Annotated in this window: 56 protein-coding genes and 1 riboswitch (1 of these 57 cut by a window edge); of the genes, 21 read left to right on the forward strand and 35 right to left on the reverse strand. The window is 64.8% G+C overall.

What is annotated here, in order from left to right:
• Together L288_RS26400 and L288_RS41910 are read right to left on the reverse strand one after the other, a co-directional pair.
• Positions 1 to 457: TolC family protein (locus L288_RS26400; RefSeq protein ID WP_021237150.1), on the reverse strand; the 457-nt coding region annotated here is incomplete at its 3' end.
• A gap of 57 nt (positions 458 to 514) precedes the next feature.
• A complete protein-coding gene (locus L288_RS41910; RefSeq protein WP_021237151.1) occupies positions 515 to 856 on the reverse strand; it encodes a hypothetical protein in 342 nt (113 codons plus the stop codon).
• Positions 857 to 1,215: 359 nt separating this feature from the next.
• Between L288_RS41910 and L288_RS26405 the strand changes: the two genes are divergently transcribed.
• Entirely contained in the window at positions 1,216 to 1,899 is a 684-nt protein-coding gene (locus L288_RS26405) for a helix-turn-helix domain-containing protein (protein WP_021237152.1), read from the forward strand.
• Positions 1,900 to 2,024: 125 nt separating this feature from the next.
• On the opposite strand, the gene thiC is transcribed toward L288_RS26405, so the two are convergent.
• Positions 2,025 to 3,872 carry a phosphomethylpyrimidine synthase ThiC gene (gene thiC, locus L288_RS26410; RefSeq protein ID WP_021237153.1) on the reverse strand — a complete coding sequence of 616 codons (1,848 nt, stop codon included), beginning with the start codon at positions 3,870 to 3,872 and terminating at the stop codon, positions 2,025 to 2,027.
• Between the two features lie 11 nt (positions 3,873 to 3,883).
• A complete protein-coding gene (locus tag L288_RS26415; RefSeq protein ID WP_021237154.1) occupies positions 3,884 to 4,291 on the reverse strand; it encodes a DUF2065 family protein in 408 nt (135 codons plus the stop codon).
• 50 nt (positions 4,292 to 4,341) lie between these two features.
• Positions 4,342 to 4,452, reverse strand: a riboswitch (TPP riboswitch).
• Between the two features lie 101 nt (positions 4,453 to 4,553).
• Between L288_RS26415 and L288_RS26420 the strand changes: the two genes are divergently transcribed.
• Positions 4,554 to 4,853 (forward strand): hypothetical protein, encoded by a 300-nt coding sequence (locus L288_RS26420; RefSeq protein ID WP_021237155.1) that lies wholly within the window; start codon positions 4,554 to 4,556, stop codon positions 4,851 to 4,853.
• Positions 4,850 to 6,952 carry a prolyl oligopeptidase family serine peptidase gene (locus tag L288_RS26425; protein WP_021237156.1) on the forward strand — a complete coding sequence of 701 codons (2,103 nt, stop codon included), beginning with the start codon at positions 4,850 to 4,852 and terminating at the stop codon, positions 6,950 to 6,952. The genes L288_RS26420 and L288_RS26425 overlap by 4 nt, the downstream gene beginning before the upstream one ends.
• A 70-nt stretch (positions 6,953 to 7,022) precedes the next feature.
• On the opposite strand, the gene L288_RS26430 is transcribed toward L288_RS26425, so the two are convergent.
• The gene (locus L288_RS26430; protein WP_021237157.1) at positions 7,023 to 8,396 is read right to left on the reverse strand and encodes a cytochrome P450; all 1,374 of its coding nucleotides are present in this window, start codon (positions 8,394 to 8,396) and stop codon (positions 7,023 to 7,025) included.
• Complete coding sequence (locus L288_RS26435) at positions 8,393 to 9,520, reverse strand: hypothetical protein (protein ID WP_031303972.1); 1,128 nt, start codon at positions 9,518 to 9,520, stop codon at positions 8,393 to 8,395. The genes L288_RS26430 and L288_RS26435 overlap by 4 nt, the downstream gene beginning before the upstream one ends.
• Before the next feature lie 21 nt (positions 9,521 to 9,541).
• Here L288_RS26435 and L288_RS26440 point away from each other — a divergent pair, with 21 nt between their 5' ends.
• Entirely contained in the window at positions 9,542 to 9,835 is a 294-nt protein-coding gene (locus L288_RS26440; protein ID WP_021237159.1) for a hypothetical protein, read from the forward strand.
• A 5-nt stretch (positions 9,836 to 9,840) separates the two neighbouring features.
• On the forward strand, positions 9,841 to 10,668 hold the full coding sequence (gene kdsA, locus L288_RS26445; protein ID WP_031303973.1) for a 3-deoxy-8-phosphooctulonate synthase: 828 nt from the start codon (positions 9,841 to 9,843) through the stop codon (positions 10,666 to 10,668).
• 37 nt (positions 10,669 to 10,705) lie between these two features.
• Here kdsA and L288_RS26450 read toward each other — a convergent pair whose 3' ends face one another.
• From L288_RS26450 to L288_RS26460, 3 genes are all read right to left on the reverse strand, one after another.
• Positions 10,706 to 11,971, reverse strand: coding sequence for a glutamate-5-semialdehyde dehydrogenase (locus L288_RS26450; protein ID WP_021237161.1), 1,266 nt, complete (start codon positions 11,969 to 11,971; stop codon positions 10,706 to 10,708).
• 84 nt (positions 11,972 to 12,055) lie between these two features.
• Positions 12,056 to 12,703: a class I SAM-dependent methyltransferase gene (locus tag L288_RS26455; RefSeq protein ID WP_030539224.1), complete on the reverse strand. Its 648-nt coding sequence runs from the start codon at positions 12,701 to 12,703 to the stop codon at positions 12,056 to 12,058.
• A gap of 160 nt (positions 12,704 to 12,863) precedes the next feature.
• Positions 12,864 to 15,158, reverse strand: coding sequence for a CDC48 family AAA ATPase (locus L288_RS26460; RefSeq protein ID WP_021237163.1), 2,295 nt, complete (start codon positions 15,156 to 15,158; stop codon positions 12,864 to 12,866).
• A gap of 331 nt (positions 15,159 to 15,489) precedes the next feature.
• Between L288_RS26460 and L288_RS26465 the strand changes: the two genes are divergently transcribed.
• Entirely contained in the window at positions 15,490 to 16,371 is an 882-nt protein-coding gene (locus tag L288_RS26465) for a LysR substrate-binding domain-containing protein (protein ID WP_021237164.1), read from the forward strand.
• Between the two features lie 79 nt (positions 16,372 to 16,450).
• A complete protein-coding gene (locus tag L288_RS26470; protein WP_021237165.1) occupies positions 16,451 to 17,620 on the forward strand; it encodes a GGDEF domain-containing protein in 1,170 nt (389 codons plus the stop codon).
• A 37-nt stretch (positions 17,621 to 17,657) separates the two neighbouring features.
• Here the strand turns inward: L288_RS26470 and L288_RS26475 are convergent, their stop codons facing one another.
• A complete protein-coding gene (locus L288_RS26475; protein WP_021237166.1) occupies positions 17,658 to 18,329 on the reverse strand; it encodes a glutathione S-transferase family protein in 672 nt (223 codons plus the stop codon).
• A gap of 182 nt (positions 18,330 to 18,511) precedes the next feature.
• Between L288_RS26475 and acs the strand changes: the two genes are divergently transcribed.
• Complete coding sequence (gene acs, locus L288_RS26480) at positions 18,512 to 20,455, forward strand: acetate--CoA ligase (protein ID WP_021237167.1); 1,944 nt, start codon at positions 18,512 to 18,514, stop codon at positions 20,453 to 20,455.
• Positions 20,456 to 20,662: 207 nt separating this feature from the next.
• Here acs and L288_RS26485 read toward each other — a convergent pair whose 3' ends face one another.
• Together L288_RS26485 and L288_RS26490 are read right to left on the reverse strand one after the other, a co-directional pair.
• Positions 20,663 to 21,871, reverse strand: coding sequence for an FAD-dependent monooxygenase (locus tag L288_RS26485; RefSeq protein WP_021237168.1), 1,209 nt, complete (start codon positions 21,869 to 21,871; stop codon positions 20,663 to 20,665).
• Between the two features lie 80 nt (positions 21,872 to 21,951).
• Positions 21,952 to 23,043 (reverse strand): branched-chain amino acid aminotransferase, encoded by a 1,092-nt coding sequence (locus tag L288_RS26490; RefSeq protein ID WP_021237169.1) that lies wholly within the window; start codon positions 23,041 to 23,043, stop codon positions 21,952 to 21,954.
• A 155-nt stretch (positions 23,044 to 23,198) separates the two neighbouring features.
• Here L288_RS26490 and L288_RS26495 point away from each other — a divergent pair, with 155 nt between their 5' ends.
• Together L288_RS26495 and L288_RS26500 are read left to right on the forward strand one after the other, a co-directional pair.
• Positions 23,199 to 24,212, forward strand: coding sequence for a threonine aldolase family protein (locus L288_RS26495; RefSeq protein ID WP_031303976.1), 1,014 nt, complete (start codon positions 23,199 to 23,201; stop codon positions 24,210 to 24,212).
• A complete protein-coding gene (locus L288_RS26500; RefSeq protein WP_021237171.1) occupies positions 24,209 to 25,108 on the forward strand; it encodes a DMT family transporter in 900 nt (299 codons plus the stop codon). The genes L288_RS26495 and L288_RS26500 overlap by 4 nt, the downstream gene beginning before the upstream one ends.
• Before the next feature lie 2 nt (positions 25,109 to 25,110).
• Here the strand turns inward: L288_RS26500 and L288_RS43590 are convergent, their stop codons facing one another.
• The 11 genes from L288_RS43590 to L288_RS26550 form a co-directional block, all read right to left on the reverse strand.
• Positions 25,111 to 25,287 (reverse strand): hypothetical protein, encoded by a 177-nt coding sequence (locus tag L288_RS43590; protein WP_021237172.1) that lies wholly within the window; start codon positions 25,285 to 25,287, stop codon positions 25,111 to 25,113.
• 87 nt (positions 25,288 to 25,374) lie between these two features.
• Positions 25,375 to 26,181 carry a Rossmann-fold NAD(P)-binding domain-containing protein gene (locus tag L288_RS26505; protein ID WP_031303977.1) on the reverse strand — a complete coding sequence of 269 codons (807 nt, stop codon included), beginning with the start codon at positions 26,179 to 26,181 and terminating at the stop codon, positions 25,375 to 25,377.
• A 38-nt stretch (positions 26,182 to 26,219) separates the two neighbouring features.
• Positions 26,220 to 26,582 carry a HesB/IscA family protein gene (locus L288_RS26510; protein WP_021237174.1) on the reverse strand — a complete coding sequence of 121 codons (363 nt, stop codon included), beginning with the start codon at positions 26,580 to 26,582 and terminating at the stop codon, positions 26,220 to 26,222.
• Positions 26,583 to 26,684: 102 nt separating this feature from the next.
• Entirely contained in the window at positions 26,685 to 27,149 is a 465-nt protein-coding gene (locus L288_RS26515; protein WP_021237175.1) for an SUF system Fe-S cluster assembly protein, read from the reverse strand.
• Positions 27,142 to 28,452 carry an aminotransferase class V-fold PLP-dependent enzyme gene (locus tag L288_RS26520; RefSeq protein WP_021237176.1) on the reverse strand — a complete coding sequence of 437 codons (1,311 nt, stop codon included), beginning with the start codon at positions 28,450 to 28,452 and terminating at the stop codon, positions 27,142 to 27,144. The genes L288_RS26515 and L288_RS26520 overlap by 8 nt, the downstream gene beginning before the upstream one ends.
• Positions 28,449 to 29,201 carry a SufD family Fe-S cluster assembly protein gene (locus L288_RS26525; RefSeq protein WP_021237177.1) on the reverse strand — a complete coding sequence of 251 codons (753 nt, stop codon included), beginning with the start codon at positions 29,199 to 29,201 and terminating at the stop codon, positions 28,449 to 28,451. The genes L288_RS26520 and L288_RS26525 overlap by 4 nt, the downstream gene beginning before the upstream one ends.
• Before the next feature lie 100 nt (positions 29,202 to 29,301).
• Positions 29,302 to 30,048 carry a Fe-S cluster assembly ATPase SufC gene (gene sufC / locus L288_RS26530; RefSeq protein ID WP_031303981.1) on the reverse strand — a complete coding sequence of 249 codons (747 nt, stop codon included), beginning with the start codon at positions 30,046 to 30,048 and terminating at the stop codon, positions 29,302 to 29,304.
• A 3-nt stretch (positions 30,049 to 30,051) separates the two neighbouring features.
• A complete protein-coding gene (locus L288_RS26535) occupies positions 30,052 to 30,507 on the reverse strand; it encodes a hypothetical protein (RefSeq protein WP_021237179.1) in 456 nt (151 codons plus the stop codon).
• Positions 30,508 to 30,630: 123 nt separating this feature from the next.
• Positions 30,631 to 32,115, reverse strand: a complete 1,485-nt coding sequence (sufB, locus tag L288_RS26540; protein WP_021237180.1) for a Fe-S cluster assembly protein SufB — start codon at positions 32,113 to 32,115, stop codon at positions 30,631 to 30,633.
• Positions 32,112 to 32,522 carry an RrF2 family transcriptional regulator gene (locus L288_RS26545; RefSeq protein WP_031303982.1) on the reverse strand — a complete coding sequence of 137 codons (411 nt, stop codon included), beginning with the start codon at positions 32,520 to 32,522 and terminating at the stop codon, positions 32,112 to 32,114. Before L288_RS26545 ends, sufB begins: the two co-directional genes overlap by 4 nt.
• Positions 32,523 to 32,633: 111 nt before the next feature.
• Positions 32,634 to 33,578 (reverse strand): helix-turn-helix domain-containing protein, encoded by a 945-nt coding sequence (locus L288_RS26550; RefSeq protein WP_021237182.1) that lies wholly within the window; start codon positions 33,576 to 33,578, stop codon positions 32,634 to 32,636.
• 334 nt (positions 33,579 to 33,912) lie between these two features.
• Here L288_RS26550 and L288_RS26555 point away from each other — a divergent pair, with 334 nt between their 5' ends.
• Positions 33,913 to 34,950 (forward strand): quinone-dependent dihydroorotate dehydrogenase, encoded by a 1,038-nt coding sequence (locus tag L288_RS26555; protein ID WP_021237183.1) that lies wholly within the window; start codon positions 33,913 to 33,915, stop codon positions 34,948 to 34,950.
• 55 nt (positions 34,951 to 35,005) lie between these two features.
• Complete coding sequence (gene ggt / locus L288_RS26560; RefSeq protein ID WP_021237184.1) at positions 35,006 to 36,706, forward strand: gamma-glutamyltransferase; 1,701 nt, start codon at positions 35,006 to 35,008, stop codon at positions 36,704 to 36,706.
• A gap of 110 nt (positions 36,707 to 36,816) precedes the next feature.
• Here the strand turns inward: ggt and L288_RS26565 are convergent, their stop codons facing one another.
• From L288_RS26565 to L288_RS43595, 8 genes are read right to left on the reverse strand one after another with little or no spacing between them, the layout of a single operon-like run.
• Complete coding sequence (locus L288_RS26565; protein WP_021237185.1) at positions 36,817 to 37,305, reverse strand: hypothetical protein; 489 nt, start codon at positions 37,303 to 37,305, stop codon at positions 36,817 to 36,819.
• Between the two features lie 51 nt (positions 37,306 to 37,356).
• Positions 37,357 to 37,794: a SufE family protein gene (locus tag L288_RS26570; RefSeq protein WP_021237186.1), complete on the reverse strand. Its 438-nt coding sequence runs from the start codon at positions 37,792 to 37,794 to the stop codon at positions 37,357 to 37,359.
• Positions 37,795 to 37,835: 41 nt separating this feature from the next.
• The gene (locus L288_RS26575) at positions 37,836 to 38,063 is read right to left on the reverse strand and encodes a hypothetical protein (protein WP_021237187.1); all 228 of its coding nucleotides are present in this window, start codon (positions 38,061 to 38,063) and stop codon (positions 37,836 to 37,838) included.
• Between the two features lie 23 nt (positions 38,064 to 38,086).
• A complete protein-coding gene (locus L288_RS26580) occupies positions 38,087 to 38,338 on the reverse strand; it encodes a hypothetical protein (protein WP_030539203.1) in 252 nt (83 codons plus the stop codon).
• Positions 38,339 to 38,365: 27 nt separating this feature from the next.
• A complete protein-coding gene (gene pspC / locus L288_RS26585; RefSeq protein ID WP_021237189.1) occupies positions 38,366 to 38,746 on the reverse strand; it encodes an envelope stress response membrane protein PspC in 381 nt (126 codons plus the stop codon).
• Between the two features lies 1 nt (position 38,747).
• Complete coding sequence (pspB, locus tag L288_RS26590) at positions 38,748 to 39,014, reverse strand: envelope stress response membrane protein PspB (RefSeq protein ID WP_021237190.1); 267 nt, start codon at positions 39,012 to 39,014, stop codon at positions 38,748 to 38,750.
• Positions 39,015 to 39,017: 3 nt separating this feature from the next.
• Positions 39,018 to 39,686, reverse strand: coding sequence for a phage shock protein PspA (pspA, locus tag L288_RS26595; protein ID WP_021237191.1), 669 nt, complete (start codon positions 39,684 to 39,686; stop codon positions 39,018 to 39,020).
• 32 nt (positions 39,687 to 39,718) lie between these two features.
• The gene (locus L288_RS43595) at positions 39,719 to 39,892 is read right to left on the reverse strand and encodes a hypothetical protein (RefSeq protein ID WP_021237192.1); all 174 of its coding nucleotides are present in this window, start codon (positions 39,890 to 39,892) and stop codon (positions 39,719 to 39,721) included.
• A gap of 177 nt (positions 39,893 to 40,069) precedes the next feature.
• On the opposite strand from L288_RS43595, the gene pspF reads away from it, so the two are divergent.
• On the forward strand, positions 40,070 to 41,077 hold the full coding sequence (pspF, locus tag L288_RS26600) for a phage shock protein operon transcriptional activator (protein ID WP_031303983.1): 1,008 nt from the start codon (positions 40,070 to 40,072) through the stop codon (positions 41,075 to 41,077).
• A 10-nt stretch (positions 41,078 to 41,087) separates the two neighbouring features.
• Here the strand turns inward: pspF and L288_RS26605 are convergent, their stop codons facing one another.
• Entirely contained in the window at positions 41,088 to 41,966 is an 879-nt protein-coding gene (locus L288_RS26605) for a 3-hydroxybutyryl-CoA dehydrogenase (RefSeq protein WP_021237194.1), read from the reverse strand.
• A 196-nt stretch (positions 41,967 to 42,162) separates the two neighbouring features.
• Between L288_RS26605 and ybgC the strand changes: the two genes are divergently transcribed.
• From ybgC to pal, 6 genes are all read left to right on the forward strand, one after another.
• Positions 42,163 to 42,633: a tol-pal system-associated acyl-CoA thioesterase gene (gene ybgC / locus L288_RS26610; protein WP_021237195.1), complete on the forward strand. Its 471-nt coding sequence runs from the start codon at positions 42,163 to 42,165 to the stop codon at positions 42,631 to 42,633.
• A complete protein-coding gene (gene tolQ / locus L288_RS26615) occupies positions 42,630 to 43,349 on the forward strand; it encodes a protein TolQ (RefSeq protein ID WP_021237196.1) in 720 nt (239 codons plus the stop codon). The genes ybgC and tolQ overlap by 4 nt, the downstream gene beginning before the upstream one ends.
• 148 nt (positions 43,350 to 43,497) lie before the next feature.
• Entirely contained in the window at positions 43,498 to 43,977 is a 480-nt protein-coding gene (tolR, locus tag L288_RS26620) for a protein TolR (protein WP_021237197.1), read from the forward strand.
• Positions 43,978 to 43,998: 21 nt separating this feature from the next.
• Complete coding sequence (locus tag L288_RS26625) at positions 43,999 to 44,979, forward strand: hypothetical protein (protein ID WP_021237198.1); 981 nt, start codon at positions 43,999 to 44,001, stop codon at positions 44,977 to 44,979.
• The gene (tolB, locus tag L288_RS26630) at positions 44,976 to 46,304 is read left to right on the forward strand and encodes a Tol-Pal system beta propeller repeat protein TolB (RefSeq protein ID WP_021237199.1); all 1,329 of its coding nucleotides are present in this window, start codon (positions 44,976 to 44,978) and stop codon (positions 46,302 to 46,304) included. Before L288_RS26625 ends, tolB begins: the two co-directional genes overlap by 4 nt.
• A gap of 77 nt (positions 46,305 to 46,381) precedes the next feature.
• Entirely contained in the window at positions 46,382 to 46,897 is a 516-nt protein-coding gene (gene pal, locus L288_RS26635) for a peptidoglycan-associated lipoprotein Pal (RefSeq protein WP_021237200.1), read from the forward strand.
• Between the two features lie 248 nt (positions 46,898 to 47,145).
• Here the strand turns inward: pal and L288_RS26640 are convergent, their stop codons facing one another.
• The 3 genes from L288_RS26640 to L288_RS26650 are packed head-to-tail and all read right to left on the reverse strand — an operon-like array spanning position 47,146 to position 50,836.
• Positions 47,146 to 47,595 carry a MarR family winged helix-turn-helix transcriptional regulator gene (locus L288_RS26640; protein WP_021237201.1) on the reverse strand — a complete coding sequence of 150 codons (450 nt, stop codon included), beginning with the start codon at positions 47,593 to 47,595 and terminating at the stop codon, positions 47,146 to 47,148.
• Positions 47,596 to 47,639: 44 nt separating this feature from the next.
• Positions 47,640 to 47,942: a hypothetical protein gene (locus tag L288_RS26645; RefSeq protein ID WP_030539195.1), complete on the reverse strand. Its 303-nt coding sequence runs from the start codon at positions 47,940 to 47,942 to the stop codon at positions 47,640 to 47,642.
• A 23-nt stretch (positions 47,943 to 47,965) separates the two neighbouring features.
• Positions 47,966 to 50,836 (reverse strand): M16 family metallopeptidase, encoded by a 2,871-nt coding sequence (locus L288_RS26650; protein WP_021237203.1) that lies wholly within the window; start codon positions 50,834 to 50,836, stop codon positions 47,966 to 47,968.
• A 167-nt stretch (positions 50,837 to 51,003) separates the two neighbouring features.
• Between L288_RS26650 and L288_RS26655 the strand changes: the two genes are divergently transcribed.
• Both L288_RS26655 and clpB read left to right on the forward strand, forming a co-directional pair.
• Entirely contained in the window at positions 51,004 to 52,617 is a 1,614-nt protein-coding gene (locus L288_RS26655; protein WP_236613001.1) for a M28 family metallopeptidase, read from the forward strand.
• Between the two features lie 158 nt (positions 52,618 to 52,775).
• Positions 52,776 to 55,351: the 5' portion of an ATP-dependent chaperone ClpB gene (gene clpB, locus L288_RS26660; RefSeq protein ID WP_021237205.1), read on the forward strand. 4 nt of this gene lie beyond the right edge of the window; the window shows 2,576 of its 2,580 coding nt (coding positions 1-2,576); the start codon lies at positions 52,776 to 52,778; its stop codon lies off the right edge, out of view.

Below are 55,351 nucleotides of genomic sequence, written 5' to 3' on the forward strand. Positions count from 1 at the left end.
TTACCAGCCGCCGCTCCGCAGCGGCGGCCTCGGCATAGGCGCGAATGACCGCTAGTCGAAGATCGGCCTGCGCGATCACCGCCTGAATAGCGGCGCGGCCGGTGTACGCATCGGCGGCCGCGATCCGGGCGGCGCGCTTGCCGCCAAGTTCGACCGGCAACGTCAGCGAGGTGGTCGCCTCCAGGCTGTCGATCCCACTATAGAGGCCGGAGCCGGTGACGTTCTCGGCTTCCACAGTGATGCTCGGGTTGGGGCGCAGCCCCGCGACGCGGCGTCCGGCTTCCGCCGCCTGAATGTCCGCCGAGGCGGCTTCAAGCGACGGGGATGCTGCGCCCGCCAGTTCGAGCGCTCGGCCGAGGGTGAATGATGGGTTGGCTTCCGCCGACGGTGGCTCTTGGGCCTGCGCGACGCTCGCGCAAGCCATCGCGGCCAACAGAGCCGCGGGCAATCGGTGCATGATAGAAGACTCCTGACGATTCCAGAAAGCCCCGGTGAAGGGGTCAGGTCGGAATCGTCAGGCCTTGGGAGGGCGAAGCGCCGGGTCCATGCCCGACGAGACGAGACCCCTGGCGTTGCCGATGGGAGGCAGCGACGCGCTCAGCGACAAGTTCGCGCTGAGATCGTCGTCTACCGGTGCCGCAACCTGATGATGCCCGTGGCATCCGCCATGCTGATGTGGTGTAGCTTTGTTATCGTCCGAGGGAGCTCGATCGCTACCGCCGCCATCGCGGGCGAGGTCAGGCACGACGTCCGCGTCAACGCAGACAACGACTGACTCCGCGGCATGCGCGATGGCACCCGCCGTCAATGACAGCGCGACAAAGCACATCAAGATCGCGGCCAGGGTGCGGACCATTTACAACTCCTAGCACGGAAGTGCCGCTTTGAACATCTTGGGGCAGACTGCACCACCAGGTCGTTGGGCATGGCCTCCCCGGAGGTCGATATCAAGCGCTGATCTGCCCGGTTCTGGGTGGTTCGATCGACCAATATTTTGAACCACGCAGGAGGAATGGAATTGGCTAGGAAGCGTAAGCCAAGGTTGGGGTCGAGGGCCTGAATCCCTTCGCCGCTACAGATTCTTGTTGAAATCGACAAACTTGGAAGATCGCCCTTCGGCCTCTCATCAAAATGTCAAATCAGTTGCGCCATTCGCACGCGCAGGCATAATCTCTCTTAACCTTCCAGAAACCGCTGAATGCGAGCATTGCACCTATGTCCATCTCTGCGATCATGGAACAACCGGCAGTGCCTGGCGACAAGCGCAAGGACGTCCGCTGGCGTATCCGTCTGGAATTGCCCGCCTCGCTCGACCAAGGGACCAATGTCGTCATACACGACCTGTCCACGGCGGGCATGCTGATCGAGACGGAGGCACGGCTGGATATTGGGCAGGTTGTCACCATGTCCTTACCCGAAGCGGATAACAGGGCGGCGCGTGTCGTATGGCGTGACGGCGCGCTTTTCGGCTGCCGTTTCGAAGAGCCGCTGCCACAGGCGGCTGTCAGCGCCACGAAGCTGCGGAGCGCTGTTGCCGCGCCGCCGGTGGAAAAGGAGGAGGCATTGGCCGACCGGCTTCTCCGCCTGCGCCGGGCATCCGGGCTGAGCCGGGCAGCGCTGTCGGAGCGGACCGGCTTCAGCAAGCCGAGCATCTGGGCCTGGGAAACGGGGAAGACGGTTCCACGCCGTTCAAACCTGCTGGTTTTGGCGGATATCTTCGGCCTGACCGAACAACAGCTTTCGCGCGGTGAAGGCACCGTCATGGCGACCGCCGCGCCAAGGCAGGATCCTGAACAGCGTTCCAACACGCTGCATGATGCGATCGATCAAGCCCGAAGCCGGATAGCGGCCATCGCGGGCGTCGAGCCGTCGATGGTGCACATCTCCATCGACTTTTGATCATCTCTGCCAGTGGCGAAGGCCTTGGAACTTCGGGCAGTGGCTCAGTGTAAGGAGGCCGGCGGCGGCTTCCCTCAGCGGTTTGACCAGTGGAGGGGCGGCGGTTACGGCCACCCCTGCGCCCATCATTCCGCTGCCGGAAGGTAGATTTCCCCGCCCTTGCTTTTGAACGCCTCGCTCATTTCGGCCATGCCTTTTTCCGCGTCCTCTACGGCCAGGAACTGATCGCTCGGCTGGTTCTGCTTGGCGGCGAAGTCCCTCACTTCCTGCGTGATCTTCATCGAGCAGAATTTGGGGCCGCACATGGAGCAGAAATGAGCGGTCTTCGCGCCTTCAGCAGGTAGCGTCTGGTCGTGATATTGTTCCGCCGTATCGGGGTCGAGCGACAGGTTGAACTGGTCGCGCCAGCGGAATTCGAAGCGCGCGCGGCTGAGCGCATCGTCGCGGACCTTGGCGGCGGGGTGGCCCTTGGCAAGATCGGCGGCGTGGGCGGCGAGCTTGTAGGTGACGACGCCCACCTTCACGTCATCGCGGTCCGGCAAGCCCAGATGCTCCTTGGGCGTGACGTAACAGAGCATCGCCGTGCCGTACCAGCCGATCATCGCCGCGCCGATGCCGCTGGTGATATGGTCATAGCCCGGCGCGATATCGGTGGTGAGCGGCCCAAGCGTGTAGAAGGGCGCCTCGCCGCAGGCTTCAAGCTGCTTGTCCATATTCTGCTTGATCTTGTGCATGGGCACATGGCCCGGCCCTTCGATCATCACCTGCACATCCTGTTCCCACGCCCGCTTCGTGAGTTCGCCCAGCGTATAGAGTTCGGCGAACTGTGCCTCGTCATTGGCGTCGGCGATCGAACCGGGACGCAGGCCGTCGCCCAGCGAATAGGCGATGTCATAGGCCTTCATGATCTCGGTGATCTCGTCGAAATGCTCGTAGAGGAAGCTTTCCTTGTGATGAGCGAGGCACCATTTCGCCATGATCGACCCGCCGCGCGAGACGATGCCAGTGACGCGCTTCGCCGTCATCGGGATATAGGGCAGGCGAACGCCCGCATGGATGGTGAAATAGTCGACCCCCTGTTCCGCCTGTTCGATGAGGGTGTCGCGGAAAATCTCCCAGGTCAGTTCCTCGGCAATGCCGCCGACCTTTTCCAGCGCCTGATAGATGGGCACGGTGCCGATCGGGACCGGCGAGTTGCGCATGATCCATTCGCGGGTGTCGTGGATGTTGCGGCCGGTGCTGAGGTCCATCACCGTGTCCGCGCCCCAGCGGATCGACCAGACCAGCTTGTCGACTTCGCTCGCAACGTCGGAGGCCACGGCGCTGTTGCCGATATTGGCGTTGATCTTCACCAGAAAATTGCGGCCGATCGCCATCGGCTCGCTTTCAGGATGATTGATGTTGGACGGGATGATCGCCCGGCCGCGCGCGACCTCGTCACGGACGAATTCTGGCGTCACATAGTCGGGGATCGACGCGCCCCAATCCTGGCCGTCGCGCACATATTCGGCGAGGCGGGCGCGGCCCATATTCTCGCGCTCGGCCACATATTCCATTTCCGGCGTGATGATGCCCCGGCGGGCATAGTGCATCTGGGAGACGTTCATGCCGGGCTTGGCGCGCAGGGGGCGCTTCACGACATTGGGGAAGGGCTGGACACCGCCTGAACGATCCGGCCCCTTTAGGCCGTTATCCTCCGGCCTGATCGGGCGAGCGTCATATTCCTCGACATCGCCGCGGCCGATGATCCAGTCGCGGCGCAGCGCGGGCAGACCCGCCATGATGTCGATGCGCGCATCAGGATCGCTATAGGGGCCGGACGTGTCATAGACGCGCACCGGCGGCTCGCCGCTGCCCGGTTCCAAGTCGATCTCGCGCATGGCGACCTTGAGCGGGCCGACATGAATCTTGCGGCTGCCCCGGATGGGGCCGGTCGTCACGCGCATTTCGGTGCGGGCAGGAATATCGGCCATGTTGGTTCCTTTCAGGCGATGACGGTGGCGCGGCCGGTAAGGCCAGCGAGGAAGAGGAGGATGCCCAGCACGATCGCAACGGCCGCCCAGGCGCGGGTGAAGTTCAACGACCAGCGGCCGATCCTGATGAGCGGCGCGGGTACTGCGAGCAGCAGCGCGCCTTCGATGAGCGCGATGTAGCCGATCAGGCTGACGATCACGGCCAGCGGGTCGGTCCAGATGCTGTGGATCAGGACAAGGGCGGCGCCGACCGCGAAGACGGGAAAGCCGAGCGCGATGACGAGGCCGGGCGAGCGCTCCAGATCGTCCATCATCGCCCGCCAGCGCGCGGGCGCGACCAGACCGCCAATGCCTACGACCATCATGTATAGCCCGATGGCTTCGGCCAGGCGCAGGGTCAGAACGGAAATCGTGTCCATGGCAGTCCGTCCTCCTCTTCGTCGCGGGGCGGAAGAAGGGCGCGGATTGCTCGTGACAAACCGTCCCTCCCTACGCCGGTTTTAACCGGATCAGGTTCAGCGGGTCGCGGCCACATCAGCCGCCTCTCAACCGCCTGTGAGCGGTCCCCCGGGGATATGCCCCGAATAGCCCATGGCGCGCATGAGGGAAAGCCCCTGCGCGACACATACCTGCGATAGGAGCGCTGGACAGCGGCCATGCATTTACGCAGTGATGAAAGCCATGAAGCATCCCGATCTCACCACACGGCAGGGGCGCAAGGCGTGGCGGCACGACATGCGGATGATCGCGGTCAGGCCGCGCCGCTACGGACTGTGGCTGCTGACCGCCGGATTCCTGCTGCTGTTGACGCCATCGGCGCTCGACGTGCACAGCCTGTTCGGGCTGTGGCCGCCGATGCTGGGGGCGATTTGCATGCTTGCGGGAGCGCCCTTGCTGGCGGTGAGCGTCCTGCTGCGGCGGCGCTATGTGCGGCAGCGCCTTGCCAGCCCCGCCCTGATCGACAGGATCAAAGCCGAATGATTTTGAAGAGGATGATGACGATGGTTTCCGCCACCCTGCTCGCTGCCGCTGGTGCGCCCGTTCCCGCCCCGGCCGACGATCCCTATGTCTGGCTGGAGGATTGGACCGGCCCGCGCGCGATGCAGTGGGTGGAGGCGGAAAACAAGGCGACCGTCGCGACGTTGCAGGGGGATCGCCGCTACAAGGCCTTTTACGAACAGGCGCTTTCCATTGCGTCGGCCAAGGACCGGATCGCCATGCCGATGATGATCGGCGGCCGCATCTTCAATTTCTGGCGCGATGCCGATCACCCACAGGGCATCTGGCGCGTCACCAGCGAAGAAGATTATACGTCGGCGCAGCCCCGCTGGCAGACCGTGCTCGATCTCGACGCGCTGTCGAAGGCGGAAGGCCGGAAGTGGGTGTGGAAGGGCGCGAGCATCCTCGATCCGCAAGAACGGCTGGCGCTCATCCATCTGTCGGACGGCGGTGAGGACGCCGTGTCCCTGCGCGAATTCGACCTGGAAGCGGGACGATTCGTGGAGGGCGGCTTCAACGTGCCGGTGTCGAAGCAGAATGTGGACTGGCGTGATCAGGACACGCTGCTGCTGGCGCGCGACTGGGGCGAAGGCACGATGACCGCGTCGGGTTATCCCTTCGTCGTTAAGGCGCTGAAGCGGGGCGCGCCTTTGAGCGAGGCGGTCGAGGTGTATCGCGGTTCCCCGGCGGATCAGTTGGGCGTCTATCCCATGGTCCTGTCCGATGGCGACGGGAACCGCGCCGCCTTCCTGGTCCGGGGCGTGACCTTCTTCGGCAACGAGACCTATCTGCTGACGCCTGAGGGCGCGAAGAAGCTGCCCTTGCCCGCCAGGAGCAGCCTGCAAGGATTGATGCAGGGCCAATTGCTGATCCAGACCAGCGAGCCATGGGTGAGCGGCGGCGTAACCGTGCCCGCGGGCGCGCTGGCCAGCGTATCGCTCGGCGACATGAAGGCGGGAGGAGTGCTGACGCCGCGCATCCTGTTCGCGCCCAACGCCCGCCAGTCGATAGACGGGGTGGCGGCGACGCGAAGCCGCGTGGTCGTGACCATCAATGACAATGTGCGCGGCCGGGTGCTGACCTTCGCCTCCGGCGCGGACGGCTGGACGTCTGAGCCGGTGAAGCTGCCGGACAATGCGACGATCAGCACCGTGGCGGCCACGCACCGGAACGATCGTGTGTATCTGAGCGTCGCGGGCTTCCTTGCGCCTACGACCCTGTGGGCGATGAACGCGGCGGATCCCGCCCCGGCGCAGGTCAAGGCCATGCCCGCCCGCTTCGATGCTTCGGGGCTGGTGGTTGAGCAATATGAGGCGGTTTCGAGCGATGGGACGAAGGTCCCCTACTTCATCGTCCACCGCAAGGACATGAAGCGTGACGGATCGACCCCGGCGATCATGACCGCCTATGGCGGCTTCGAAATCTCCCTGACGCCAAGCTACGCCGCCATCATGGGCAAGCTGTGGCTGGAGAGGGGCAACAGCTTCATCGTCGCCAATATCCGCGGCGGCGGGGAGTTCGGACCGGCCTGGCATGAAGCGGGGCGCAAGACGAAGCGGCAGATCATCTATGATGACTTCGCCGCCGTGGCGCGCGACATTTTCGCGCGCGGCCTGTCCTCTCCGTCCAAATTCGGCATTTATGGCGGATCGAATGGCGGGCTGCTGATGGGCGTGCAGTTCAACCAGCATCCCAACCTCTGGAAAGCGGTCGCCATCCAGGTGCCACTGCTCGACATGGTGCGTTATGAGCAGATCGCGGCAGGCGCTTCCTGGGTCGATGAATATGGCAGCGTCACGGTGCCGGAGGAAAAGGCGTTTCTGGAAAGGATTTCGCCCTACCGGAACATCCGCAAGGGCGTGACATATCCCACGCCCTATATCTGGACGACGACCAAGGACGACCGGGTCGGTCCCCAGCATGCGCGCAAGTTCGCCGCCCGGCTCAAGGAATTCGGCCTGCCCTATCTCTTCTACGAGGACATGGCAGGCGGCCATTCCGGCGATGCCGACATAGAGCAGAGCGCACGGTTGCAGGCGATGCAGATGGTCTATTTCGCGCGGGAACTGGAAGGCGAGTAGCAGAACGGTCCGGCACCCGCGCCTTCGCGCGCGTACGTGCGGGGAGGGAACAGGCGCGCCAGCGCTTGCGTCAGTCCCCTGCCCGATCGAACATCAGCTTCATGCCCGTGCGCGGCCGGATGGTGAGGCGGCTGATCGGCTCGGGCTTGAAGCCCTGCGGCACGGACAGGCGGTAGCGGCGCACCACGCTGGCGATCACCGTCATCACCTCCTGCTGGGCAAAGCCCGCCCCGACGCACACGCGCGGCCCCCGGCCGAAAGGGAACCAGGCCTGCTTCACCATCTCCGCATTGGCGGGATCGTCGAAGCGGCCGGGATCGAAGCTGTGCGGGCAGCCCCAATTATCCTTGTTGCGCTGGGTCAGCCACGGCGCGACGACCAGCATCGCGCCCTCCTCCAGCTGCTTGTCGCGCATCGGCATCGGGCAAGGCACTTCGCGGGGGAAGAAAGCGACTGGCGGATAGAGGCGCAACGTTTCGCGGAAGATGTTGCGGATGACGGCCATATCCTTGAGCATCGCGGCCGCGAGCGGCGCGCCGTCCGCCACCCTCTCCACCTCGGCGCGGGCGGCATCCTGAACATGGGCGCATTCGGCCAGCATATAGAGCGCCCAGGTCATGGTGCTCGCCGATGTTTCGTGGCCCGCCAGGAACACGGTCGAAACCTGGTCCATCACCTGTTGCAGGGTGAAGGGTTCGCCCGTTTCCGGATGCTTTGCCTGGATCAGCGATTGCAGGATGTCCTTGTGCGGCGATTCGCCCCGCTGGTGGAAGCCGTGATAGCGCGCCTCGACGATCGGCCGGAACACGTCATGGATGGCCTTGGCGGGTTTCAACGACCGCTGTTCGAACCAGCGCGCCGGAAAGCCGTAGAGCCGCAGCATCGACGCGCTGTGCGCGAACCGCTGAAACCGGCCGAAGGCGTTGTGGATGATGTTGGACCGCTGCTCATCCAGCGCCTGAGAAAAGAGGGTGCGGAAGATGATGTCGGCCGCGACATGGGTCATCATCGGGTCGATATCGACCGGCTTGCTCCGGTCAGCGGCATCGATGCGGGCGAGCAGGTCGTCCGCCGCCGCGACCATGAGCGGCATGGACCGGTGCAGCGCCGTATGGGCGAAGGCCGGGTTCACCATTGCGCGCTGGCTTTCCCAATCCTCGCCATTGGCGGAAAAGACCGAATTGCCGATCAGCGGCGACAGGTTGCGGACCAGCTCGCGATGCTTGGGAAAGGCCGTGCCGCCGCGCAGGATCCTGTCCACCAGCGGCAGTTCGTTGGCGATGTACATGGTCTGGCCGGGCAGGCGGATTTCGCCCAGCTTCATCGTGTAGCTTTTTTCGAACAGCACATGAATCCAGCTGTGCCAGCCGCGCAGGAAACGCTTGACGAGGCCGCGGCGGGTGCGCGGCGGCTGCGGATAGGGAGGCGTGAAATGATCGGTCACGGAATGGCCCTGAATGCGGCTATGGCTTCATCGATCGTGCGACGGCCAGCGGTCAGGCTGACATAATCGACCGGCGACAGGCGGTCGCCCACCCGCAGATAATCGAAATGCGCCTCATATTTGTTAGACCAGCCACTATGGTAATTTTGCGGATCGTAGAAGAGGTGGAAGCGCGGTGAGAGCAGATCGACGCGCGCGGCGCATTGATCTGAGACAAGACGGACCGGATGGACATCATAATAGGCCGCGCCGTCCGGCGGCGCGGACAGGTCGATCAGGCGGAAATGCTTGTCGTCCAGCGCCTTCAGATCGGCATGATACCAGCGGGCGTCCTTGCGCAGCGCGACGACAGGCACGACCTGCCCCAAGGTGAGCACGGTGAAATTCGCGGGGAGCGTCCTGTTTCCGCGCAGTTCCAGGATGCGGCGAAGGACGCTCATGGCATAGATGGTGCCGTTGCTGTGCGAAACGAAGATCACCTCGTCATAGGGGCCGTCCATCTCCTCCACGATACGCGCGGCGAACTGGTCGAGGCGAGCCTCCATCTCCGCGCCCGGCCCGCGCGCGGCGACGCTGTGGTTGTAATACATGAAGCGCAGCAGCCAGGGCACGATCAGCTTGTTGAGCAAACGGCCGGACAGCAGCGCGCTGATGCCGATGCCGATCAGCGCCGCCGCCCAGAAGGGCAGGAGCAGCGACAGCAATAATGCCGGAACGAGCGCCAGAGCCAGCGGGATCAGCACCGCCAGAAGCGGCGGGTAGAGAATGGTGATGACAGGGCCAGGCCGCAGCCTGCGCATGCGCCGGAACTGCATATGCCGGGCATGAGCGCTATAGGTCGCGATGGAGCGCCAGGCGAGCAGCAGCGGATTGCGAATCCACACCTTGCCGACCAGATCCTCCCAGCGCAGAAACTCATATTCGGTTTCCACTCCGGCGCTCTGGTTGGACACGGTCCAGATCGCGGACGAAGCGGGACCGGAACGGCGCGCGCTCACCTCCACCCGTTCGCCGGACAGCCGGGCATAGCGCTCCGCCTGTTCGCGATACATCTGATGGTAGAAACGCACCCCGCGCGGATCGAAACCGCCAAGGTAGAAGACTTTACGCTTGAACTTCTGCACGGCCCTGTTCCACATCGGGCCATGACGACACCCGAACGCGACTACTGCTATTTCATAGATCACCGCAAATACAACCGAAACATCGGCTGCCGGAAGCATGACAATGCCTATGGCATCAATGGCGGCGGCAGCGAGCGGGACCGGTGGCGGGCGGATTTCGCCTTTTACCGGCACATGCGCGCCAATGGCGACCCGATGGCCCTGCCCTCGCTGCTCGCCTGCCTCGTTTTCGGCTGGTTCTGCTGGAACTATCATCCCGGCAAAGGCCTGTGGCGGGGACAGCTCTTGCGCCGCTTCGTAAAAGCGCCGAAGTGAGCGGCATGACACAGCAGCGCCATATTTCCGTGGGGCCGGTGACGATCGGCAACGACCTTCCGTTCGTCCTGATTTCCGGCCCGTGCCAGATCGAAAGCCGCGATCACGCCCTGATGATGGCGGAAAGGCTGGCGGAGGCGGCCGGAAGCGCTGGCGTGCCCTTCATCTTCAAGGCCTCTTTCGACAAGGCGAACCGGACTTCGGTCGCGGGACAGCGCGGCGTTGGAATCGATGCGGGGCTGGCGATCCTGGCGGAGGTGAAGGCGCGCCTTGGCTGCCCGGTGCTGACCGACGTGCATGAGGCAGGACAAGTCGAAGCAGCGGCGCAGGCCGTGGACATCCTTCAGATCCCGGCCTTCCTCTGCCGCCAGACCGACCTGCTGCTCGCCGCAGGCCGCACCGGGGCGGTCATCAATGTGAAGAAGGGCCAGTTCCTCGCGCCCTGGGACATGGCGGCGGTGGCGCAGAAGGTCGCCTCCACCGGCAATGAACGCATCCTGCTGACCGAACGCGGCGCGAGTTTCGGATATAATGCGCTGGTCAGCGACATGCGATCGTTGCCGGTGATGGCGCAGACCGGCTATCCGGTGGTGTTCGACGCCACCCATTCCGTGCAGCAGCCCGGCGGCCTGGGATCGGCTTCGGGCGGGCAGCGGGAATTTGCGCCGGTGCTGGCGCGCAGCGCGGTCGCGGCAGGGGTCGCGGCGATCTTCGCGGAGGCGCATGACGACCCGGATAATGCGCCATCGGATGGCCCAGTCATGCTGCCGCTGAAATGGGTCGGTCCGCTGCTGGAGAAGCTCAAGGCGATCGATGAGGCGGTGAAGGGATAAGTCACTGTGCTCCCGCGAAGGCGGGAGCACATATCCTTTACGGCCGCGTCTGGCCCGTGCCGCGCACCAGCCATTTATAGGTGGTGAGCCCCTCCAGCGCCACCGGCCCGCGCGCATGGAGGCGGCCGGTCGAGATGCCGATCTCCGCGCCAAGCCCGAATTCGCCGCCATCGGCGAACTGCGTCGAAGCGTTCCACATCACGATCGCGCTGTCGACCGCGTTCAGGAAACGCTCGGCCCTCTCCGCATCCTCGGTGATGATGGCGTCGGTATGATGGCTGGCGTGGGCGGCGATATGGGCCAGCGCCTCCTCCAGGCCATCGACCATGCGCACCGACACGATGGCGTCGAGATATTCTGTATCCCAATCCTCGTCCGAAGCTGCCGTGACCCGCGCATCCATCGCCTGCACCGCCGCATCGCCGCGCACTTCGCATTTGGCGTCGAGCAGCGCCTGCACGATGGCCGGTGCGCCGCCGAACGCCTTGTCGATCAGCACCGTCTCGGTCGCGCCGCAAATGCCGGTGCGGCGCATCTTGGCGTTGACGATCAGCTTGACCGCCATGTCAGCATCGGCCGCGCCGTCGACATAGCTGTGGTTGATCCCGTCGAGATGCGCCAGCACGGGCACCCGCGCTTCTTCCTGCACCCGCGCCACCAGGCTCTTGCCGCCGCGCGGCACGATCAGGTCGACAAAGTCAGACGCCTTGAGCAACGCACCCACAGCGGCGCGATCGGTGGTCGGCACCAGTTGCACCACATCGGCAGGCAGGCCCGCCGCGACGATTCCCTCGACCAAGGCCGCGTGTATCGCGCGATTGCTCTCCTTCGCCTCGCTGCCGCCGCGCAGGATCACCGCGTTACCCGCGCGCAGGCAAAGCGCGGCGGCGTCAGCGGTCACATTGGGGCGGCTTTCATAGATGATACCGATCACGCCCAGCGGCACGCGCACGCGGGAAAGCTCCATGCCATTGGGGCGGACCTGCGTATCGATGACGCTGCCGAGCGGATTGACGAGGCTCGCCACCTGATCCACGCCCGCCGCTGTCGCTTCGACCCGGCCCTGGTCCAGCCGCAGCCGGTCAAGCATCGCAGGCGAAAGGCCGTTGGCGGCGGCATTTTCCATGTCGCGCGCATTGGCGGCCAGAATCTGCGGCGCCTGATCCCGGAGCGCCTGCGCCGCACGGCGCAGCGCGTCGATCTTCTGCGCGTCGCTGGCAGTGACGAGGACAGCAGCGGCGGAACGCGCGCGCGCGCCCATGCCGCTGATCAGCATTTCGGGAGTCTGGGTCAGGTCGTTCATGATCTTTAATGCCTTTCGCCCGCGCCCTTAGCATGAAAGGGGCGCATAGCGAAACCGGCAGAAGAATGATCCCGCCCTTGGGAGTCAGGCCGCCTGCGCCAGCCTTTCGGTCTTGCGCGCGCGGAAGGTGCGGCAGGGCGGGATGTTGCGCCATTCCACCTGTTCGGCGACCTCATCGAACTGCGCCGACAGGAGCTGCCGGACATAGGCGGAATACTGATAGACCAGAAACTCGCCGCCGGGACGCAACGCCGCCTGCGTTTCGGCGCAGATCGCATCGCCCACGCCATCGGGCAGTGTGGAAAAGGGAATGCCGGACAGGATATAATCCGCCTGCCGATGACCCGCCTCCGCAATGAAGCGGCGGACATCGGCGGCGGACCCGTGCACCACGCGCAGGCGCGGATCGGCGATGCGCGCTTCCAGCCAGGCGACGAAATCCAGGTTGAGGTCGATCGCGATCAGAGTCGCATCAGGGTGCATCCGCTCCAATATCGTGCGGGTGAAGGTGCCCACGCCCGGACCATATTCCACGAACAGGCGCGTACGCTGCCAATCCACGCCCGACAACATGCTGTCCACCAGCGTGGATGAGGATGGGATGATCGACCCGATCATGCCGGGATGCTTCACGAACTGGCGGAAGAACATGCTCCATTGGCTGAGAAACGTTGCCGGACGATCGCCGCCGCGGGCCGATATCCTGTCTTTATTCACCGGAGTGGAGGCCATCTATCCTCGCCTGTTTGCCTTGCTCGCCCGGCCTTGCAAATAACGGCATGGCTTGCAAGCCGCTTCGCTTGGAAACCGGACCAAAAGGCCCGGTTGCCGGGGTTGGGTAGCGAACGCGCGGGGGACGGATGAGTTCAATCCGCCCCCAGCGCGCCCTTGTTCAACCGTCCCGTTCGCGGGACCGGACCATGCCCGGCGCGACGAAGCCGATCGGATCCACCCGCATGGCGCTTTGTTTCAGCTGTGACTGGATCTGCTCATATTCATGCTCCATCTCGGCAGTGACGGAAGCGCGCGTTTCCTCCAGCGCCGCCAGGAAATGATCCTGCGTCACCTTGTCCACCGACAGCGACTGGCGCAGCGCGATCAGGCCCGCGCGGCGGACCAGATCCTCCAGATCGGCGCCGGTGAAGCGCTCCGTGCGCCTTGCGAGCAGGTCCAGATCGACGTCCTCGGCCAGCGGCATCTTGGCAGTATGGATCGACAATATGTGCCGCCGCCCGCTTTCATCCGGCACCGGCACATAGATCAGTTCGTCGAAACGGCCGGGCCGCAGCAGGGCAGGATCGACCAGCGTAGGACGGTTGGTCGCGCCGATGACGACGACCGACTGGAGTTCTTCCAGCCCGTCCATCTCGGCCAGGATAGTGTTGACCACCCGCTCCGTCACCTGCGGTTCGCCCAGCCCGTTGCCGCGCGCGGGCACCAGGCTGTCAAGCTCATCGATGAAGATGACCGTGGGCGCGACCTGCCGCGCGCGGTTAAAAAGGCGCGCGATCTGCTGCTCGCTCTCCCCATACCATTTGGACAGCAGGTCGCTGGACTTGGTGGCGATGAAGTTCGCCTGCGCCTCGCGCGCGACCGCCTTGGCCAGCAGCGTCTTGCCGGTGCCGGGCGGGCCGTAGAGCAGGAAGCCCTTGGCCGGACGGATGCCGATGCGGCGGAAGGCGTCAGGGTCCTTGAGCGGCAGTTCCACCCCTTCCTTGAGGCGCATCTGCGCATCGTCCAGCCCGCCAATATCGGCCCAGCCGATGTTCGGGGCCTGCACCATGACTTCGCGCATGGCCGAAGGCTGGACGCGCTTGATCGCCGCCATGAAGTCGTCGCGCGAGACGGACAGTTCCTCCAGCACGTCAGGCGGGATGGTGCCCTCCTCCAGATTGAGGCGCGGCATGAAGCGGCGCACCGTCTCGATCGCCGCTTCTCGCGTCAGCGCCGCAAGGTCTGCGCCGACGAAACCATAGGTCATCCGCGCCAGTTCGCCCAGATCGACCCCTTCGCCCAGAGGCATGCCGCGCGTGTGAATGCCCAAAATCTCGCGCCGCCCGCGCTCATCGGGGACGCCGACGATGATTTCGCGGTCGAAACGGCCCGGTCGCCGCAGGGCCTCATCAATTGCTTCGGGCCGGTTGGTGGCGGCGATGACGACGAGGTTGGTGCGCGGCTCCAGCCCGTCCATCAGCGTCAGCAGTTGCGCGACCAGCCGCTTTTCGGTCTCGCCGGTCACATTGCCGCGCTTGGGCGCGATCGAGTCGATTTCGTCGATGAACAGGATCGACGGCGCGGATTTGGCCGCTGCCTCGAAAACTTCGCGCAGTTGCTTTTCCGACTCGCCATAGGCCGAACCCATGATCTCCGGCCCGTTGATCAGGAAGAACTCGGCCTCCGATTCATTGGCGACGGCGCGGGCAAGGCGCGTCTTGCCCGTTCCCGGCGGGCCATGGAGCAGAACGCCCTTGGGCGGATCGACGCCCAGCCGCTCGAACAGTTCGGGATAGCGCAGCGGCAGCTCGACCATCTCGCGCAGTTGATCGATCGCCTCGGCCATGCCGCCGACATCGTCATAGGTGACGTCGGCGCGGCGGGACTCTCGCGGCTCCTCATATTCGGCGCGCAGTTCGATTTCGGTATCGGCGTCGATATGGACATAACCCTTGGGCAGGGTGGATACGACCACCAGCCGGATCTCCTGGAGCGCATAGGCGGGCGCCGCCAGCATCTGCCGCAGATGCGGAGGCATGTCGCTGGGCGGGACCTGCTGCTGACCCGCCGTCGCGACGACATCGCCCGCGGCAAGCGGCCGCTGGAAGAAGACCCGCTTCAAGCCATCGGGGTTGCCCTGAAGCCGCAGATTATTTTGTGCAGGCGCGAACACAACGCGCTGCGCGGGCCGGGGTTCGATCTTGCGGATCTGCACGAAGTCGCCCGACCCGACGCCCGCATTGGCTCGCTGGAGCCCGTCGAGACGGAGAACGTCAAGCCCCTCATCCTCCTTGTACGGACGCACAACCCGCGCGGGGGTCGATCGCTTTCCGGCGATCTCGACGACATCGCCTTCCGCCAGATGCAGCTCCGCCATAGCAGCCACCGGTATCCGGGCGAGGCCGCGCCCCGCATCTTCCGGCCGGGCGTTGGCCACCTGAATCTTGCGTCCTGGACTTTCCTGTTCGGCCATTGCCATCCCCATTCTTGTCGCCGCGTAACGACATAGGTAACGCCGCGCCGCTTGGAAAGGCCCGCCCCGGACACGGCGAAGAACAAAAAAAAGGCTGACCCGAAGGCCAGCCCGGAAAGTTTTAAGGAGAGGATGCCTGAAAGGCCCGTCCCTTTTGTCTCTTGCTGAATCCTTTCGCAAGTGCGAAAAGAATGAAGCAGTTGCGTTTTTTGCATCTTGCCAACTGGCGCATTTTGCTGCTCATTGGGAGAGGATAAGGCAGACAGCGAAACGGTTCGTGAGAGAGGAGCAATGATGCGACGCAGCGGACCGCGGAAATAGATCGATAAATATGCGCAGATTGCCGCCCCTTACAGCCCTTGAGGCCTTTGTTCAGGTTGCCCGCCTTGGCTCGGTCAAGGCGGCGGCGGAAGAACTTGCCTTGTCCACGCCTGCGCTCAGCCGCCGCGTCCAGGCGCTGGAACGATTTATCGGGCGGCCCCTGTTCGATCGCAAGCATCAGGCGCTGGAGATCAACGCCGACGGGCAGCGCCTGCTGGACGACATTGCGCCCGCGCTGGATTCGCTGAGCCAGGCGCTGGAAAATATCCAGAGCGGCGGCAACCAGTTGCGGCTGCGGCTCGCGGTCATGCCGCTGTTCGCCACGCAGCGCCTGTTCCCGCATCTGGGCGCCTTGCGGCAGCGTCACCCGCAATTGCACATCGACATCGAAACCACGCCCTATGCCGTGGCGCGGCTGGGCGAAGGGCTGGATGCGGCCATCGTCCTGGCGAAGGATATCGACCCGGCGCTCTATGCGCATGAGCTCGACCATGACGAGGTGTATCTGATCGGGCGCAAGGCCCTGATGGAGCCGCCAAGCGCCATCAACACACCGGCGGACCTGGCCCAGCACACCATATTGCTCCACCGCGACATGGTGCTGGCGTTCGAGGCGTGGAAGGAAGCCGTCGGCCTGCCCGACCTGCAACCCCTGGCGATCGACAATTATGATTCCGGCCAGCTGATGCTCGAAGCGGCGGCGCAGGGCCTGGGCGTTGCCGTCATGCACGCCAGCCACTTCAACGAAGCCGGTGACTCGCGGCTGGTGCGCCTGTTCCCGGACACCCATGTGGAAAGCCCTTACCGCTATTATTTCGTGTGCCGTCCCCGCGCGCTCCAGACGCGTGCGGTGCGGATCTTCCGCGACTGGCTGGTCGGGGCCGACATCTAAAAGCGGCGGCTTTCAGCCACTTGGCGCTTTTTGCTTTTCGCCGCCTTAATCATGACCGCGCCGGTCCGTTATAAGTCGCATGACTGGGGCATCATCATCACACGCGGCAATCCCGCAGCACGGCCTGACCGATCGGCTGACCCGATGGGCGCGCGGCCTTTCCAGCAAGGCCGAGGCCGATCAGGACGTGGGGGAAAGCGATCCCCAGCGGGTGCGGCCGGGCAGCATCGCGCACCGGGAAATCACCCGGCGGCGCAAGTTGTACGAGGATATTGGCGACTTCCTGTTCGCCCATGACCTCGACCTCACGCCGCTGAATTTCGGCGTCGCCCATGATTATCTAACCGGCTCTCACATCGGCGTTGAAAAGGCGGTGAAGGCCGTCCTCGCCGAGCGCGGCAAGATCACCAACGGCTGGGTCGAAACGGTGGCCGCGGAGCAGCGCACGGACGAGGTAACGGCGGACGCCCTGGCCTCCATGCTGTCGCAGGTGGAGGAGAATCTGTCCCAGTTCACCGGCCTGATGACCGAGTCGCGCAATTCGGCGAAGGATTATGGCGCCGCCTTGCAGGAAGAGGTGAAGGGCCTGTCCGCCGAGGGCAATAACGAACCCGTTCTCGCCCGGCTCGTGGCGCTGACCCGGTCGATGGTGGAAAAGACCCGCCAGGTGGAAATGCAACTGCGCAACAACCAGAAGCAGAATCTCGCGCTCAAATCCAGCCTGGAGACCGCCCGTCGCGCGGCGGAGCATGACCATCTGACCGGCCTGCCCAACCGCCGCGCCTTCGAAACGGCGCTGCGGCAGGAACTGGAACTGGCCAGGGAACGGAACGAGCAGCTGTCGGTCGCCTTCTGCGACATCGACCATTTCAAGCAGATCAACGACCTTCACGGCCATGACACGGGCGATCGCGTCCTGAAATTCGTCGCTGGCCTGCTGTCGAAGATCAGCAACGACCGCTGTCATGTCGCGCGCCACGGCGGGGAGGAGTTCGTCATGCTGTTCCGGGGCAAGACGGCGGCGGAAGCGTGCGAGGCGGTCGACGGCGTGCGCGCCGACCTGTCGACCCGCAGCCTCGTCAACCGTACCAATGGCGAACGCATGGAGCGGGTGAGCTTTTCCGCGGGCGTCGCCAATGTACTGTTCTACGACGATCCCCGCGCGGCGTTGAAAGCAGCCGACCGCGCGCTCTACCTCGCCAAGGAACATGGCCGCAACCGCGTCTATCTGGCGGCGGAGGCGGACTGATCCGCCGCGCCAGCCATGCGCGGCGGGGGTCTATCGGTCAGAAGTCCGGCTTTTCATAATGAGCGGGCGGCGTGATCACCTCCATCCGCTCGGACAGGAGGGGGCGGAAGGACGGGCGTGACTTGAAGCCTGCATACCAGCGCTTCACCGTTTCATGCCCGGCCCAGTCGATGCCGCCCAGATAGTCGGCGACCGAAATATGCGCGGCCGCGGTTATATCGGCCAAACTCAGCGTGGCGCCCGCCATCCAGCTGCGATGGTCGAGCAGATAGTCCATATAATCCATATGAACATTGGCGCGCTTCATCGCCTCGCGCAGCACCCGCGCATCGGGCGGCGCGCGTTCGATCAGCCGCTTCTTCATCCGTTCGTGCAGCAGCGGACCGACGACGTCGCCATAGAAATTCTGGTCGAAAAAAGCGGTCAGCCGCCGCACTTCCGCCCGCCCCGCCGCCGTGCCGGAGATCAGCGGGAATTTTTCCACCGTCTCCTCGAAATATTCGCAGATCGCCTGGCTGTCGATCAGGGTCATGCCCTTGTCCTCATCCACCATCACGGGGGTGGTGCCGGCCGGATTGAGGTCCAGAAACTCGTCACGCATCATCCATGGGGATTCGCGCACCAGATCATAGCCGATCCCCTTTTCCCCCAGCAGCAGGCGCACCTTGCGGGAAAAGGGACAGAGGGGAAATTGGAAAAGCTGCCACATATCGCCCCCCTGTTAAGCGGAGCCGGGCGGCGCGGAAAGCGGCAAATGGCGGCGTCCGGCGCAAAAAATTCCGACCGCTGCGGCGGAAACTCTGCGGCCGGGCCGCAATCCGCACTTCCGGTCGCCGCAATGTGGCTCTAGAGGTCTCCAGAGCGCGGAGTTCGCAACGGAAAGGATGCCTGATGTCTGACGATTTTTTCCCCGTCCCTTCTGAATGGGCCGCCTCTGCGCTGCTCGACCGGGATGGACGCGCGGCAGATTATCGTCGCTCGATCGAAGAACCCGATGCCTACTGGCTGGACCGCGCCAAGCGGCTGGACTGGGTGAATTTTCCCACCAGGACCAACGAAAGCAGCTTTGCCGAGGCCGACTTCGGCGTGAAATGGTTCGCTGACGGCGTCCTCAACGTCAGCGCCAACTGCATCGACCGGCATCTTGCGGACCGGGGTGACCAGACGGCGATCATCTGGGAACCCGATTCCCCCGAGGCCCAGCCGCGCCGCTACACCTACCGCCAGGTGCATGAGGAAGTGTGCCGCCTCGCCAATGTCCTGAAAGAGGCGGGCGCGAAAAAGGGCGACCGCATCACCATATATCTGCCGATGATCCCGGAGGCCGCCTTCGCGCTGCTCGCCTGTGCCCGGATCGGCGCCATCCACAGCGTCGTCTTCGGCGGCTTTTCGCCAGAGGCATTGGCGGGCCGGATCATCGATTGCGATTCGACGCTGGTCATCACCGCCGACGAAGGCTGCCGCGCTGGCAAGAAGGTGCCGTTGAAGGCGAATGTCGACGCGGCGCTCAAGGATTGCCCCAGCGTCCGCAAGGTCGTCGTGGTGCAGGCGACCGGCGGCAACGTCGGCATGGCCGAAGGCCGCGATGTCTGGCTGCACGAAGCGGCCGCCAATGTGCCCGCCGATTGCCCGCCCGAACCCATGAATGCGGAAGACCCGCTGTTCATCCTCTATACCTCCGGTTCCACCGGCAAGCCCAAGGGCGTGCTGCACACGACCGGCGGCTATCTGCTGTGGGCCAGCCTGACCCATGAACTGTGCTTCGACTATCGCCCCGGCGACATCTACTGGTGCGCGGCGGACATCGGCTGGGTCACGGGCCACAGCTATATCGTCTATGGTCCGCTGGCGAACGGCGCGACCACGCTGATGTATGAAGGCGTGCCCAACCACCCGACGCCCAGCCGCATCTGGGAAGTGGTGGACCGCCATCAGGTGCAGACCCTGTTCACCGCGCCCACCGCCCTGCGCGCGCTGATGAAGGAGGGCGACGATTATGTGACCCGCACCAGCCGCAAGTCGCTGCGCCTGCTGGGCACGGTGGGCGAGCCGATCAATCCCGAAGCGTGGCGCTGGTATCATCATGTCGTTGGCGAGGACCGCTGCCCGATCATCGATACATGGTGGCAGACGGAAACGGGGGCGGCGATGATCGCGCCGATGCCGGGGGCGACGGACCTCAAGCCCGGTTCCGCCACCCTGCCGATGCCGGGCGTGGTGCCGCAGATCGTGGATGGCGAGGGCCATGTGTTGGAAGGCCCGGCCGAAGGCAATCTGGTCATCGCGCAAAGCTGGCCGGGGCAGATGCGCACCGTCTGGGGCGATCATGAGCGCTTCTTCCAGACCTACTTCACCACCTTCCCCGGCAAATATACGACCGGCGACGGGGCGCGGCGCGACGCGGACGGCTATTACTGGATCACCGGGCGCGTCGATGACGTCATCAACGTGTCGGGCCACCGCATGGGCACGGCGGAAGTCGAAAGCGCGCTGGTGCTGCATGAAGCCGTGGCCGAAGCGGCCGTGGTCGGCTTCCCCCACGACATCAAGGGTCAGGGCATCTACGCCTATGTCACGCTGAACAGCGGTGAACAGCCGGGCGAGGAACTGCGCAAGACGCTGGTCAACTGGGTCCGCTCCGAAATCGGTCCGATCGCCACGCCGGACGTCATCCAGTTCGCGCCCGGCCTGCCCAAGACCCGGTCGGGCAAGATCATGCGGCGCATCCTGCGCAAGATCGCCGAGGGCGAAGTGTCGGCGCAGGCGCTGGGCGACACCAGCACGCTCGCCGACCCGTCCGTCGTGGACGATCTGGTGGCGAACCGGCAGGGTTGAGGACGGGCGGCGGTGCTCCTGCAAAGCGGGAGCGCCGCCGAACTGTCGCGACGATTCCCCGCAATCTGAAGATCACCCAACCCGTCCGGGCTGAGCTTGCCGAAGCCTTCTTCCCTGAAGAAAGCCCCCGTTCGACAGGCTCAGAGCGGCGGGAAAATCTGCACTATCCTTAGCGCGTTAAATCAACAATCCCGCCGCTCAAGCGGCCTAGACCATCTCGCCGGTCAGGAGACGCGGCAGCGCGCCTGATTCGCCCCGTGCTTCGGCCATGAAGCGGTTCTTGAGCAGAGAGGTGCGCTGCACCGCCGCCAGCCCGAACCGGCGTATTGCTGACGGAATCCGCCCCGGCACGTCGAACAGCCGGACCAGCCCGTCCATCGCGACGCTGACCGACAGCGTATCCATGCCGCGCCAGCGCTGATAACGGGTCAGCAGTTGCGCGTCGCCGGGGTCGAGACCAAGGCGCATGCCTTCCACCACCACCTGCGTCAGCGCCGCGACGTCGCGCAGGCCAAGGTTCAGGCCCTGCCCGGCAATGGGATGAATCGCGTGCGCGCTGTCGCCGACCAGGGCAAGGCGCGTGTCCGTGATGCGGGCCGCATGGTGGAAACCCAGCGGATAGGAGGAACGCGGCCCCGCCAGTGCAATTTCACCCAGAAAGCCGCCGATCCGCTTTTGCGCTTCGGCCAGCCATGCGCGTTCGGACAGTTTCAGCATCGCGGGGGCCTGGTCCGTGGGCACCGTCCACACGACCGCCGATCGCGTGCCCGGCAGCATCGGCAGCAGCGCGAAGGGGCCGCCGGGATAGAAAATCTCATAGGCGGTGTTGGCGTGCGGCACCTCATGATCGATGGCCGTCACCATCGCGGCATGCTTGTAGTTCCAGCGGGTCGTGCGGATGCCCGCCGCCTCGCGTGTCGGGCTGTTGCGGCCTTCGGCCCCGACCAGCAGCGCGCCGCGGATCGTCTGACCGCTGGCAAGGGTCACGCTGACACCATCGGCATTGCGATCGACATGGGCGGCTTTGTCAGGCTGGAACCGGACCAGATTGCCGCACTGCTCCGCCGTCTGCGCCAGCGCGATGCGCAGGTCGCGATTGGGGAACATGATCCCCATCACCCCGTCATCCTCGTCAGGCGCGAAGTCGAGCGCGCCCGGCTCCAGCCCGTCGCTTACCCAGATGCGATCGATCGGGCACCCCTTCCCCTCCAGCCGCTCACCCACGCCAATGGCGGACAGCATGGCATAGCTGGTGGAGGATATGGCCGAAACCCGCCCGTCGAAGCTTGCCGACGCGGTTTCCACCGGATCGGCAGGGTCGATCACGGCACAGCGCACGCCATGTCCTGACAAAGCGATGCCCAGGGTCAGCCCGACAAGGCCCCCGCCCAAGATGACGACGTCGAAGCGTTGCATGGGCTTCTTCTAGGCGCTCGCGGGCCGATTGGGAAGCGGCGACGGCGCTCCTGCGCAAGGCAGGAGCACATCAGGCCAGCTTACAGCTTGCGCACCCAGCCCGAAGGATCGGCCACGGTGCCGCGCTGAATGCCGGTCAGTTCGGCGCGCAGCGCTTCGGTCACCAGCCCGCCTTCGCCGTTGCCGATGGTGAAGTCGCCCTCAACGCTCTTGACCGTACCGATCGCGGTCACGACCGCGGCCGTGCCGCAGGCGAAGGCCTCGCGCAGCTTGCCGCTGGCGGCGTCGGCGCGCCATTGTCCGAAGCTGTAGGGCTCCTCGCGCACCTCATGCCCCTTGCTGCGGGCGAGCTTGATGATGCTGTCGCGGGTTATGCCGGGCAGGATCGTGCCGCCCAGCGGCGGCGTCACCAGCGATCCATCGTCCATCACGAAGAAGACGTTCATGCCGCCCAGTTCCTCGACCCATTTATGTTCGGCAGCGTCGAGGAATACGACCTGATCGCAGCCATGCCTGCTGGCTTCGGCCTGAGCGACGAGGCTGGCGGCATAGTTGCCCCCGCATTTGGCCGCGCCGGTGCCACCCCGCGCCGCGCGCGTATAATGTTCGGACACCCAGAGCGTGACCGCTTTCTTGCCGCCCTTGAAATAGGCGCCCGCTGGGGAGGCGATGACGCAGAAAATATATTCCGCCGATGGCCGCACGCCCAGGAATGTCTCGCTGGCGAACATGAAGGGCCGCAGATAAAGGCTGCCTTCGCCACCGGGAATCCAGTCGGCATCGATCTTCACCAGCTCCTCGGCCGCCTCCAGGAAGATATCCTCCGGCAGCACCGGCATCGCCAGCCGTTCGGCCGATTCGGCGAAGCGGCGGGCATTTTCCTCCGGCCGGAACATGGCGATGCTGCCATCGGCCAGCCGGTAAGCCTTCATGCCTTCGAAGATTTCCTGCGCATAGTGCAGGACGGCGCAGGCCGGGTCCATCTGGAACGGTTCGCGCGGGCCGACGCTATGGCTGTGCCAGCCCTGCCCCTCGGTATAGCGGATCGTCACCATATGATCGGTGAACAGGCGGCCGAACCCAGGATCCTCCAGCAGTACCGCGCGCTGGTCAGCCGATACAGCCTTGCTGCTCGGATTGACGGTGAAGCGCGACTTCTGCTGGACGTCCATGTTGGTTGCTCCTTGGAATAGCGGCCGCCTATGTCACAAACGGCGCGCTGAAACAATGGGTCATTAATACTGACCCATTTGTTGCGGCATCGAAAGGTCCGGTCGGCACATGCTGGCATCTTGGCGCGATCCGGTCTGCCCTCTATTCCCCGCCCATGCACTTTTTTTCCGACAATGCGACACCTGTCTGCCCTAGGGTGATGGCGGCGATCGCAGCCGCCGATCAAGCGGATCATGGCTATGATGGCGATGCATGGACGGCGAAGCTGGATGCCGCCTTTTCCGCCCTGTTCGATGCGCCGGTGAAGGCGTTGTGGATCACCACCGGCACCGCCGCCAACAGCATCGCGCTGGCGTGCCTGTGCCCGCCCTTTGGCGGGGTGATATGCCATGAGGAAGCGCATGTCGTGGTGGACGAATGCGGCGCGCCCGGCTTCTACACCCATGGCGCGACGCTGATGACGCTGCCGGGCACGGGCGCGAAATTGCAGGTGGAAGCGGTCAGGGACCGGCTGGCCCTTATCCGCCCGGACGTGCATCAGGTCCCCGCCCGCGCGATCAGCATCACGCAGGCGACCGAATATGGCCTTGTCTATACGCCCGATGAGGTCGCTGCGCTGGGGGCTCTGGCCCACGATCACGGGCTGGGGCTGCACATGGATGGGGCCCGCTTCGCCAATGCGGTGGCGTCAATTGGCTGTCACCCCGCCGACCTGACCTGGCGGGCGGGCGTCGACATTTTGTCGTTCGGCAGCGTCAAGAATGGCGGCATGGTGGGAGAAGCCTTGATCTTCTTCGGCCCGGAAGCGGCGGCGCGCGCGGCGGAGGCGGAGCGCTGGCGCAAGCGGGGCGGGCATCTGCTGTCCAAGGGCCGCTATCTCGCCGCCCAGTTGCTCGCCATGGTCGAAGACGGGCTGTGGCTGGCCAACGCCCGCGCCGCCAACGCCGCCGCCCAGGCCCTTGGCGGGGCCGCGGCGGGCCGGTTGATGCACCCGGTCGAGGCCAATGAACTGTTCATCCGCCTCACCCCTGCGGAGGCCGCGACGCTGCGCGCCCAGGGATTCGACTTCCACGATTGGGGCGAAGGCGCGGCGCGGCTCGTCACCAACTGGTCGCAGGACAGCGCCAGCGTGCAGCCCATGGCCGATGCGCTAAGGGCGCTGGGATGATGGAAGGCAGCGCGAATCGCGGCATCGTCATCCCCTTCCTGCTGGTGGTGCTGATCTGGAGCTCGACCTGGATCGTGATCCGCGACCAGTTGGCCGCCGTTCCGCCCAGCTGGTCGGTCTGCTACCGCTTCCTTCTGGGCGGGATCGGCATGGCGCTGTTCGCCCGGATGCGGCGCGTGCCGCTGGCGCTGCCATGGCCGGGCGTCGCTTTCGCGGCCTTGCTGGGGCTGGCGCAGTTCGTGCTCAACTTCAACTTCGTCTACCGGGCCGAACATTATCTTACCTCCGGCGTCGTCGCGACCGTCTATGCCCTGCTGCTGATCCCCAACAGCATCCTCGCCTGGATCGCCTTTCGCCAGCCGGTCAGCCGGTCCTTCATCCTTGGATCGCTGATCGCGATCGCCGGGATCGCCATGCTGCTGCTGCGCGAATATCGCGCCGCGCCCGTGTCAGCCGACGCGGTGCTGCTGGGTATCGGCCTGAGCGCTGCGGGGCTGTTCAGCGCCTCGGCCGCGAATGTCATGCAGGGCATGGACATCGCCCGCCGCCTTCCGATGGTGGCGGTGCTGACATGGGCCATGCTGACCGGCAGCGCGGTCGACGCGCTTTATGCATGGATCACGGTCGGCCCGCCGGTGATGGAGTGGCGCGCCGGTTATCTGTTCGGCATCGCCTGGCTGGGGATTGCGGGATCGGTCGTCACCTTCCCGCTCTATTTCCAGCTGATCCAGCGCATGGGGGCAGGCAGGGCGGCTTATACCAGCGTGCTGATACCCGTGATCGCCATGCTCATTTCCACCGTGACGGAAGGCTATCGCTGGACGCCGCTCAGCATGGCGGGCGGGCTGCTGGCGGTCGCCGGCATGGCGATCGCGCTGCGGTCGAAGGCCGGTTGAGCTTAGTCGAGCCGCGTCGGTCCAGCCAGGCCCATGCCCGGTTCGTACAGCCGCTTGGCCACGTTCACCCTGGCGATCAGGCTGGATAGCGGTTCGGGCGCGCCAGCGGGGCGGCCGGGCGCGGCCATGCTGTTCATGCGATGGCTGACGGCGGCGAAAACATGCTCGATGCGATCCATGGCGGTCCCCGTGAACTGATGGGACCATCCATGGCGGCTGTTGGTTAACGAGACGTAAGCGATAGGGCGGCTTTGCGCCGAACCGGTCTACCCGCTCTCGGCAAGGCAAGCGGCCAGTCCTTCGCGGTAGGTCGGATAGCGCGGCGACCAGCCCAGCAGCCGCTTGGCGCGGCCGTTCGCGACTCGCCGGTTTTCGGCGTAGAAGGACCGCGCCATGGAGGAAAGCCGCGCCTCTTCCAGCGTCTGGAGCGGCGGCAGGGGCTGGTTGAGCAGGCCGCAGGCGGCCTCCACCAGCCGGTTTTGCGCACAGGGCAGGTCATCGGCCAGATTGTAGATGCCCGGTGGCCCGCTGAAGGACGCGATAATGCCGGTGACGATGTCGTCGACATGGATGCGGCTGAATATCTGGCCGGGAAGGTCGACGCGATGCGCCTTGCCCTCTCGCACGCGATCGATCGCTGACCGGCGGGGACCATAGATGCCGGGCAGGCGGAAGCAGCGCAGATCGGCGCGAAGCCCGCGCCAGTCCCTGTCCGCTTTCACCCGCGCGGCGCGCCGGTCCGATCCGGTCGGGCTGGCCTCATCGACCCACGCCCCTGCCGCATCGCCATAGACTCCGGTGGAGGAAAGATAGCCGCTCCAGATGGCTGGCGCGGCGGCGATGGCATCTGCGTAGCGGGTGAGAACCGGATCGCCTTCCCCCTCCGGCGGGACGGAAGACAGGATGTGCGTCGCCCGCGCGATGCTGGCGCGCACGGCGCTTTCGTCGTGGAAAGCAAGGGCATCGTCATCGGCGGCCCGGCGGACGCCGGTGACCTGCCATGCCTCGCCACGCAGGCGCGCGGCCATGCGGGACGCGGTATAACCCATGCCGAGGATGAGCAGATGCGGCATCATTCCTCCCCCTCCCGCGCAGGCAGCAACGCTGTGGTTCAGACGGTAAAGCTCTCGCCGCAGCCGCAGCTTCCCTTGGCATTGGGATTGTTGAAGACGAAACCGGCGGTGAAGTCGTCCTCTACCCAGTCCATCGTCGATCCAACCAGATACAGCACCGAAGCGCCATCGATGTAGAAGGTGCCGCCGGGCGTTTCGATCTTCTCGTCGAACCGGGCTTCCTCCGTCACATAATCGACGGAGTAAGCGAGGCCCGAACAGCCCCGGCGCGGCGTCGACAGCTTGACGCCGATCGTGCCTTCGGGCGCCTGGGCCATCAGGTCCGCGATGCGTTGCTCCGCCGCTGGCGTCAGGATGACGGCGGCAGGGCGGGCGCGGGTCTTGGTCGTCGTTTCGGTCATTCTCAACTCCTCTCCCCTCCCGCTGGCGGAAGGGGCCGGGGGAGGGCCTGTCAGGAACGCCGCCTTACAGGCCCCTGAACCCTCCCTTGAAAGGGAGGGGAATTATAGCATCCCCAATTCCAGCTTCGCCTCGTCCGACATCTTTTGCGGGTCCCATGGCGGGTCCCAGACGAGGTTCACCTGCGCATCGCCCACGCCCGGCACGGCGCCGACGCGCAGTTCCACCTCGCCCGGCATGGATTCCGCGACGGGGCAATGCGGCGTCGTCAGCGTCATCGTCACGACGGCATGACCGTCTTCCGTCACATCAACGCCGTAGACGAGTCCCAGGTCGTAGATGTTCACCGGAATCTCAGGATCATAGATTTCCTTGAGCGCATCGATGATCGCGTCATAAAGATTGCCGCCCGGCTCGCCCGCAGGAACTTCGGCCGGTTTCTGCGCCAGAAAGCCGTCGAGATAGTCGCGCTGGCGCGGCGCCTCTTCGACGCGCGACTTGGGCGGGGTTTCCACCGTGTCGACCTCTTCCACCAAAATCTTCCGCTCGCCGGAGTTCGTCTCAGTCATTGGCGAAGATCTTCCTTACCCGTTCTATGCCCTTGACCAGCGCATCCACATCGCTGTCGTCGCTGTAGATGCCAAAGCTGGCCCGCGCGGTCGCCTCCACGCCCAGATGGCGCATCAGCGGCTGCGCGCAATGATGCCCCGCCCGGATGGCGACGCCCGTTTCGTCCAATATGGTGCCGACATCGTGCGGATGCACCCCCTCCACTTCGAAGGAGAGGATGCCCGCGCTGTCCTCCGGGCCGAAGACGCGCACGCTGTTGATGCCTTCCAGCGCCGCACGGGCCTTGCCGACCAGCGTGCATTCATGGGCGTGGATCGCCTCCAGACCGATCGCCTGCACATAGTCGATCGCCGCCGACAGGCCGACCACGCCGGTGATATGCGGCGTCCCCGCCTCGAACCGGGTGGGCGCCGGGGCATAGGTCGTCTTCTCGAACGTCACCTTGTCGATCATCGATCCGCCGCCCTGATAAGGGGGCATGGCGTCGAGCAATGGCTTGCGCCCCCACAGCACGCCGATGCCCGTCGGGCCATAGAGCTTGTGCGCGGAAAAGACGTAGAAATCGCAGTCCAGCGCCTGCACATCGACACTCAGGCGCGGCACGGCCTGGCACCCGTCGATCAATATCTTCGCCCCGGCGCCGTGCGCGATGTCAGCAGCGCGGCGGACGTCGAGGACGCTGCCCAGCACGTTCGACACATGGGCCAGCGCCACCATCTTGTGGGCGGGCGTGATCATGGCCTGCATCGCGTCCAGGTCGATCTTGCCGTCCGCCGTCAGCGGCACGACATCGATCTGCGCGCCAACCTGCTCCGCCACGATCTGCCAGGGAACGATGTTGCTGTGATGCTCCAGCATGGACAGCAGGATGCGATCCCCGCTCTTGAGTTGTGTCGCCGCCCAGCTATGCGCCACGAGGTTGATGCCCTCGGTCGCGCCGCGGACATAGACGATTTCACTGTCCGACTGCGCGTTGATGAAGCCCGCCACCTTCCGCCGCGCGGCTTCATAGGCGAGCGTCATGTTGGCGGAGCGTTCATAAACGCCGCGATGCACCGTCGCATAGTCCGGCCCATAGGCGCGGGCGATGGCTTCGATGACGGCGCTCGGCTTCTGCGCGGTGGCGGCGCTGTCGAGATAATGCCAGTTGCCGACGCCGGGGAAGTCCTGGCGCAAACTCAGAACATCGTTCGTCCTGAGCTTGTCGAAGGGCCCACCCGCGTTTGCCGAAGGCGCTTCGCCACGCTCAGCGGCGGGCTTCGATAGGCTCAGGCCGAACGGCGGCTTGGTGTCTTCGCTCATACCAGCGCCTCCAGCTTGGCCAGCGCGGCCGCTTCCAGCCGGTCCTTCACCGCCTCGTCCGCCACATCGTCGAACACGCCCGCGACGAACGCCTTCAGCAGCAGCGTCTTGGCCGTCGCCGGGTCCATCCCGCGCGAGGCCATGTAGAACAGCGCCTGCCTGTCCAACTCGCCCACTGTCGCGCCATGGGCGCATTTCACGTCATCGGCATAGATTTCCAGCTCCGGCTTGGCGTTGGCCGTCGCCGTGCGGTCGAGCAGCATCGCCTTGACCGACTGGAAGGCATCGGTGCGCTGCGCGTCCCGCGCCACGTTGATCGAGCCAAGATAGCTGCCCGTCGCGCGCTGGCCCAGGATCGAACGGATCGTCTGCCCGCTGGTCGCGTCCGGCTGCGCATGGGTGACGGAGGTGATGATTTCCAGCACCTGATCCCCGCCGCCGATGATCGCGCCGTTCAACTCGAAATGCGCGCCCTTGCCCAGCGTCACGGTGAAGGTCACGCGGCCCAGCTTGCCGCCCACGTTCAGCACATGAAAATCGCACCGCGCGCCATCAGCGACGGTGATCACATAATCATGCACCGCCGCCGCGCCGTCCGCCGCATCCTGCAACAGATGATGGCGCGAGCTTTCGCCGGCCGCCACATCGATGCGCTCCGGGGCAGGCAGGGGCCAGATGGCCGCCAGCGCATCTAGGTCGCTATAGCGCCATTCTTCCGCCTTGCGCGTGGGGAGGGTGAGCGCGTTCATTCCCCACCTCCGTTCGTTTCGAGCGCAGTCGAGAAACGCAGGCACAGCGCTTCCCGCTTCTCGACTTCGCTCGAAGCGAACGGCTGTTGTTTGGAACCCCTCACGCCGCAACCACCTCGGCATAGCCTTCGCGCTCCAGTTCCAGCGCGAGTTCCGGGCCGCCCGACTTCACGATCCGGCCCGCGGCGAGGACATGCACATAGTCGGGCTTCACATAATCGAGCAGCCGCTGATAATGGGTGATCAGCAGCACCGCCTTGCCGGGCTTGCGCATGATGGCATTGATGCCGGACCCCACGATCTTGAGCGCATCGATGTCGAGGCCCGAGTCCGTCTCGTCCAATATCGCCAGCTTGGGGTCGAGAATGCCCATCTGCACCATCTCGGCGCGCTTCTTCTCGCCGCCGGAAAAGCCGACATTCACCGGGCGCTTCAACATCTCCATGTCCAGCCCCAGCAGCCCCGCCTTTTCCTTGGCGAGCTTGATGAACTCGCCGCCCGACAGGGGCTCCTGCCCTCGCGCCTTGCGCTGGCTGTTCAGGCTTTCCCGCAGGAATTGCAGGTTGGACACGCCGGGTATCTCGACCGGATATTGGAAACCCAGGAACAGCCCTGCGGCAGCGCGCTCGTACGGCTCCAGTTCGAACAGGTCCTGCCCCTCGAACGTCGCGCTGCCGCCGGTCACCTCGTAACCGGGGCGGCCGCCCAGCGTATAGGCGAGCGTCGACTTGCCCGCGCCGTTGGGACCCATGATCGCATGGATCTCGCCTGTATTGATGGAAAGCGACAGACCCTTCAGGATCTTCTTGCCGTCGATTTCATTCGTGAGATTGTCGATCGTCAGCATCATTCAACCCTTATGCGCGCGCTGCAAAGTCCGCGCGGTCCAGAAGGCCATGTCGCGCACATCGCCCGGCGCGGGGAACAGCGTGTCGATATGGCGCTTGATGGGCATATAGGGCCACCAGTCGGCTCCCGGTTCCGGCGCGCCCTTTTCCAGCACGCCGGTCACGAATTCCGTCACCGGCCCCATGCGGGCGAGGTTAGGAGCCTTCGCCTTGTGAAAGGCCTTGTCGGTCTTGAGGCGCTCGGCAAAGGCGGCGTCACCCTTCTCCAGCGACGCGCGGCATTCCGCCTGATAAGCGTCGAGATCACCGAAATCCTTGCGCGCCCGCGCTTCCAGCTCACCCTCTTCCAGATCATAATCCTCGGTCAGGATGCGTATGGCGGCGGTCCACGCCTGACCATTGCCGACATCCTCCGCAAAATCGGCGAGGGCATCCTGGATATCGTCTTCGTCGCTCAAGTCTCAGTCCTTCAAATTCTCATTCGCTCGTTATCCTGAACTTGTTTCAGGATCCATCGTCCCCCACACTCCACATCGCTTGGGAAGCAATGGATGCCGGATCAAGTCCGGCATGACGGGAAATTATCCCACGCTACCCTCAAGGCTGATGCCCAGCAGCTTCTGCGCTTCGACCGCGAACTCCATCGGTAGCTGCTGGAGCACTTCACGCGCGAAGCCGTTGACGATCAGCGACACCGCGCTTTCCTGATCCAGCCCGCGCTGCATCGCATAGAATAGCTGGTCATCGCTGATCTTGCTCGTCGTCGCCTCATGCTCGATCTGGGCGCTCGGATTGCGCACTTCGATATAGGGCACGGTATGCGCGCCGCATTGGTCACCCAGCAGCAGGCTGTCGCACTGGGTGAAGTTGCGCACGCCCTCCGCGCCCGGCGCGACGCGCACCAGCCCCCGATAGGTATTGTTCGAACGGCCCGCGCTAATGCCCTTGGACACGATGGTAGAGCGCGATCCCTTGCCATTATGGATCATCTTCGTGCCGGTGTCGGCCTGTTGCAGATTGTTGGTCAGCGCCACCGAGTAGAATTCGCCGACGCTGTTCTCGCCGTTCAGCACGCAGCTTGGATATTTCCAGGTGATGGCGGAGCCGGTTTCGACCTGGGTCCAGCTGACCTTGCTGTTGCGCCCTTGGCAGAGCGCGCGCTTGGTCACGAAATTATAGATGCCGCCCTTGCCGTTCTCGTCGCCGGGATACCAGTTCTGGACGGTCGAATATTTGATCTCGGCATCGTCCAGCGCGACCAGTTCCACGACCGCAGCGTGAAGCTGGTTCTCGTCGCGCATCGGCGCGGTGCAGCCTTCGAGATAGCTGACATAGCTCCCCTCGTCCGCGACGATCAGCGTGCGTTCGAACTGCCCCGTATTCTCCGCATTGATGCGGAAATAGGTGCTAAGCTCCATCGGGCAACGCACCCCTTTGGGGATGTAGACGAAGGTGCCATCGGAAAAGACAGCGCAGTTGAGCGTCGCGAAATAATTGTCGTGCATCGGCACGACCTTGCCCAGCCACTTCTTCACGAGATCCGGATATTCGCGCACAGCCTCGCTGATCGAGCGGAAGATGACGCCCGCTTCCTCCAGCTCCTTGCGGAAGGTGGTGGCGACCGACACGCTGTCGAACACGGCGTCCACCGCGACCTTGCGGCTGCCCTTCACCCCGGCCAGCACTTCCTGCTCGGCGATCGGGATGCCCAGCTTTTCATAGGTGGCGCGGATTTCGGGATCGAGTTCGTCCAGCGACTCCAGTTCCGCCTTCTTCTTGGGCTCGGCGTAATAATAGGCGTCCTGATAGTCGATTGGCGGAATGTTCAGCTTCGCCCAGTCCGGCGCTTCCATCTGCTGCCACATGGCGAAGGCCTTCAGCCGCCATTCCAGCAGCCATTCCGGCTCCTTCTTCTTGGCCGAAATGAAGCGGACCGTGTCCTCGTTCAGCCCCTTGGGCGCGAAGTCCTGCTCGATGGCGGAGGACCAGCCATGTTCGTAGGCGGATGCGCGCTCGGCAGCCTCATGGGCTTCCAGATTGCGAATGGTCGTCGTCTCTTCGGTCATGCCATTTCCCGTGTCAGGCTGGCGATGGTGACGCCTGCCAGCGCCTCGCGAATCGCATTGTTCGCCATGTTCATATGCGGCCGCACCCGGCAGTCCTGCTCCAGCAAGCAATCATGCGCGCCCTGTTCCGAGCAGGCGGTCATGGCGATGGGCCCTTCCACCGCCTCCACCACATCGGCGAGCGTGATCGTTGCGGGCGGGCGCGACAAGCGGACTCCTCCGCCCGTGCCCCGGCTGGATTCGAGCAGGCCCGCCGCCGACAAGCGGCTCACCAGCTTCTGCGCCGTGGGCAGGGGGATTCCGGTTTCGGCAGCGAGCGTGGTCGCATTCATGCGCGCCGCACCGCAATGACGGGCGGCGGCCGACATCAATACTACTGCGTAATCTGCAAAACTCGAAAGCCTCATGCTGACAGCCGGCGCTCCACTTTGCGAACCATTCTCAAATCGGATCGAATCAATCCGATTGCGCATGTGGTCCCGGCCGCTCAGGGAATCAAGGCATTTTTCGCGCTGTCTTCAGCTCATGCGGTTCAGCACCGCCACATCGCCCCCCAACGACCGGCGCAGCAGCGTCAGCTGCGCCACTGCGGACGGCTCATTCTGCAACTGATGGGGGGTTAGGCCGATAAAATGCTTGATCTCCCGTATGAAATGCGACTGGTCGTAGAAGCGGCTGTCTTCGCACAATTCCTGCCAGCTATGCCGGTCAAGCGCGATACGCGCGCTGCACCGCAAGGCGCGATATTTGCGGGCAAGCAGCTTTGGCGGACATCCATAATAGCGGTTGGTGAGGCGAGCGAGTTGCCTGGGCGACAGGCCCGTCCGCTGCGCCAGCGTCTCGATGCGCGGCGACCCTTCGTCCATCAGCCAGTTGTCCACAGCTTCGAGCAATCGCCATGTCGCATCGCTCAAAGGTTTGACAAGGCCCGCAAGGACAGACCAGCACAAGGCCACCATTTCCTGCGGGTCGTCCATCGTTCGCAACTGGCGGAGCAGATCGTCAAACGCGCGGTTCCCGTCACCGCCAAGACTTTGGAGGCGATCAGCCTCTTCGCTGGCGTCGCCACCATGAAGGCTGATCCAGCCCGCAGGCAGCAGGGACATGCCCACAACGCGGGCGGCCCCCTCCAGATGGAAGCGCGTGGCGCCCAGCGTCGGGCCAAGGAGGCAGACTTCGGGCGTGGCCAATACCGTTCCATCATGAAACTTATAATGTCCGCCACCTTGCAGCATCAGGCGTAATTGCGGTACGTCCGCACGCGTTACGTCAGAGTAAGTGTCGAGCGTCTCACTGAACAGGTAGAGAGAGCCGAAATAGCGGCGCAAATGTTCAGGCGGAGCGAAATATTGAAGACGGATAGGCCCGTCGGCCGCTTCTATGGTATAGGCGAGCGGCGTACCGTCCTCCTGTTCCGCAATATTGCGCGTCGCCCCGGACGCGTCCCCCCATTGACGGATCATACTTACCCCTTGGTCACACTATGCGGCATAGTGCGAAACGCGCAAGAGCGATGCTGAATGGCGGTCACTTTTTCTTACGTCAAAAAAATGGCCCGGTGGTTTTCACCACCGGGCCAGTGAAAGGTCTCGTCGGCCATAATGGGCCTAGAGCCTTCGGGTCGCAGGCCGTTCATACGTCCGAATCGGACCATCATGATTGGATGGATCGGACATTCTGTGAGCCGAATCAGGACGTCAGATGCAGATTCCGGCATGCCGTCATTGTTCCGGATCAACTGTTGCACTGCCGCAACAGCGACTCGACGCAGGCGCGATCCGCTGGCATAGCGCGCGCATGTTCTATCGTCTGGCCCGCCCCATTTTCTTTTCCATGGACGCTGAGCAAGCGCACAATCTTTCCATAGCACTATTGCGGATGATGCCCGCGCCCGCAGCGGTGAAGGAAGACCCGATTCTGGCCCAGACAATCGCCGGTATCCGCTTCCCCAACCCGGTGGGCCTTGCCGCGGGCTATGACAAGGAAGGGCTGGTCGCACACAAGATGCACGGCTTCGGTTTCGGCTTTGCCGAACTGGGGACACTGACTCCGCTGCCGCAGCCCGGCAATCCCCAGCCCCGCCTGTTCCGGCTGGCGGAGGACCGCGCGGTCATCAACCGCATGGGTTTCAACAACGGCGGCCAGGCAGCGGCGGCCGAACGGATCGCCAAGCGCCGTCAGCCCGGCGGCGCCGTCATCGGCATCAATATCGGCGCGAACAAGGATGCGGCCGACCGGATCGCCGATTATGTGACCGGCGTCGTCTGCATGTCGCCCCTTGCCGACTATCTGACGGTCAACATCTCTTCTCCCAATACGCCGGGGCTGCGCGCCTTGCAGGATCGCGCGGCGCTGGATCAGTTGCTCGGCGCCGTGATGGCGGCGCGCGGCGCTGACCGCACGCCGATTTTCCTGAAAGTCGCGCCCGATCTGGATCAGGCCGATGTGGAGGATATCGCCGCCGCCTGCCTCGACCATGGCGTGGATGGGTTGATCATATCCAACACGACCATTTCGCGCCCGCCACTTCGATCGAAAGCGGCGGGGGAAGCGGGCGGGCTGTCGGGCGCGCCGCTTACCGGTCTATCGTTGCAGCGGCTGCGCGACTTCCGCCGCATCCTGGGCAAGCGCCTGCCGCTGATCGGTGTGGGCGGCATCGCTACGGCAGAGCAGGCCTATGCCCGGCTGCGTGCCGGGGCGAGCCTGATCCAGCTTTACAGCGCCCTCGTTTATGAAGGGCCGGCCCTGCCCCGGCGGATCACCCGCGACTTGAAAGCGCTGCTGGCCCGCGATGGCTTTTCCCATGTCAGCGAGGCCGTAGGGGTCGACGCCTGATCCGGCAAGGCAATCAGCGGCTTGCCCCAGGCAGGATCAAGGCTAGGGTGCGGCCATGACGTCGCGACTTGCCCGGCCGCTGGCCATCCTCGCCCTGTTCCTGCTCCCCATCCAGCCTGCGCAGGCGCGGGAAGCTGTCTCGCTCAGTGCTACCGTGTCCGCCGCCGATCCCCGCGCGGCGGCGGCCGGTCAGAAGATATTGCGCGAAGGGGGCAGCGCCACCGACGCCGCCATCGCGATGATGCTGGCGCTGAACGTGGTGGAACCGCACAATAGCGGCATCGGCGGCGGCGGCTTCCTGATGCATCATGATGGCGAGACCGGCCTGCTCGAATCGATCGACGGCCGGGAAACCGCGCCTGCCGCCGCGCGGCCTGACCGTTTCCTGGGGCCTGACGGCAAGCCGCTAGCCTTCCGCGACGCCTGGCCGGGGGGCTATTCGGTGGGCGTGCCGGGCAATCTGCGTCTCGCCTGGATGGCCCACCGGAAATGGGGCAAGCTTCCCTGGGCACGGCTGTTCGATCCGGCCATCCGCCTGGCCGCCGAAGGTTTCGAGGTACGCCAACGGCTGGATACGGCGATGAAGGCGGTGGCCCCGATCTGGGCCGATTTCCCGGAGATACAGAAATATTTCTGGGTGAACGGAGCGCCCGCGCCGATCGGCACCATGCTCAAAAATCCGCCCTTGGCCGACCTGTTCCGCCGGATCGCGGCGGAAGGACCGGATGCCTTCTATAAGGGAAAAACGGCCGAGGCGATCGCCAAGACCGTCACCTCCGCACCCAAAAACCCGGTGCCGATTACGCTGGAGGATCTTGCCTCCTATCAGGCCAAGCCGCGCAAACCGGTCTGCGGGCCTTATCGCGTCTATACGGTCTGCGGCATGGGTCCGGCCTCTGCGGGCGGCATCACCGTGCTGCAAATATTGGGCATGGTGGAACAATTCCCGGTCGCCCGTTGGGGCAAGGATGATCCGCGATCCTGGCACGTCATCGGCGAAGCCATGCGCCTTGCCTATGCCGATCGTGACACGTGGCTGGGCGATCCCGATTTCGTGAAAGTGCCGGTCGCGGGGCTGATCGACCCCCGCTATCTCAGGCAGCGGGCGGCGCTGATCTCCCTGGATCACGCGCGCGGAAGCTATCCGCCGGGCACACCGCCGATGGCGGAGCCGCGCACCCCGGCCCAGCCGCAACCCGAAAGCGGCACCAGCCATTTCGTCGCGGTGGACAAGGACGGCGATATCGCCAGCTGGACGTCCACGATCGAAAGCTTTTTCGGCAGTCAGCTGATCGCCGACGGGGTCATTCTCAATAATGAACTAACCGACTTCAGCTTCACGCCCGAAAGGAACGGGGCGCCCGTCGCCAACCGGGTAGAGCCGGGCAAGCGCCCCCTGTCGTCGATGTCGCCGACCATCGTCTATGACAGGAGCGGCACGCCGGTCTTCACCATTGGCGCGGCGGGCGGGCGCACCATCATCATGCAGGTCGCCAAGGCGCTGATCGCCCATTTCGACTGGGGCTTGTCAGCGCAAGAATCAATCGCACTTGGATTAGAATATTTCAATGCCGATGGCCTCGTGCTTGAGAAAGGCACGTCGCTGGAGGCGATGAAGGCTCCGCTGGAGCGGCTGGGGCATAAGGTGACCGTCGCTCCGATGGGCCTCAAGGCCAACGCCGCAGAGCGCGGGAGCGACGGCCATTGGACCGGGGCCGCCGATCCGCGCAGTCCCGGTGTATCCTTGCAGGAGTGACGGCGGGCTTCTGCCCGTTCGCCCTGATCTTGCCCAAGGCTTTCGCTTCGCAGAGGCAGGGGCATCGACAGCCTCAGCCCGAACGGCTCCTAATTAACGGGGCTGGCGTTCTAACCCAATTTCAGACCGGCGACATTGAAGGTGAAGGGGAAGCTCTTGTCCTTGGGCCCTACCACCAGCTTGACCTTCACGGTCTTGCTGTTCCGTATCGCTTCATAGGCTTTCGACGCGGGCAGAACTTCGATGCCGTCCTTGTTCTCCGTCATGCGGCCCTTCCATTCATGCGTCTTCCCATCGTCCGTCACCGCCGTGACATGGCAGTCGGACAAGTCGCAGGTGAACGGCGCGCCAACCAGCTTGACGGTCACTTGCGCTCCGCCCTCCTTCAACGGCTGGACGAGCAGCACGGAAAAGCTGTCGGGGGCCGTCATGGTGGAAACGCTGTTCGTGCTGCCGATATAGGCGAGTTTGGGTTTCGCGCCCTCCCCGCCTTCATATTTCCACTGCTGGCCGATCTGTTCGCGCTGGGTCGGTTCCTTCTCACCGGACGAGCAGGCCGTCATCAGCCCGATCGCCGCCAGCGCCATGATGCCGCGCATAGCGCTTCTCCTTATTCCGTTCCGTTACGGAAGGAGAACGCCCCGCAGGCGTCAGGTTTCCGTGGGCGAGGCGTAGCGCGCCGCCGTCTGGCGGATGAGCGCGATCATGTTGGGGATGCCCTGGGTGCGATTGGAACTGAGCTGATTCCTGAGATCGAAGGGCGCAAGAGCCTGTTCGATATCGGTCGCGCTGATTTCCGCAGGCGAACGGTCCTGCACCGTCAGCAGCACCAGGGCGATAATCCCCTTGGTGATCGCGGCATTGCTGTCAGCCAGGAAATGCAGCCGGCCATCGTCCAGCACCGTAGGATAGACCCACACCGCCGCCGAACAACCGCGCACCAGCGTCGCGTCGGTCTTGAGCGCATCGGGCATGGGCTCCAGCGCCCGGCCAAGGTCGATCAACAGCCGGTAACGGTCGTCCGCGTCCAGAAATTCATATTCTTCCTGAAGATCGGCGAGGGCGGGCTGGTCGGTCATATCCGCCATATAGGGGGAAAAGCAGCCCTGCAAAGCTGCTTTTCAAGACATCAGATATCGACCCCGGCGGCAATCGCCTCCAGCTTGCGGATGCGTTCCTTGAGGTCCGCAACCTCGATCCGCGCGCTGGCGTTGGGCGGCCCGGCGTCCGGCCGTCCCAGTTCCGCACGCTTTAGCTCCAGCCAGCCGCTCCACCCGCGCAATCCCGCCACCGCGACGATCGCCAGGCCCAGCAGGCTGCTCACAGAAACAATGAAAATCGAAAGGGGCTCCTGCATATCGACCCTCCTCCATCGTACCGTCAGTCACGCTCACGCAGCTTGTCAAACTCGCGTTCCAGCGCACTGCCGCTGTCGGTCGCCAGCCGTTCGAGCACGGCGACCCGCTCTTTCAGCGCTTTCACTTCTGCCCGCAGCCGCTCGGCTTCGGGGTCGGGTCCGCGCTGGACCAATTCCTCGCCGCGATGACGGCGGACGATGCCATATTTGGCGCGGACGACGCTTGCCACAGCGGCGATGGCGACGATCGCGACCACCATTTCAAACGGGTTCATGAATGAGTGCCTCCCTTGTCCAGCGCCTCAGCGCAGGCTGTCGATTTCGTCGGCCAGCCTTGTGTTGCGGCTGGTATAATGGGTTTCGATGTCGGCCAGGCGGCGATCGATGTCGCGGAACTTGGACCGGACATCGCGCGCCGAACGCGCCGGATTGGTGCGCACACCCTGCCAGAATTTCTCGTCATCCCGGTCGGCATAGAGGCCCGCCGGCTTGTTCTCGGCGAAATGAGCGACGGCGAAATAGGCGATCAGCGACCAGGGGAAAGCCCCCATCAGCGTCAGCAGCACCGCGCCGACGCGGACCCACACCACGTCGATGCCGCTATAGTCGGCGATGCCGGAACAGACGCCCAGCCATTTGCCATTCTGCTTGTCCAGGTAGAATTTGGTGCGGCGGCCGCTCATGTCAGTTCCTCCGGTCGAAATCATAGTCATCGTCCTGTGGCGGACGCGCGGGGCGGAAGTCGGGATTGTCGGCCGCGACGATCCGTTCGACCGTCTGCAACCTGTCCTCCAGCCGCCGGGCGAGCAGGTGCAGTTCGTCCAGCAGCCGCTCATCCTCATCGGTGATCTTGGGCGCCTGCTTCCACTTGGTGGAATAGTGCAGGATCAGCCAGGGCATGCCGATGAACAGCATGCCGCAGATCATGATGGGCAGGAACACGTCCTCCATGCGTCATTCTCCCTTGTTCATGCTGGCCTTGAGAGCGGCAAGTTCGGCATCGACCTTGTCGGAGGACTGAAGCTCGGCAATCTCATCCTCCAGCGTGCGGCGCTGCTGCCCCATGCCCATGGCGTCGGCGCGCCCTTCGGCCATGTCGACCCGCCGTTCCAGCATGTCGAAGCGGGCAAAGGCATCATTCACCTTCTCGCCCGCATAGGCTTCGCGGACCCGCAGCCGGTTCTGCGCGCTTTCCATGCGCGTCACCAGGCTGTTCTGGCGGGTGCGGGCCTCGCGCAGCTTGGCTTGCAGCTTGGCGATATCCTCTTCCGAAGCACGCAGCGCTTCATCCAGCACCTCGATCTCGTGCGAAAGCTGCTCCGCCATGTCGGCCGCCTTCTGCTTTTCGACCAGCGCGGCCTTGGCCAGATCCTCCCGGTCCTTGCTGAGCGCCAGTTGCGCCTTTTCGGTCCAGTTGTCCTGAAGCGCCTGTAGCTTGCCGATGTGGCGGCGCATTTCCTTCTGGTCCGCGATGGTGCGGGCGGCCGATGCGCGCACTTCGACCAGCGTCTCCTCCATCTCAAGGATGATCATGCGGATCATCTTCGCCGGGTCTTCCGCCCGGTCGAGCAGGTCGGTGACGTTGGCGGCGATGATGTCGCGGGTGCGGGAAAAGATACCCATGTGAACTTCACTCCTCAGGAAATCGGGGCGCGTCAGGCCAGATAGCGCAAGATTAGCGGGCCATCGCCACAGGTCAGGACGGCGGCTTCGCTGGCCTTTGCGGGACCGGCGGCGGAAAGAATCATGGTCGATCCGAACAGGATGGCGGCGAAGGCGATGAACAGGAGCCTGCCCTTTGCTCCGCTTTCTTCATTGTCCGTGTCCATGAGTTATCTCCCTGCTGACTGCCAATGCGGCGCCGCCTTGCTGACGGCTTGCGCTCAACGTTGCATGGCCCGTGCCAAATGAGAGACATGGCCGGAAATCAGGCATTTTGACTTTTTCGCGGCCGTCTCGCCCCAGACGCCTTGCTATCATATGGCATTTTTCACCATATGTTGGGAATGGAGAAGAATAGCCAATTCATCGGCGAGTCCCTCGCCTTCCTCGACGCGGTCGAGCAGGCGAGCCGGGCGGCCGAACTCAACCGGCCGGTCCTCATCATCGGGGAGCGCGGCACCGGCAAGGAACTTGTGGCGGAAAGGCTGCACCGCCTGTCCCCGCGCTGGGGCGAGCCGCTGATCGTCATGAACTGCGCGGCGCTGCCCGAAACATTGATCGAGGCGGAACTGTTCGGCCATGAACAGGGCGCGTTCACCGGAGCGGCGCGGGCCCGCGCTGGCCGGTTCGAGGAGGCGGACGGCGGCACGCTGTTCCTCGACGAACTGGGCACCCTGTCGATGGCGGCGCAGGAACGGCTGCTGCGCGTGGTGGAATATGGCGAAGTGACCCGCATCGGCGCTTCGCGGGCGAAAATGGTGGATGTTCGCATCATCGCGGCCACTAATGAGGACCTGCCGGAAGCCGCCGCCGCCGGGCGTTTCCGCGCGGACCTGCTCGACCGGCTGAGCTTCGAGGTGATCACCCTTCCCCCGCTGCGCGCGCGGGAAGGCGATGCCGCGGTGCTGGCCGACCATTTCGGGCGGCGGATGGCGGCAGAACTTGGCTGGCCGCGCTGGCCGGGTTTCACGCCGGACGCTATGGCAGAACTTGAAGCGCATCCCTGGCCCGGCAATGTGCGGGAATTGCGCAATGTCGTGGAACGCGCCGTCTATCGCTGGACCGAACCCGCCCAGCCCGTGGCGCGCATCATCTTCGATCCCTTCGCTTCGCCCTGGAAGCCTGCGGGCGGGACGCCAGCGCCTTCACCAGAAGCGCCGCCCGTGTCCGATGTGTCCGGCCTTGAGGCGATCAGCGACCTCAAGGCCGCTGTCGACGCGCATGAGGCGGCGATCGTCCGGGCGGCGCTGCAACGCCATCGCCACAACCAGCGCGCGACGGCCAAGGGCCTGGGCCTCACCTACGATCAATTGCGACACTGCCTGAAAAAACATGGCCTGACCGCAGGCTAGGAGGAGAGGCTCAGCGCGTCGGCACCGGCTCCGCGCCCGAATAGTCGTAGAAGCCCCTGCCCGTCTTGCGGCCAAGCCAGCCCGCCTCGACATATTTGACCAGCAACGGCGCGGGCCGGTATTTGGGGTCGCGCGTCGTCGTCTGGAGCACGTTGATCGCCTCCAGGCAGGTGTCGAGGCCAATATAGTCCGCCAGAGTCAGCGGACCCATCGGGTGATTGAGGCCCAGCCGCACCCCGGTGTCGATATCCTGCATGGTGGCCACGCCCTCGCCGAGCGCGAAGACCGCTTCGTTGAGCATGGGCAGGAGGATGCGGTTGACGACGAAGCCCGGCGCATCGAACGCATGCACTACCTGTTTGCCGAGGCGCTCGACATAAGCCTGCACGGCGGCCACGGCCTCGTCAGAGGTGGCAAGGCCGCGAATGACTTCGACCAGCGCCATGACCGGCACCGGATTGAAGAAGTGGACGCCCAGGAAACGCTCCTTGTCCGGCACCGCCTGCGCCAGCCGCGTGATGGGAATGGAGGAGGTGTTGGACGCCATGATCGCGCCCGGCGAGAGCAACGCGGCGGCATTGGCGAAGATCGTCCGCTTGATGTCCTCACGCTCGGTCGCCGCTTCGATCACCAGTTGCGCTTCGGCAAGGGGGGCCAGATCACCGCTGACGCGGATGCGCGCCATTGCCGCGTCCATGTCAGCCTGGCTCTGCTTGCCCTTCTCCACCGCCTTGGCGAGCTGCTTCGCCACGCCGTCGCGGCCCTTTTCGGCGCGCGCGCGATCGACGTCGCACAGGATGACGTCATAGCTCGCCTGCGCCGACACCTGCGCGATGCCAGCGCCCATCTGACCAGCGCCGATAACGCCTATAACCCGGATCTCCGCCATAGCCTTGCCTCCGCCAGGATTGATTTTGCCGATCCCCTAGCGGCAAGGCGCGGACGCGGCCAGCGCTTTTACAGTCCGGGCAATCGGGGCAAGCGGCACGCGGCGGGACGGAAAGCCCTGCCCGCCCGGCAGGATGGTTTGACGGACCTCATTTCCGTCTTTGCGCCTTGGCCGCAGGATGGCTAAAAGGCCGCGCATGTCCGCTTCTGAGCCCATGCCCGTTCCGGCGACCGGAAGGTTCGCCGGTGCGGCGCATCTTTTTCCCTTGCGCGTCTATTTCGAGGACACGGACCTGTCCGGCCTCGTCTATCACGCCAATTATCTGCGCTATATGGAACGGGCGCGGTCGGACATGCTGCGCGTCGCCGGGATCGACCAGCGCGCCACGCATGAAGCGGGCGAGGGCGTCTATGCCGTCACCGATATCAAGATCAGCTACCGCCGCCCCGCGCGCCTGGACGATGACCTGCTGGTGGAAAGCCGCCTCACCGCTTTCAGCGCGGCAAGCTGCGTCATTCATCAGAGAGTCAGGCGCGGGGAGGAAATACTGACGGACGGCGAAGTCTCGGTCGCCTTCCTGACTCAGCAGGGCCGCCCGCAAAGGCAACCCAAGCCCTGGATCGATATTTTCAGCCGTTTGATGAAAGGGGAAGACATCAACCCATGAGCCTCATGATGCCCGACGTTGGCGCAGCAGCCGGCGCCGCCGCGCAAGCCGCCACCATTTCGCCGCTCGCCCTGTTCCTACAGGCGGACATCGTCGTGAAGGTGGTGATGCTGGGGCTTCTGCTTGCCAGCATCTGGACCTGGGCGATGATCATCGGCTTCACCTTCACCCTGCGCCGGGCCAGCCGCCAGAGCAGCGCGTTCGAGGCGGATTTCTGGAAGGCGGAGGATATCGACCGCTTCTATGAGGCGCGTGGCAAGGCCGACTTCCCCGCTGCCAAGGTGATGGCCGCCGGGGTCACCGAATGGCGCCGCTCCACCGCGCAGAAAGTGATCGATCGCGAAGGCACGCGCGACCGGCTGTCCACCAGCATGTCGAGCACGATCGCGGCCGAAGTCGATCGCTTGTCGGACCGCCTCAACATCCTGGCCACCATTGGTTCGGTCGCCCCCTTCGTCGGCCTGTTCGGCACGGTATGGGGCATCATGCGGGCGTTCACCGCGATCGCGGCCGAACAGAACAGCTCGCTCGCCGTGGTCGCGCCTGGCATCGCCGAAGCCCTGTTCGCCACCGCCATCGGCCTGTTCGCGGCCATCCCGGCGGTGATCGCCTACAACCGCTTTAGCCACGGCATCAATCGCATGGAAGCCAAGCTCACCCGTTTCGCCGACGGATTCTATTCGACGCTGAGCCGCGAGCTGGAGGCGCAGCGGTGATGATCTGTCCTTCTCCGTTCAGCCCGAGCTTGTCGAAGGCCATGCCTGAACGACGTGAAGGCGTTTCGCCTGCGGCTCAGCAGAAGGCTTCGACAGGCTCAGCCCGACCGGGGGTTCCTATGGCCTTCTTTTCGGAAAGGCACGCCTGATGGCCATGTCCGGGCCTCCTTCCGGCCGCCGGGGACGCGGGCGCGCGCCGATGGCGGACATCAATGTGACGCCTCTGGTCGACGTCATGCTGGTGCTGCTCATCATCTTCATGGTGACCGCGCCGCTGCTTGTGACGGGCGTTCCGGTCAATCTGCCGGAAACGCGCGCCAAGGGGCTGGACCAGGACCAGAAGCCGACGGTCGTGTCGGTGGACCGGGACGGCGCGATCTTCATCGATGACGATCAGGTGAGCGATGCCGATCTGCCGAGCCGTCTGGGCGAGATCATGGCCGCCAATGCCGGTCAGCCCGATCCGCCCCAGATCTTCCTGCGCGCCGACACGGCGCTGGATTACGGGCGGGTGATGCGGGTGATGGGCGAGTTGAACCGCGCTGGGCTGAACAAGGTCGCGCTGGTCAGCACCGGGGCGGAGAATGGCCCTGGCCCGTCCGCATCCGTCAGCAGCGGTTCAGAATAGGAGCCATAGGGACTCGTGGCTATGGAGCGGGCGGAGAAAATAGGGCTTGGCGTCGCGACCGCAGGGCATGTGCTGCTGTTCGGGCTCCTGTCGGCCGGTTTCCTCGCCACGCCCAATCCGTTGAAGCTCAAATCGCCGCCGATGGACGTCAGCCTGGTGGACGAGGTCGCGCTGGAATCGATGGCCCCACGGGTGTCGATGCAGCCGCCGCCCCCCAGCGTTGCGCCGGAGGAAGGTCCCGCCGAGGACGCCGCGCCCGCACCCGCGCCAGTGCCGGAACCTGCGCCAGTACCCGAACCTGAACCTGCTCCCGCGCCCGCGCCCGCGCCTCCTCCGCCGAAGCCTGCTCCGCCGAAGAAGGACGTGCCCAAGGCCGCGCCCAAACCAAAACCCAAGCCCGCGCCTGAAAAACCGGCGTCCAGGCCGAAACCGGCGCCCGAAAAGCCGGCAGTGAAATCGAAGCCTGCGCCGACTAATCCCAAGCCCAAGGCGGCAGCCCCGGCCCCTGCGCCATCGAAGTCCAAGGCCACGCCGAAGGCGGACGCCCCCGCCCGCGCGTCCGGCGAGGGCAAGGCGCAGAAGCCGCGCGGTTCCCTGCTGGGCAAGGATTTCCTAAAGGGCATCGATACCAGCGCTGACGCGCCGCGCACGCCTGCGCCGCCCCCCGCCGCAGCCATGGGTCCGGCGCAGAAGGCGGCGCTCAACAATGTGATCAGCAATCAGATCTATCCGCATCTGCGGCTGCCGTCGGGGGCCGATGTCGAACTGCTCGTGGCGCTGCTGGACGTGAAGCTCGACCGCAATGGCCGCGTCGTCGGCAGGCCGGAAGTGATCGACGTGCAGGGCGTGAATGACAGCAACCGCCCGCAGGTTTCCGTCTACAAGGAACGGGCGATCCAGGCAGTGTTGCAGGCGTCGCCCTTCCAGAACCTGCCTTCGGAATATTACGACCAATGGAAATGGCTCAAGCCGCTCAGAGTCTATGCAAGGAAGGCGCGATGAAAGCTTTTGGACTATCTGCCCTGGCCGTGATGTTCGCGGCCGCTTTCGTGGCCGCGCCTGTCCAGGCGCAGCTGTCGGTCGACGTCACTGGCGAGATCGACAGCAACCTCAAGATCGTCGTGCCAGCCCTGCCGCCGCAGGCCGAAGTTTCCACCCCGGCCGGGTCCTCGACCGAACTTGGCCGCAAGATCGCCGAAGTCATCGCGACCGACCTCAAGGGGTCGGGCCTGTTCGATCCGTCCGGCCCCGGCGGCGTTCCCGCCATCGCCTTCCCGGAAGTCACCAATCCGGCCTATGACAAATGGGGCGCTTACCAGGCGCTGGTGCAAGGGTTCGTCCGCACCACGGGCGGCGAGGCGGACATCACCGTGGGCTGCTATCTCTACGATGTCGCGCTCAAGCAGGAACTGACGCGGCAGGGCTATGTCGTCGCACCGCGCGACTGGCGGCGCGCCGCGCATAAATGCGCCGACGCCATCTATGCCCGCCTGTCGGGAGAAAGCCCCTTCTTCGACAGCCGCATCGCCTATATCGCGGAAAGCGGCCCCAAGGGGAATCGCACCAAGCGGCTGGCCATCATGGACAGCGACGGCGCGAACCACCGCTTCATCACAAATGGCCAGTCGATCGCCCTTACCCCGCGTTTCTCGCCGGATTACAAGTCGATCGTCTATGTGAGCTACCTCAACAACCGGGTGCGCATCTATGTCTATGACATTGGCACTGGCAGGCAGCGGCTGGTGACGGAAAGCAACAATCCCACCTTCGCGCCGCGCTGGTCGCCCGATGGGCGCAACATCCTCTTTTCCATGGCGGTGGCGGGCAATACCGACATCTATCGCGTGCCCGCCAGCGGCGGAACGCCCACACGGCTCACCACCGCGCCGGGCATCGATGTCGGCGGCAGCTATTCGCCGGACGGCACCAGGATCGTCTTTGAAAGCGACCGTTCGGGCAGCCAGCAAATCTATGTGATGAACGCTGACGGTTCAGGCCAGCGCCGGATCAGCCATGGCGGCGGCCGCTATGCCACGCCCGAATGGAGCCCGCGCGGCGACCTGATCGCCTTCACCAAGATTTCCGGCGATTTCAAGATCGCGGTCATGACGCCAACCGGCGACAATGAGCGCATCCTGACCAATGGCTGGCAGGACGAACAGCCGACCTGGTCGCCCAATGGCCGCGTGCTGCAATTCTTCCGCACCACCCCCGGTCGCGAAGGCAGCAGCCAGGTGTGGCAGGTCGACCTGACCGGCGTGAACGAGCGGCGCATCCCCACGCCGCTCAGCGGTTCCGACCCCGCCTGGGGCCCTTTGCTTCCCTGACATGGAACTCTATCGTCCCGGCGGCGTAACGATCTTAGCGCCGCCGCGGATTCCCACTCGCTCCAAAGGAGATGCCGATGAAACTGTCCCGCCCCCTGCTGATCGCCGCTTCCGTCCTCGCGCTGGCCGCATGCGGGAAGAAGGCGCCCAAGGACCTGCCGCCGCCGCCCGCCGGGGATACCAGCGCGCAGACCGGCACCGGCACGGGAACCACCAGCGGCCCGGTCAAGGGCAGCCAGGAGGATTTCGTCGCCTCCGTCTCGTCTGACCGCATCTTCTTCGGCACCGACCAATATGATGTCGATGCGCAGGACCAGCAGACGCTCCAGAGCCAGGCCGCCTGGCTGCAACAGAACCCCAATGTGCGCGTCACGATCGAAGGCCATGCCGACGAACGCGGGACGCGCGACTATAATATCGCGCTGGGCGAACGCCGCGCCAACGCCGCGAAAAACTATCTCGCTTCGCTGGGCATCGACCCCAGCCGGATCAACACGGTGAGCTATGGCAAGGAGCGCCCGGTCGCGCTGGGTTCGGATGAATCCGCCTGGGCGCAGAACCGCCGGGCCGTCACCGTGACTGTCCAATATTAAAGCCTACGGGTCGCGCCAGGCTTTAGGGAGCCCGCCGGTGAGTGGACCGGCGGGCTTTTCCATTGGCGGGGCTTGACCGCCGCGCACTGTGGGGCGTGAGTATAACGGCTTCCCCTCTCCATTTCCGTCCGGGCTGAGCGAAGTCGGAGCCTTCGCTGCGCTCAGGCGGGGTCTTCGACTTCGCTCAGCCCGAACGGTCGGGGCGCGCGGTCACGGCAGGTCACGCTTTATCCCGGCCGGAGCAGTCCCTAAGCCTGCCCCCGGCGCTCGGCGATGCGGCGGGCGATCAGTTCCATCATGTTGACGGTGATTTCGACCGCGGCGTCGGGAACGCCGTCGAACAGATCGCGCGCCAGATCGCCCAGGCGCGCCTCGATCCGTCCGGCAAGGTCCCGCCCCGCAGGCGTGAATTCGACGCGGTTCGATCTTTTGTCCTGCGGATGGGGAAGGCGTTCAATCAGCCCCATCGCCGCGAGCTGATCCAGCGTCCGCACCAGCGATGGCTGGGTGATGCCCAGTTCGTCGGCGAGGTCCGCCTGCCGCACATCCGGCCCCAGCCGGGCGAGATGCACCAGGCACCATCCAGCGCTGGCCGAAACCCGCAACTCCGCCAATGCCTGGTCCGCCAGATGCCGCCAGCTTCGCGCCACCTGCGGCATCTTCTGCACCAGTGCGTGCGTCAGGACGGACCGGGACATCAGGAAGGACGCGCGGCGCTGTCAGTCACGGTCGGCAGCGCCCCTCACTTGCGCCGGGTGCCGGAAAAGCCCGCCGCGCCGAATGCGCCCAGTTGCATGGTGCCGTTGATCGTGTCGCCGTCCACAACCGCTTCGCATTCCATGGTCATCGGCATGGGCAGCGTCATGTTCATCTTCCAGCTGAGCTTGTCGCCGTCCACCTTGCCTTCATCGACGTCCAGCGACCCCATCATGCCAGCAAAGGTGCCATGAAAGCTGTTGCCGGAGCTGATGACCGTGAACACCCCCTTCTGATCGCCCAGCGGCGTCTTCGCCACGCAGTCATAAGCGCCATCGACATTCGCCATCATTCCATCTCCTTGAGCTGCCATCAGTCGGCAAGTGTTCCCATTTCGACGGGCAAGCCCACCGCGTCAAGCTGCGGCCGGACCAGCTTCGCGTCGCCCACGACAACCCAGATCAACCGATCAGGATCGATCGCCTCGCGCGCTGCCTTGTCGAGATCGGCCGCCGTCATCGCCCGGTAAAGGCCGGGCAGCTTTTCGTAAAAGTCGTCCGGCCGGCCCAGCAGGCGGTTGCGCATCATCGCGGCCATCAGGTCGGACGAGGTTTCGAAGCTGCCCGGCAGCGACAATATCTGGCTGTTGATGGTCTGGTTGCGTTCGGCCTCTGTGGTGCCTTTGGTGGTCAGGAAATCGGCTATGTCCTTGCGCGCGGCGGCGATGGACGCGCCGGTCTTGTCCGTCTGCACGGGCGCATAGACCAGCAGCGGGATCGTTTCCTTCACCCCCGGCAGCATGCTGCCAGCGGAATAGGCCCAGCCCTTGCTTTCCCGCAGGTCCATGATCAGCCGCGACGTCGAACTGCCGCCCAGAACTTCATTGGCGGTCAGCAGGGTCACGGGATTATCGGTGCCCTGCTTGTTCGTCAGCAGGCCCGCAAGGATCATCGATTGCGGGCTTTGCGGCTTGTCCACCAGGACGATCCGCGCGGGACGCATCATGCGATCCATGCGGAACAGCTTCGTGCCCCTGGCGACCGCCGGAGCCTTCCAGTCGCCAAAGCGCTTTTCCAGCAGCGGCATGATTTCAGCAAGGCTGGTGTCGCCGGTCACGAAGATGGTCGCATTGTCAGGCCGCATCCATCTGTCATGGAACGCCGCCAGATCCGCCCGCGTGACCGCCTTTACCCCGCTTTCCGTGCCGGAGCCGGTGAAAGGAATGCCGTAGGGATGCGCCCCGCCATAGAGCAATGGCGGCAGCAGACGTTGAGCGATCGGCATCGGCTCGGTCTTTTCAGCGGCGATGCGGGTCAGCAACTGACCGCGAAGCCGCTCGACCTCGGCAGGCGCGAAGGCGGGATTGCGGATGATGTCGGCGAGCAGGCCCAGCGACGCGTCGAGATTGGGCTTGAGCGCATAAAGGCCGACATTGGTGGCATCCATGCCGTTGCTGGCGCCGATCGACGCGCCCAGCCGCTCCTGCTCCTCGGCGATCTGCACCGAGCTGCGCGTTTTCGTGCCTTCGTCCAGCAGGGCCGTGGTCAGCGCCGCCGTGCCCAGCCTGGCCTTGTCATCGGCGGCATTGCCAGCGTCGAAGGAGACAGAAACCCGAACCACCGGAACGGTGGCGCGGCGGGCGAAGACGACCGGGATGCCGTTTTTCAGCTTCGCCTGTTCGACATCGGGGAAGTCCAGATCCTTGACCGGCTCGATCGGCGGTTCGGCGACCTTCGTGCGCGGCGGCGGGGTGGCTGCGACCGGCGCGGGCTTGCCCGGATCGCGGAAATAAGCGGGATGATGCGTCACATTGCCCGCCAGCGCATTATCCTCCGCCGACCGCTCTCCCGGCGCGACGGTCAGGCGGAATACCGGCCGTCCCAGCCATTTGCGCGCGGCGTCGCCAACGGACTGCGGCGTCGCGGCGGCGTAGAGGGCCAGATCCTTCTTATATTTGCCCGGATCATTCGAATAGACCGCGCCTTCGGCCAGCGTCACCGCCTTGCCGCTGAAGCCGCCGACCTTTTCCAGACCGGCGATCGTGCCCGAAAGCTGCTGCGTCGCTGCGCGCTGCACTTCGTCGGCGGCCGGCCCCCTGGCAAGATAATCGGCGAGCAGCTGGTCGAGCCGCTTGCCGACGGCCACGGCGTCCTGCCCCGGCTTCACATCGACCGTGATCTCAGCGATGGACAGCTTCTCGAACGGCTGGATGCTGGCCTTGACGCCGACCGCAACCTTTTCCTGCCGCACCAATATATTGTCGAGGCGGGACGATTTGAGGCCGCCAAACACCGCCATGGCAAGGTCAAGCTGCGGCAGGTCGGCCGAATTGACCCCCGGCACGATCCAGTTGCGGTAAAGCCGGGTCGCCGCGACATTGTCGTGCATCAGCTTTTCGACATCCTTGTCGAGCGTGGGCACCGATGCGTCCACATCCCTGGGCGCGGGCCCCGCGGGAATGTTGCCGAACCACTTTTCGACCTTCGCCCTGGCGGTGGGCACGTCGATGTCCCCGGCCAGCACCAGCACGGCGTTGTTGGGACCGTAATGCGTCTTGAACCAGTTCTGCACGTCGGCAAGGCTGGCGGCGTTCAGGTCGGCCATCGAACCGATGGTCGAATGCCGGTAGGGATGACCTTCGGGCAAGAGGGCCGCGAGCTGCGCATATTCGACGAGGCCATAGGGCTCATTCTCGCCCATGCGCTTTTCATTCTGGACGACGCCCCGCTGGGTATCGAGCTTGGCCTGGGTGACGGCGCCCAGCAGATGGCCCATCCGGTCGGACTCAAGGAACAGCGCCCGGTCGAGCGCGCCCGTGGGCACCGTTTCGAAATAGTTGGTGCGGTCGAACCAGGTGGTGCCGTTCCAGTCGGTCGCGCCGATATCCTCCAGCCTTCCGAAGAACGGCCCATCGGCATTTTCCGACCCGTAGAACATGAGATGTTCGAACAGATGAGCAAAGCCCGTCTTCCCCTTGGGCTCGAAGCGCGATCCAACATGATACCAGACCGACACCGCCACCACCGGCGCCTTGCGATCGGTATGGACGATGACCCGCAGCCCGTTTTTCAGCGTGAACTGCTCATAGGGAATGTCGACCGCGGCGACGAGGCGGGACAGCGGCGCGGGGGCGGCGGCCGGAGCGGGCGCGGCCGCCAGCGCGGGAACGGCCAGGATCGGAAGGGCCAATGAGGACAGGCCAAGCGACAATGCCACGCGGCGCGACAGGGGAAGAAATGACATGAGCGCCCTCATCAAAGGTCGGGATCAGGCCGCAAGGAACAGCGGCAGGCCATGGCAGCATAGCGAGCGGCTTTCACGGCGCAATATGCATTAGGCTGGACAGCGGGAACAGGCGCGATAGGCTATCTGCTTCAAACATAAGAAGGTTCACGCCGATGCGCCCCCTGATGATCTTGCCCGCCCTTGCCCTGACGCTCGCTGTGCCCATGGCCGCAGCAGCGCAGCCCGCCGCCATATCCGCCGGACAGATCCGCGCCGATGTCGCCTTCCTGTCGGACGATCTGCTGGAAGGCCGCGACGCCGGGACGCGCGGCTATGACATCGCGGCCCGCTATGTCGCCGCCCGCTTCGAAGCGCTGGGCCTGCATCAGGCGGTCCGGGACAGCTGGTATCAACCGGTGACGCTGTCGGTCGCGCGGCTGGCCGGGGACAGGAAAGCCTCGCTCACCATCGGCGGCAGGCGGTTCGACAATGGCGGCGACGTCGCCATCGCTCCCTTCGGCCGGGAACCGCAGCAGGCGCTGGAGGCCCAGGCGGTGTTCGTCGGCTATGGCCTGAAATCCGCGCGGGAGAAGATAGACGACTATGCCGGGCTCGACCTGAAAGGCAAGATCGCGGTGGCGCTGTCCGGCTCGCCCGTCGGCATGCCCAGCGAAGTCGGCGCGCATCTGGCCGCCGAAAAGGCGCTGGCCGCGCAGGAAGCGGGCGCCATCGGGTTGATCACCATCCCCACCGACGCCATGCTGGGCCGCACATCCTGGACGAAGATCAAGAGCCGGGCGCAGGAACCGGCTGTCAGCTGGCTGGAGACGGACAGCCAGCCTTTCGTCCGCACCCCCGGCATCCGCATCACCGCCACAGTCAATGATGCGGCCGCTGACGCATTGCTGGCCGGATCGGGCCACAAGCTTGGCGCCCTGCGCGCGCAGGCTGCGAAAAAGGGCGGAAGGCCCAGGGGCTTCGCGCTCAAGCCGTCCGTCCGCATCGAACGGTCCAGCAGCGCCGCCACCGCGCCCAGCCGCAACGTCGTCGCCATCCTGCCCGGTTCCGATCCCGTGCTGGGGCAGGAATATGTCCTGCTGATGGCGCATCTCGATCATCTGGGCGTCAAGGACAGCGCACCGGGCGCGGACAAGATATACAATGGCGCGATGGACAATGCGTCCGGCGTCGCGACCATGCTCGCGGTGGCGAAGGCCTTCGCTGAAAGCGGCCACCGGCCCAAAAGGTCGATCCTGTTCGCCGCGGTCACGGCAGAGGAGGACGGCCTGCTCGGATCGCAATTCCTTGCGAAAAACCCGGTGCTGCCGCAGGGCGGCAAGCTGGTGGGCGTGGTCAATCTCGATATGCCGATCCTGACCTATGACTTTCAGGATGTGGTGGCCTTTGGCGCGGAGCATTCGACGCTTGGGCCGGTCGTCGCGAAGGCGGCGGGAGCGGAGGGCGTCTCGCTCTCTCCCGACCCGCTGCCCGCCGAAGGATTGTTCACGCGATCCGACCATTATCGCTTCGTGCAGGAAGGCGTTCCAGCGGTCTTCCTGATGACGGGTTTTGCGGGACCCGGACGGCAGGCGTTCGAACATTTCCTCAAGACCGACTATCACCAGCCGTCCGATCAGATGAGCCTGCCCTTCAACTGGGACGCGGCCGCCAAGTTCGCCAGGGTCAACTATGCCATCGCGCGCGAGATCGCGGACCAGCCGCAAGCGCCGCGCTGGTACAAGGGAGATTTCTTTGGCGACGCCTTTGCGCCGGACGCGGCGAAGGCGGCCAAACCGTAAAGCTCACCCCGCGAAGGCAGGAGCCTGGTTCCGCCTTCTGAACCCGGTTTCCGTCTTCGCAGGAACATGGAGTATCAGTCTAAGGAATTTTGCGTAGCGCCTCTTGTGTGTCTTTTATGCCACATTACATCCGGGCAAGTTTCACGAAGGGTTAGCTCATGAACCTCGAAAAATTCACTGACCGCGCCAAGGGATTCCTACAGTCGGCCCAGACCGTCGCAATTCGGATGAACCATCAGCGGATCAGCCCGGAGCATCTGTTGAAGGCGCTGCTGGAGGATAATCAGGGCATGGCGTCCGGCCTGATCAAGGCGGCGGGCGGCGATGCCGCCGTGGCGGCGCGGGAGACCGACGCGGCGCTGGCAAAGGTGCCCGCCGTGTCCGGCAGCGGAGCGCAGCAGACCCCCGGCCTCGACAATGATGCGGTGCGGGTGCTGGACAGCGCGGAGCAGGTCGCGGCCAAGGCGGGCGACAGCTTCGTCACCGTCGAGCGGCTGTTGCTGGCGCTCACCCTCGCCACCACGACGGCGGCGGGCAAGGCTTTGGCGGCGGCGGGCGTGAAGGCGGAAGGGCTGAACGCGGCGATCAACAGTCTGCGCGGCGGGCGCACGGCCGATACGGCAGGTGCGGAGGATCGCTATGACGCGCTCAAGAAATTCGCCCGCGACCTGACGGAAGCGGCGCGTGAAGGCAAGCTGGACCCGGTGATCGGCCGTGACGAGGAAATTCGCCGGACGATCCAGATCCTGGCGCGGCGGACCAAGAACAACCCCGTGCTGATCGGTGATCCGGGCGTGGGCAAGACCGCGATCGCGGAGGGCCTCGCGCTGCGCATCGCCAATGGCGACGTGCCCGACACGCTGAAGGACCGCACGCTGATGGCGCTCGACATGGGGTCGCTGATCGCGGGGGCGAAATATCGCGGCGAGTTCGAGGAGCGGCTGAAAGGCGTTCTGGATGAAGTGAAGGCTGGCGAAGGCCAGATCGTCCTGTTCATCGATGAGATGCACACGCTGATCGGCGCGGGCAAATCCGAAGGCGCGATGGATGCGGGCAATCTGCTGAAACCGGCGCTGGCGCGCGGCGAGTTGCACTGCATCGGCGCGACGACGCTGGATGAATATCGCAAATATGTCGAGAAGGACCCCGCGCTCCAGCGGCGGTTCCAGCCCGTGTTCGTGGGCGAGCCGACGGTGGAGGACACCATCTCCATCCTGCGGGGCCTCAAGGAGAAATATGAGCTGCACCATGGGGTGCGGATCACTGATGGCGCGATCGTCAGCGCGGCGACGCTGTCCAACCGCTACATCACCGACCGTTTCCTGCCCGACAAGGCGATCGACCTGATGGACGAGGCCGCGTCGCGCTTGCGCATGGAGGTGGAAAGCAAGCCGGAAGAGATCGAGACGCTCGACCGGCGGATCATCCAGCTCAAGATCGAACGCGAGGCATTGCGCAAGGAGACTGACAAGGCGTCGAAGGATCGTCTGGAGGCGCTGGAGGAAGATCTCGCCAATCTGGAGGAACAGTCGGCGGCGCTGACGCAGCGCTGGCAGGCGGAGAAGGACAAGATTGCGGGCGAAAGCAAGCTCAAGGAGCAGCTGGACGCCGCGCGTGTGGAGCTGGAGCAGGCGCAGCGGGCGGGCGACCTCGCCAAGGCGGGCGAGCTGGCCTATGGGCGCATTCCCGAGCTGGAGCGCAAGATCGCCGAGGCGGAAGGCGCGACAGAGGGCGCGATGCTGCGCGAGGAAGTGACGAGCGAGGACATTGCCTCGGTCGTGTCGCGCTGGACCGGGATCCCCGTCGACAAGATGATGGAAGGCGAGCGGGAGAAGCTGCTCGCCATGGAAGAGGAACTGGGCAAGCGCGTCATCGGGCAGGCCGATGCGGTGAAGGCCGTGTCGACAGCCGTGCGCCGGTCGCGGGCTGGCTTGCAGGACCCGAACCGGCCGCTTGGGTCGTTCCTGTTCCTGGGGCCAACGGGCGTCGGCAAGACGGAGTTGACCAAGGCGCTTGCCGGATTCCTGTTCGACGACGACAGCGCGATGGTGCGCATCGACATGAGCGAGTTCATGGAGAAGCACTCGGTCGCCCGGCTGATCGGCGCGCCTCCGGGCTATGTCGGCTATGAGGAAGGCGGCGTGCTGACCGAAGCAGTGCGGCGGCGGCCCTATCAGGTCGTGCTGTTCGACGAGGTGGAGAAGGCGCATGGCGACGTGTTCAACGTGCTGCTGCAAGTGCTGGATGATGGCCGCCTGACCGATGGGCAGGGACGCACTGTGGACTTCACCAACACGATCATCGTGCTGACATCGAACCTGGGCAGCCAGTTCATTGCGGGCCTTGCCGATGACGAGCCTGTGGAGAAGGTCGAGGACCAGGTGATGGACATCGTCCGCGCCCATTTCCGGCCGGAATTCCTGAACCGGCTGGACGAGGTGATCCTGTTCCACCGCTTGGGTCCGAGCCATATGGCGCCCATCGTGGACATTCAGGTCGCACGCGTGGCGAAGCTGCTGAAGGACCGCAAGGTGACGCTGGACCTGACGGACGGCGCGCGGGCGTGGCTGGGGCGGGTCGGTTACGATCCGATCTATGGTGCCCGGCCGTTGAAGCGGGCGGTGCAGAAATATCTGCAAGACCCGCTGGCGGACCTGATCCTGCGCGGCGAAGTGCCCGATGGATCAACGGTGCGCGTGGATGAAGGCGATGGCGCGCTCAAGCTGAGCGTGGG

Origin of the sequence: Sphingobium quisquiliarum P25 (genome assembly GCF_000445065.1) — a bacterium.
Lineage (GTDB): Bacteria > Pseudomonadota > Alphaproteobacteria > Sphingomonadales > Sphingomonadaceae > Sphingobium > Sphingobium quisquiliarum.

What these genes read in the sequence shown, in the direction of transcription:
- L288_RS41910 (WP_021237151.1), bottom strand. Translation starts at nt 856, where the DNA reads ATGGTCCGCACCCTGGCCGCGATCTTGATGTGCTTTGTCGCGCTGTCA.
- L288_RS26405 (WP_021237152.1), top strand. Translation starts at nt 1,216, where the DNA reads ATGTCCATCTCTGCGATCATGGAACAACCGGCAGTGCCTGGCGACAAG.
- thiC (WP_021237153.1), bottom strand. Translation starts at nt 3,872, where the DNA reads ATGGCCGATATTCCTGCCCGCACCGAAATGCGCGTGACGACCGGCCCC.
- L288_RS26415 (WP_021237154.1), bottom strand. Translation starts at nt 4,291, where the DNA reads ATGGACACGATTTCCGTTCTGACCCTGCGCCTGGCCGAAGCCATCGGG.
- L288_RS26420 (WP_021237155.1), top strand. Translation starts at nt 4,554, where the DNA reads ATGAAGCATCCCGATCTCACCACACGGCAGGGGCGCAAGGCGTGGCGG.
- L288_RS26425 (WP_021237156.1), top strand. Translation starts at nt 4,850, where the DNA reads ATGATTTTGAAGAGGATGATGACGATGGTTTCCGCCACCCTGCTCGCT.
- L288_RS26440 (WP_021237159.1), top strand. Translation starts at nt 9,542, where the DNA reads ATGACGACACCCGAACGCGACTACTGCTATTTCATAGATCACCGCAAA.
- kdsA (WP_031303973.1), top strand. Translation starts at nt 9,841, where the DNA reads ATGACACAGCAGCGCCATATTTCCGTGGGGCCGGTGACGATCGGCAAC.
- L288_RS26450 (WP_021237161.1), bottom strand. Translation starts at nt 11,971, where the DNA reads ATGAACGACCTGACCCAGACTCCCGAAATGCTGATCAGCGGCATGGGC.
- L288_RS26455 (WP_030539224.1), bottom strand. Translation starts at nt 12,703, where the DNA reads ATGGCCTCCACTCCGGTGAATAAAGACAGGATATCGGCCCGCGGCGGC.
- L288_RS26460 (WP_021237163.1), bottom strand. Translation starts at nt 15,158, where the DNA reads ATGGCCGAACAGGAAAGTCCAGGACGCAAGATTCAGGTGGCCAACGCC.
- L288_RS26465 (WP_021237164.1), top strand. Translation starts at nt 15,490, where the DNA reads ATGCGCAGATTGCCGCCCCTTACAGCCCTTGAGGCCTTTGTTCAGGTT.
- L288_RS26470 (WP_021237165.1), top strand. Translation starts at nt 16,451, where the DNA reads ATGACTGGGGCATCATCATCACACGCGGCAATCCCGCAGCACGGCCTG.
- L288_RS26475 (WP_021237166.1), bottom strand. Translation starts at nt 18,329, where the DNA reads ATGTGGCAGCTTTTCCAATTTCCCCTCTGTCCCTTTTCCCGCAAGGTG.
- acs (WP_021237167.1), top strand. Translation starts at nt 18,512, where the DNA reads ATGTCTGACGATTTTTTCCCCGTCCCTTCTGAATGGGCCGCCTCTGCG.
- L288_RS26485 (WP_021237168.1), bottom strand. Translation starts at nt 21,871, where the DNA reads ATGCAACGCTTCGACGTCGTCATCTTGGGCGGGGGCCTTGTCGGGCTG.
- L288_RS26490 (WP_021237169.1), bottom strand. Translation starts at nt 23,043, where the DNA reads ATGGACGTCCAGCAGAAGTCGCGCTTCACCGTCAATCCGAGCAGCAAG.
- L288_RS26495 (WP_031303976.1), top strand. Translation starts at nt 23,199, where the DNA reads ATGCACTTTTTTTCCGACAATGCGACACCTGTCTGCCCTAGGGTGATG.
- L288_RS26500 (WP_021237171.1), top strand. Translation starts at nt 24,209, where the DNA reads ATGATGGAAGGCAGCGCGAATCGCGGCATCGTCATCCCCTTCCTGCTG.
- L288_RS43590 (WP_021237172.1), bottom strand. Translation starts at nt 25,287, where the DNA reads ATGGATCGCATCGAGCATGTTTTCGCCGCCGTCAGCCATCGCATGAAC.
- L288_RS26505 (WP_031303977.1), bottom strand. Translation starts at nt 26,181, where the DNA reads ATGCCGCATCTGCTCATCCTCGGCATGGGTTATACCGCGTCCCGCATG.
- L288_RS26510 (WP_021237174.1), bottom strand. Translation starts at nt 26,582, where the DNA reads ATGACCGAAACGACGACCAAGACCCGCGCCCGCCCTGCCGCCGTCATC.
- L288_RS26515 (WP_021237175.1), bottom strand. Translation starts at nt 27,149, where the DNA reads ATGACTGAGACGAACTCCGGCGAGCGGAAGATTTTGGTGGAAGAGGTC.
- L288_RS26520 (WP_021237176.1), bottom strand. Translation starts at nt 28,452, where the DNA reads ATGAGCGAAGACACCAAGCCGCCGTTCGGCCTGAGCCTATCGAAGCCC.
- L288_RS26525 (WP_021237177.1), bottom strand. Translation starts at nt 29,201, where the DNA reads ATGAACGCGCTCACCCTCCCCACGCGCAAGGCGGAAGAATGGCGCTAT.
- sufC (WP_031303981.1), bottom strand. Translation starts at nt 30,048, where the DNA reads ATGCTGACGATCGACAATCTCACGAATGAAATCGACGGCAAGAAGATC.
- sufB (WP_021237180.1), bottom strand. Translation starts at nt 32,115, where the DNA reads ATGACCGAAGAGACGACGACCATTCGCAATCTGGAAGCCCATGAGGCT.
- L288_RS26545 (WP_031303982.1), bottom strand. Translation starts at nt 32,522, where the DNA reads ATGAGGCTTTCGAGTTTTGCAGATTACGCAGTAGTATTGATGTCGGCC.
- L288_RS26550 (WP_021237182.1), bottom strand. Translation starts at nt 33,578, where the DNA reads ATGATCCGTCAATGGGGGGACGCGTCCGGGGCGACGCGCAATATTGCG.
- L288_RS26555 (WP_021237183.1), top strand. Translation starts at nt 33,913, where the DNA reads ATGTTCTATCGTCTGGCCCGCCCCATTTTCTTTTCCATGGACGCTGAG.
- ggt (WP_021237184.1), top strand. Translation starts at nt 35,006, where the DNA reads ATGACGTCGCGACTTGCCCGGCCGCTGGCCATCCTCGCCCTGTTCCTG.
- L288_RS26565 (WP_021237185.1), bottom strand. Translation starts at nt 37,305, where the DNA reads ATGCGCGGCATCATGGCGCTGGCGGCGATCGGGCTGATGACGGCCTGC.
- L288_RS26570 (WP_021237186.1), bottom strand. Translation starts at nt 37,794, where the DNA reads ATGGCGGATATGACCGACCAGCCCGCCCTCGCCGATCTTCAGGAAGAA.
- L288_RS26575 (WP_021237187.1), bottom strand. Translation starts at nt 38,063, where the DNA reads ATGCAGGAGCCCCTTTCGATTTTCATTGTTTCTGTGAGCAGCCTGCTG.
- L288_RS26580 (WP_030539203.1), bottom strand. Translation starts at nt 38,338, where the DNA reads ATGAACCCGTTTGAAATGGTGGTCGCGATCGTCGCCATCGCCGCTGTG.
- pspC (WP_021237189.1), bottom strand. Translation starts at nt 38,746, where the DNA reads ATGAGCGGCCGCCGCACCAAATTCTACCTGGACAAGCAGAATGGCAAA.
- pspB (WP_021237190.1), bottom strand. Translation starts at nt 39,014, where the DNA reads ATGGAGGACGTGTTCCTGCCCATCATGATCTGCGGCATGCTGTTCATC.
- pspA (WP_021237191.1), bottom strand. Translation starts at nt 39,686, where the DNA reads ATGGGTATCTTTTCCCGCACCCGCGACATCATCGCCGCCAACGTCACC.
- L288_RS43595 (WP_021237192.1), bottom strand. Translation starts at nt 39,892, where the DNA reads ATGGACACGGACAATGAAGAAAGCGGAGCAAAGGGCAGGCTCCTGTTC.
- pspF (WP_031303983.1), top strand. Translation starts at nt 40,070, where the DNA reads ATGGAGAAGAATAGCCAATTCATCGGCGAGTCCCTCGCCTTCCTCGAC.
- L288_RS26605 (WP_021237194.1), bottom strand. Translation starts at nt 41,966, where the DNA reads ATGGCGGAGATCCGGGTTATAGGCGTTATCGGCGCTGGTCAGATGGGC.
- ybgC (WP_021237195.1), top strand. Translation starts at nt 42,163, where the DNA reads ATGTCCGCTTCTGAGCCCATGCCCGTTCCGGCGACCGGAAGGTTCGCC.
- tolQ (WP_021237196.1), top strand. Translation starts at nt 42,630, where the DNA reads ATGAGCCTCATGATGCCCGACGTTGGCGCAGCAGCCGGCGCCGCCGCG.
- tolR (WP_021237197.1), top strand. Translation starts at nt 43,498, where the DNA reads ATGGCCATGTCCGGGCCTCCTTCCGGCCGCCGGGGACGCGGGCGCGCG.
- L288_RS26625 (WP_021237198.1), top strand. Translation starts at nt 43,999, where the DNA reads ATGGAGCGGGCGGAGAAAATAGGGCTTGGCGTCGCGACCGCAGGGCAT.
- tolB (WP_021237199.1), top strand. Translation starts at nt 44,976, where the DNA reads ATGAAAGCTTTTGGACTATCTGCCCTGGCCGTGATGTTCGCGGCCGCT.
- pal (WP_021237200.1), top strand. Translation starts at nt 46,382, where the DNA reads ATGAAACTGTCCCGCCCCCTGCTGATCGCCGCTTCCGTCCTCGCGCTG.
- L288_RS26640 (WP_021237201.1), bottom strand. Translation starts at nt 47,595, where the DNA reads ATGTCCCGGTCCGTCCTGACGCACGCACTGGTGCAGAAGATGCCGCAG.
- L288_RS26645 (WP_030539195.1), bottom strand. Translation starts at nt 47,942, where the DNA reads ATGGCGAATGTCGATGGCGCTTATGACTGCGTGGCGAAGACGCCGCTG.
- L288_RS26650 (WP_021237203.1), bottom strand. Translation starts at nt 50,836, where the DNA reads ATGTCATTTCTTCCCCTGTCGCGCCGCGTGGCATTGTCGCTTGGCCTG.
- L288_RS26655 (WP_236613001.1), top strand. Translation starts at nt 51,004, where the DNA reads ATGATCTTGCCCGCCCTTGCCCTGACGCTCGCTGTGCCCATGGCCGCA.